Source organism: Burkholderia sp. 9777_1386 (assembly GCF_015712265.1).
In the GTDB taxonomy this organism is placed as follows: domain Bacteria; phylum Pseudomonadota; class Gammaproteobacteria; order Burkholderiales; family Burkholderiaceae; genus Burkholderia; species Burkholderia cenocepacia.
Genome location: NZ_JACCQB010000023.1, coordinates 57,672 through 100,109 on the forward strand (window position 1 = coordinate 57,672; position 42,438 = coordinate 100,109).

At 67.9% G+C, this 42,438-nt stretch carries 36 protein-coding genes and 1 pseudogene (1 of these 37 cut by a window edge); 26 read left to right on the top strand and 11 right to left on the bottom strand.

Annotated features, from left to right (window positions below; genetic code table 11):
• Positions 1-532, top strand: the 3' portion of a protein-coding gene (locus H0X91_RS18640; RefSeq protein WP_062910438.1) for a hypothetical protein. Its footprint begins 14 nt before the window's first position; the window shows 532 of its 546 coding nt (coding positions 15-546); the start codon falls outside the window, past its left edge; the stop codon is at positions 530-532.
• 100 nt (positions 533-632) lie between these two features.
• Here the strand turns inward: H0X91_RS18640 and H0X91_RS18645 are convergent, their stop codons facing one another.
• Positions 633-1,529: a glutamate/aspartate ABC transporter substrate-binding protein gene (locus H0X91_RS18645; RefSeq protein ID WP_006488707.1), complete on the bottom strand. Its 897-nt coding sequence runs from the start codon at positions 1,527-1,529 to the stop codon at positions 633-635.
• A gap of 409 nt (positions 1,530-1,938) precedes the next feature.
• Here H0X91_RS18645 and H0X91_RS18650 point away from each other — a divergent pair, with 409 nt between their 5' ends.
• Both H0X91_RS18650 and mgtA read left to right on the top strand, forming a co-directional pair.
• Entirely contained in the window at positions 1,939-3,588 is a 1,650-nt protein-coding gene (locus tag H0X91_RS18650) for a S8 family peptidase (RefSeq protein ID WP_062910433.1), read from the top strand.
• 713 nt (positions 3,589-4,301) lie between these two features.
• Positions 4,302-7,067 carry a magnesium-translocating P-type ATPase gene (mgtA, locus tag H0X91_RS18655; RefSeq protein ID WP_080466861.1) on the top strand — a complete coding sequence of 922 codons (2,766 nt, stop codon included), beginning with the start codon at positions 4,302-4,304 and terminating at the stop codon, positions 7,065-7,067.
• A gap of 108 nt (positions 7,068-7,175) precedes the next feature.
• Here mgtA and H0X91_RS18660 read toward each other — a convergent pair whose 3' ends face one another.
• Together H0X91_RS18660 and H0X91_RS18665 are read right to left on the bottom strand one after the other, a co-directional pair.
• Entirely contained in the window at positions 7,176-7,460 is a 285-nt protein-coding gene (locus H0X91_RS18660) for a hypothetical protein (protein WP_034203332.1), read from the bottom strand.
• 71 nt (positions 7,461-7,531) lie between these two features.
• Positions 7,532-8,407: a LysR family transcriptional regulator gene (locus tag H0X91_RS18665; RefSeq protein WP_006481620.1), complete on the bottom strand. Its 876-nt coding sequence runs from the start codon at positions 8,405-8,407 to the stop codon at positions 7,532-7,534.
• Positions 8,408-8,458: 51 nt separating this feature from the next.
• Here H0X91_RS18665 and H0X91_RS18670 point away from each other — a divergent pair, with 51 nt between their 5' ends.
• From H0X91_RS18670 to H0X91_RS35330, 7 genes and pseudogenes are all read left to right on the top strand, one after another.
• On the top strand, positions 8,459-8,737 hold the full coding sequence (locus tag H0X91_RS18670; RefSeq protein WP_006481623.1) for a hypothetical protein: 279 nt from the start codon (positions 8,459-8,461) through the stop codon (positions 8,735-8,737).
• Between the two features lie 197 nt (positions 8,738-8,934).
• Positions 8,935-10,017 (top strand): serine hydrolase, encoded by a 1,083-nt coding sequence (locus H0X91_RS18675; RefSeq protein ID WP_006481625.1) that lies wholly within the window; start codon positions 8,935-8,937, stop codon positions 10,015-10,017.
• A 44-nt stretch (positions 10,018-10,061) separates the two neighbouring features.
• Entirely contained in the window at positions 10,062-10,295 is a 234-nt protein-coding gene (locus H0X91_RS18680; RefSeq protein WP_006481634.1) for a DUF7661 family protein, read from the top strand.
• Between the two features lie 73 nt (positions 10,296-10,368).
• A complete protein-coding gene (locus H0X91_RS18685) occupies positions 10,369-10,824 on the top strand; it encodes a MarR family winged helix-turn-helix transcriptional regulator (protein WP_006481621.1) in 456 nt (151 codons plus the stop codon).
• 67 nt (positions 10,825-10,891) lie between these two features.
• A complete protein-coding gene (locus tag H0X91_RS18690) occupies positions 10,892-11,455 on the top strand; it encodes an isochorismatase family protein (RefSeq protein ID WP_006481616.1) in 564 nt (187 codons plus the stop codon).
• Positions 11,452-12,879 (top strand): DHA2 family efflux MFS transporter permease subunit, encoded by a 1,428-nt coding sequence (locus H0X91_RS18695; RefSeq protein WP_062910432.1) that lies wholly within the window; start codon positions 11,452-11,454, stop codon positions 12,877-12,879. The genes H0X91_RS18690 and H0X91_RS18695 overlap by 4 nt, the downstream gene beginning before the upstream one ends.
• Positions 12,878-13,030 (top strand): annotated as a pseudogene (locus H0X91_RS35330) (transcriptional regulator); the annotation flags it as partial. The gene H0X91_RS18695 and the pseudogene H0X91_RS35330, both read left to right, overlap by 2 nt.
• Before the next feature lie 12 nt (positions 13,031-13,042).
• On the opposite strand, the gene H0X91_RS18700 reads toward H0X91_RS35330, so the two are convergent.
• Positions 13,043-14,761, bottom strand: coding sequence for a SulP family inorganic anion transporter (locus H0X91_RS18700; RefSeq protein WP_012493381.1), 1,719 nt, complete (start codon positions 14,759-14,761; stop codon positions 13,043-13,045).
• A 452-nt stretch (positions 14,762-15,213) separates the two neighbouring features.
• Between H0X91_RS18700 and H0X91_RS18705 the strand changes: the two genes are divergently transcribed.
• On the top strand, positions 15,214-16,455 hold the full coding sequence (locus H0X91_RS18705) for a mechanosensitive ion channel family protein (protein ID WP_062910431.1): 1,242 nt from the start codon (positions 15,214-15,216) through the stop codon (positions 16,453-16,455).
• Between the two features lie 37 nt (positions 16,456-16,492).
• Here H0X91_RS18705 and H0X91_RS18710 read toward each other — a convergent pair whose 3' ends face one another.
• Positions 16,493-17,914, bottom strand: coding sequence for an aminotransferase-like domain-containing protein (locus H0X91_RS18710; RefSeq protein WP_058903210.1), 1,422 nt, complete (start codon positions 17,912-17,914; stop codon positions 16,493-16,495).
• Positions 17,915-18,066: 152 nt separating this feature from the next.
• Here H0X91_RS18710 and H0X91_RS18715 point away from each other — a divergent pair, with 152 nt between their 5' ends.
• Together H0X91_RS18715 and H0X91_RS18720 are read left to right on the top strand one after the other, a co-directional pair.
• Entirely contained in the window at positions 18,067-20,391 is a 2,325-nt protein-coding gene (locus H0X91_RS18715; protein WP_006494665.1) for an FdhF/YdeP family oxidoreductase, read from the top strand.
• A 12-nt stretch (positions 20,392-20,403) separates the two neighbouring features.
• Positions 20,404-21,324 carry a bestrophin family protein gene (locus tag H0X91_RS18720; RefSeq protein ID WP_062910430.1) on the top strand — a complete coding sequence of 307 codons (921 nt, stop codon included), beginning with the start codon at positions 20,404-20,406 and terminating at the stop codon, positions 21,322-21,324.
• On the opposite strand, the gene H0X91_RS18725 is transcribed toward H0X91_RS18720, so the two are convergent.
• Positions 21,317-23,365 (bottom strand): FUSC family protein, encoded by a 2,049-nt coding sequence (locus tag H0X91_RS18725; protein ID WP_062910429.1) that lies wholly within the window; start codon positions 23,363-23,365, stop codon positions 21,317-21,319. The genes H0X91_RS18720 and H0X91_RS18725 overlap by 8 nt on opposite strands.
• Before the next feature lie 155 nt (positions 23,366-23,520).
• Here H0X91_RS18725 and H0X91_RS18730 point away from each other — a divergent pair, with 155 nt between their 5' ends.
• The 5 genes from H0X91_RS18730 (at position 23,521) to H0X91_RS18750 (ending at position 30,129) form a co-directional block, all read left to right on the top strand.
• Positions 23,521-24,423, top strand: coding sequence for a LysR family transcriptional regulator (locus H0X91_RS18730; protein WP_006483836.1), 903 nt, complete (start codon positions 23,521-23,523; stop codon positions 24,421-24,423).
• A 403-nt stretch (positions 24,424-24,826) separates the two neighbouring features.
• Entirely contained in the window at positions 24,827-26,386 is a 1,560-nt protein-coding gene (locus tag H0X91_RS18735; protein WP_006483833.1) for a DHA2 family efflux MFS transporter permease subunit, read from the top strand.
• A 287-nt stretch (positions 26,387-26,673) separates the two neighbouring features.
• Positions 26,674-27,006, top strand: coding sequence for a hypothetical protein (locus H0X91_RS18740; protein ID WP_034202218.1), 333 nt, complete (start codon positions 26,674-26,676; stop codon positions 27,004-27,006).
• A gap of 127 nt (positions 27,007-27,133) precedes the next feature.
• The gene (locus H0X91_RS18745) at positions 27,134-28,723 is read left to right on the top strand and encodes an ABC transporter substrate-binding protein (RefSeq protein ID WP_048988045.1); all 1,590 of its coding nucleotides are present in this window, start codon (positions 27,134-27,136) and stop codon (positions 28,721-28,723) included.
• 152 nt (positions 28,724-28,875) lie between these two features.
• Entirely contained in the window at positions 28,876-30,129 is a 1,254-nt protein-coding gene (locus tag H0X91_RS18750; protein ID WP_043205543.1) for a hypothetical protein, read from the top strand.
• An 18-nt stretch (positions 30,130-30,147) separates the two neighbouring features.
• Here the strand turns inward: H0X91_RS18750 and H0X91_RS18755 are convergent, their stop codons facing one another.
• The 4 genes from H0X91_RS18755 to H0X91_RS18770 all read right to left on the bottom strand — a co-directional run bounded on the left by H0X91_RS18755 (position 30,148) and on the right by H0X91_RS18770 (position 34,738).
• Positions 30,148-31,455, bottom strand: coding sequence for an Nramp family divalent metal transporter (locus tag H0X91_RS18755; RefSeq protein ID WP_034202215.1), 1,308 nt, complete (start codon positions 31,453-31,455; stop codon positions 30,148-30,150).
• Positions 31,456-31,550: 95 nt separating this feature from the next.
• A complete protein-coding gene (locus tag H0X91_RS18760; protein WP_043205542.1) occupies positions 31,551-32,807 on the bottom strand; it encodes an oxalate decarboxylase family bicupin in 1,257 nt (418 codons plus the stop codon).
• A 344-nt stretch (positions 32,808-33,151) separates the two neighbouring features.
• Complete coding sequence (locus H0X91_RS18765; protein ID WP_060263409.1) at positions 33,152-34,486, bottom strand: type II toxin-antitoxin system HipA family toxin; 1,335 nt, start codon at positions 34,484-34,486, stop codon at positions 33,152-33,154.
• 3 nt (positions 34,487-34,489) lie between these two features.
• The gene (locus tag H0X91_RS18770; protein WP_006483523.1) at positions 34,490-34,738 is read right to left on the bottom strand and encodes a helix-turn-helix domain-containing protein; all 249 of its coding nucleotides are present in this window, start codon (positions 34,736-34,738) and stop codon (positions 34,490-34,492) included.
• A gap of 259 nt (positions 34,739-34,997) precedes the next feature.
• On the opposite strand from H0X91_RS18770, the gene sapR reads away from it, so the two are divergent.
• The 8 genes from sapR to H0X91_RS18810 all read left to right on the top strand — a co-directional run bounded on the left by sapR (position 34,998) and on the right by H0X91_RS18810 (position 42,270).
• Positions 34,998-35,882, top strand: coding sequence for a sap1 transcriptional regulator SapR (gene sapR / locus H0X91_RS18775; protein ID WP_062910428.1), 885 nt, complete (start codon positions 34,998-35,000; stop codon positions 35,880-35,882).
• 17 nt (positions 35,883-35,899) lie between these two features.
• Positions 35,900-36,463 (top strand): D-alanyl-D-alanine dipeptidase, encoded by a 564-nt coding sequence (gene ddpX / locus H0X91_RS18780; RefSeq protein WP_034202211.1) that lies wholly within the window; start codon positions 35,900-35,902, stop codon positions 36,461-36,463.
• Between the two features lie 70 nt (positions 36,464-36,533).
• Positions 36,534-38,135 carry an ABC transporter substrate-binding protein gene (locus H0X91_RS18785; protein WP_006483531.1) on the top strand — a complete coding sequence of 534 codons (1,602 nt, stop codon included), beginning with the start codon at positions 36,534-36,536 and terminating at the stop codon, positions 38,133-38,135.
• Between the two features lie 10 nt (positions 38,136-38,145).
• Complete coding sequence (locus H0X91_RS18790) at positions 38,146-39,216, top strand: ABC transporter permease (protein WP_006483536.1); 1,071 nt, start codon at positions 38,146-38,148, stop codon at positions 39,214-39,216.
• Positions 39,217-39,282: 66 nt separating this feature from the next.
• Positions 39,283-40,197, top strand: coding sequence for a nickel transporter permease (nikC, locus tag H0X91_RS18795; protein WP_058903221.1), 915 nt, complete (start codon positions 39,283-39,285; stop codon positions 40,195-40,197).
• A 1-nt stretch (position 40,198) separates the two neighbouring features.
• Positions 40,199-41,113 carry an ABC transporter ATP-binding protein gene (locus H0X91_RS18800; protein ID WP_062910427.1) on the top strand — a complete coding sequence of 305 codons (915 nt, stop codon included), beginning with the start codon at positions 40,199-40,201 and terminating at the stop codon, positions 41,111-41,113.
• Positions 41,110-41,886: an ABC transporter ATP-binding protein gene (locus tag H0X91_RS18805; RefSeq protein ID WP_080322577.1), complete on the top strand. Its 777-nt coding sequence runs from the start codon at positions 41,110-41,112 to the stop codon at positions 41,884-41,886. The genes H0X91_RS18800 and H0X91_RS18805 overlap by 4 nt, the downstream gene beginning before the upstream one ends.
• A gap of 129 nt (positions 41,887-42,015) precedes the next feature.
• Positions 42,016-42,270, top strand: coding sequence for a GlsB/YeaQ/YmgE family stress response membrane protein (locus H0X91_RS18810; protein WP_006483522.1), 255 nt, complete (start codon positions 42,016-42,018; stop codon positions 42,268-42,270).
• Positions 42,271-42,345: 75 nt separating this feature from the next.
• Here the strand turns inward: H0X91_RS18810 and H0X91_RS18815 are convergent.
• Positions 42,346-42,438, bottom strand: a 93-nt coding sequence (locus H0X91_RS18815) for an IS3 family transposase (RefSeq protein ID WP_146211670.1), incomplete at its 5' end; no start/stop codon positions are given.

Consider the following 42,438-nt stretch of genomic DNA (forward strand, 5'->3'; position numbering starts at 1 on the left):
GTATATGGCGGCGGGCGCGCTCGCGCTGGTGCCCGTGCTCGCGCTGGCCGGGCAGCCCGGCGCGGCGGCCGCCGCCCAACCGATGTTCGTCAATGTCAACGGGCAGGCCGTGCCCGTGAAAGCCGAGACGCGTGTCGTCCAGACGGCCGTCGGCCCGATGAAGGTCAGCACGTGGAGCTGGCACAGCCCGCAGGGCGGTGCGAGCTTCGAGATGCAGACGTCGTCGTCGGGCGGCATGCCGCCCGCGGCAGCGTTGCGGCAAATGCAGGCCGTGCAGTACCGGATGCAGGCGGCGCAGGCGCAGATGGTCGCGATGCAGCAGCAGATGATGGCGCTCCAGCACATCGCGCTCGCCAACGCGTTCGCGATGCCGATGCCGCAGCCCGTCGGGTTCGCGATGGCGCCGTGGGCCATGCCGGAACCGGTCGTCGTGATCGTGCCGGTGCAACCTTCGGCGCGTTCGATGGCGCCCGCTCCCGCCCCGGCGGCGCCGGCACGGCCGGCCGCACGCGGGCCTGAAATCAAGGCCTGACGCGCGCGTCCGGCGCACGAGCGACCGGGCCGCAAAGCGAAACCGCCGGCACGTGCCGGCGGTTTTTCATGGGTGGCGCGACATCGCCACGACGCGGTGCTCAGTACTGCGCCTGATCCGTCGGATTCTTGAACAGCTGCTTCATCTCCGCCGACAGCGGATAGTTCAGGCTCACGCCCTTCGGCGGAATCGGCTGCGTGAACCACTGGTCGTACAGCTTCTCGGCCGCGCCCGAGGTCTGCATCTTCGCGATCACGCCGTCGACGACGCGCTTGAACGGCGGATCGTCCCTGCGCATCATGCACGCGTAGTTTTCGTGAACGAGCGGCGTACCGGTGACCGTGTACGCGCCCGGGTTGCGATCCTTCGCGATCTCGCCGTACAGCAGCGGCTCGTCCATCACGAACGCCACCGCGCGCCCGGTCGTGACGTTCATGAACGCTTCGGCATGATCCTTCGCGCTGATGATCGTCATGTTCATCGCCTTCTCTTCGTTGAGCTTGCGCAGCAGGCGCTCGTCCGACGTGCCGGCCGTCGTCGCGACCGTCTTGCCGGCCAGGTCCGCGAAGTCCTTCACGCCCGAATCCTTGCGCGTGCTGAAGCGGATGCCGTACAAAAAGATGCTGTTCGAGAACGCGGCCTGCTTTTGCCGTTCGAGCGTATTCGTCGTCGAACCGCATTCGAAGTCGATCGTCCCGTTCTGCAGCAGCGGAATCCGGTTCTGCGACGTAATCGGGATTTCCTTCACCGCGAGGTTCGGCAGGTTCAACTCCGTCTTCAACTGGTCGATGATGCGCGACGCGATGTCCCGCGAATAGCCGATGTTCTTCTGCTGGTTGTCCGAATACGAAAACGGCACCGACGACTCGCGAATGCCCAGCGACACGACGCCCGTGTCCTTGATCTTCTTCAGCGTACCGGTAAGAGCCTGCGCGTGCGCGGTGCCGGCCAGCGCACAGGCCAGCGCGACGGCAAGCCAACGGAAACGACGATCCATGCTTGTCTCCTGACGAAACGTTGATCGAGTCGCGATCGTACGCCCGACAATATTCGCGTCATATCAGGGGAAGCGTAAACCACCTTCCGCCACGGCCAGTTCCTGAAAGACGTTTTCCGTGCCGCGCAAACCCGCTCGCCCGCGCCTCCTGCCCGACCGGTCCGCGCACCGGCTCTGTGCCGGTCGTTCCAAACGCGCGTTCATGCTGCGACGCACCAACGTAATCGTTTGCGGCACCGCCTGTTTTTCTCGCGAAACGCACTCAAGAAGCCGCCGCGCACGCCGTTACCCAGTGCATGGCGCGTCGCAGCAACCTGCTGCAACCGTCAGACAAAAACGACAAGGTCCGGCTCGCCCGGACCAGCGCCACCGCCGGCACGACGGTTATCTACGAGGATCGACTTTCAACATGAGAGCCAAACGTTTCAATTTCGCGCTGGCGCGCCTCGCACATGCGCGCATGCTCGCCGGCATGCTGTCCGCCGCCGCCCTGCTGCCCCTCGCCGGTTGCGGCGGAGGCGGCGGCGACGGCAGCAACCCGTCTTCGTCCAATGCGTCACCCGCACCGGCGCCCGCGCCTGCGCCCACGCCCGCGCCGACCACCCCGCCCGCGTCGTCCGGCACCAATGCGTGCACGTCGCAGCAGGCCGCCGTGCAGATGGCCGCGCAGACCGCACCGGTCGAGCCGCCGGTCGATCACCTCATCGTCAAGCTGAAGACGCTGACGGCCCCCCGAGCGATGGCGGCCGCCGACAACGGTGCGCGACTCGACGCGGTGATCCAGCGCGCGATGACGCGCTGGACGGCGCCGGTGACCGGCAGCGCCCGTGCGTACGCGAGCACGGTCGCGCAAACGCCGGTGAACGTGCAGGTCGAGCGCACCATCTCGAACGGCGCGGCCGTGCTGTCGCTCGGCCAGCGCATGGCCGCCACCGATGCCGCCGCGCTCGCGCAGGCGTTCGCGGCCGACAGCGATGTCGACTACGCGGAACCCGATCACCCGATGCAGATCCGCGACACGCCGAGCGACCCGCTCTACAACCAGCAGTGGTATCTGTCCGACCCGACCGCCGGCATCGACCTGCCGCCCGCGTGGAACGTGACCAAGGGTTCGCCGACCGTCGTCACGGCCGTGCTCGACACCGGCTACCGGCCGCACGGCGACCTCGTCGGCAACCTGCTGTCCGGCTACAGCTTCATCAGCAACGTCAACACCAGCAACAACGGCTTGACGCGCGGCCCGGACGCGACCGATCCGGGCGACTGGGTCACGCAGCAGGAACTCGACAACGCCAACGGCCCGTTCTATCACTGCGCGAGCCAGCCGAGCGACAGCAGCTGGCACGGCACGCGCGTGATGGGCGTGATCGGCGCGACCGCCAACAACGGCACCGGTATCGCCGGCGTATCGTGGCTCGGCCAGATCCTGCCGGTGCGCGTACTCGGCAAGTGCGGCGGCGTGACGAGCGACATCGCCGACGGCATGCGCTGGGCGGCCGGCATTCCGGTGACCGGTGTACCGACGAACCCGCGGCCGGCGAAGATCATCAACCTGAGCCTCGGTGGAGTCGGCGCGTGCAGCACGACGTTCCAGCAGGCGATCGACGACGTGACCGCGAAAGGCGTGACCGTGGTCGTCGCGGCCGGCAACGACGGCCTGTCGACCGGGCTCGACCAGCCCGCCAACTGCCGCGGCGTGATCTCCGTCGGCGCGACCGATGCGACGGGCCGCCGCGCATCGTTCAGCAACTTCGGCGCCGATGTCGCGCTGAGCGCACCGGGCGTCAACATCCTGTCGACGTCGAACACCGGCACGACGACGCCGGGCTCGGACACCTACGGCCTCGCGAACGGCACCAGCCTCGCGACGCCGCAGGTGACGGGGGTCGCCGCGCTGATGCTGTCGGTGAACGGCAACCTCACGCCCGCGCAGATCCTGCAGAAGCTGCAAGGCGGCACGCGCGCGGCGAAGCTGGCGGCCGGCACGTCGTGCACCGCGCTGCCGGCCGGCTCGGGCATCCTCGATGCGGGCGCCGCCGTCGCGACCGCGAACCAGTAACCGGCACCGCGTTCGACGCAGCCGCGCGCATGCCGACAAGGTGTGCGTGCGGCTGTTTCGTTGCGGGCTGTCCGGCGCGCCCGCGAACGCACACCGGCGCGATCAAGCATCTCGAAATAACGCCTGACAAAAGGGTTGACGCTTCGCACAGCGAGCCATTACCATCGCCCCCGTCTAGTTACATGGAGTGTTCTGTGAACACCGATGCGAGTTGTAGTTGGTTCCTGGCCAACTTGACTGCTGCCTGAGGAAAACGCGCAGAGCCTCGTCTTCTGCCGCATCCCGGGAAGCAGGATGCGGCGCCCTTCCGGCCTGACCACGGGCCAGATCTCCCGCCGAATTTTTCGATGTTGCCGAATGCACGCGGCGCGCCGTCGCGCGCGTGCGTTCGTGTTGCGCGCGGCGCCAGCCGCGTGCGCTCTCCGTTCGCGTGCCGTCCGGCCGCGCGCCTCGTTGCGCGCGCCGCCGATCGCCCGTGCCGACTATCCGCAACCGACAGGAGTGCAGATGAACTCAGACGACAGTAGTCGATTACCGCTCGCCGGTGCGACGCTGCGCATCGACACGCCGTCCGCATCATGCGCGCCGGCGAGCGTTCCCGCCTTTACCGACCCACAGCCGATCGCGCCTGACGCGACGCGGCGGGGAGCGCTCGTGCGTCGATAACGTCACGGTCGCTCCCCGCCCGCCGCCTCGTGCGCAAGGAGCGACTCATGACGACACGACACAACACCTCGCACAAGAAACAGCGCGGCTTCATCAAGGCCGGCGCCGGCCAGCAGAACGAACCGCGCACCATGCGCGCCGCGCAGGAAGCGGCCCGCCCGCTCGAAGACACGCTGAAGTCGCTGCACACCAGCACGCGCGGCCTCACCTACGACCAGGCCGCCGATCGCCTGCAGCACCATGGTCCGAACGAAATCGCGCACGACAAGCCGCCGCACTGGACCCGGCAGTTGCTGCTCTCGTTCCACAACCCGTTCGTCTACGTGCTGCTGGTGCTGGCCGCCATCAGCTTCTTCACCGACGTCTACTTCGCGGCGCCCGACGAGCGCGACTACGTCGGCATGACGATCCTGCTGACGATGGTCACGATCAGCGCGCTGCTGCGCTTCGTGCAGGAATTCCGTTCGCTGCGCGCGGCCGAGAAGCTCAAGGCGATGGTTCGCACGACCGCGACCGTGCAGCGCGCGGTGACCGACACGGCCGAGCCGTCGCGCCGCGAAGTGCCGATGCGCGACGTCGTCGTCGGCGACATCGTGCATCTTTCCGCCGGCGACATGATCCCCGCCGACGTGCGGCTGCTCGCGTCGCGCGACCTGTTCATCAGCCAGGCGGTGCTGACCGGCGAGGCGCTGCCCGTCGAGAAGTACGACACGCTCGGCGCGGTGGCCGGCAAATCCGCGGGCACGCACGCGGCGGGCGCGGCCAACGGCGCACCGGCGTCGCTGCTCGATCTCGAGAACGTCTGCTTCATGGGCACCAACGTCGTCAGCGGCACGGCGACGGCCGTCGTCGTCGCGACCGGCGAAGAGACCTACTTCGGCTCGCTCGCGCGCAACGTCGTGAGCCACAAGCGCATCGAGACGAGCTTCGACCGCGGCGTCGCGAGCGTCAGCTGGCTGCTGATCAAGTTCATGTTCGTGATGGTGCCGATCGTGTTCATGATCAACGGCCTGACCAAGGGCGACTGGCTGAGCGCCCTCACGTTCGCGCTCGCGGTGGCCGTGGGCCTCACGCCGGAGATGCTGCCGATGATCGTCAGCGCGAACCTCGCGCGCGGCGCGGTCGCGATGGCGCGCCGCAAGGTCGTCGTCAAGCGGCTGAACTCGGTGCAGAACTTCGGCGCGATGGACGTGCTGTGCACCGACAAGACCGGCACGCTCACGCAGGACAAGATCATCCTCGAACATCACCTCGACCTGTCCGGCCACAAGAACGAGGACATCCTGCGGCTCGGCTGGCTGAACAGCTTCCACCAGAGCGGCCAGAAGAACCTGATCGACATCGCGGTCGTCGCGCGCGCCGACGAGATCGGCGAACGCGTGAAGCCGCAGGGTTACAAGAAGATCGACGAACTGCCGTTCGACTTCGTGCGGCGCCGCCTGTCGGTCGTCGTCGAGGATACGCGCGGCACGCATCTGCTGATCTGCAAGGGCGCGGTCGAGGAAATGCTGGCGGTGTCGACGCACGTGCAGGATGAAGACGGCGTACGCCCGCTCGACTACGTGGCCCGCAAGCGGCTGCTCGAACAGGCCACCGCGTACAACGAGGACGGCTTCCGCGTGCTCGTGCTCGCCACACGCACGATCCCGCGCGGCGACGAGCGTGCGCAATACCGCACCGCCGACGAACACGATCTCGTCGTGCGCGGCTTCCTGACCTTCCTCGATCCGCCGAAGGAGTCGGCCGCGCCGGCGCTCGCCGCGCTGCGCGAGAACGGTGTCGCGGTGAAGGTGCTGACGGGCGACAACCCGACCGTCACGATGAAGGTGTGCCGCCAGGTCGGCCTCGAACCCGGCAAACCGATGCTCGGTACGGAAATCGAAGCGCTCGACGACGACACGCTCGCCAAGGTCGTCGAACGCACGACCGTGTTCGCGAAGCTCACGCCGCTGCAGAAGGCGCGCATCGTCAAGGCGCTGCAGGCGAACGGTCACACCGTCGGCTTCCTCGGCGACGGCATCAACGATGCGCCCGCGCTGCGCGACGCCGACGTCGGCATCTCGGTCGACAGCGGCGCCGACATCGCGAAGGAAACCGCCGACATCATCCTGCTCGAAAAGAGCCTGATGGTGCTGGAGGAAGGCGTGATCAAGGGCCGCGAGACGTTCGGCAACATCCTGAAGTACCTGAACATGACGGCCAGCTCCAACTTCGGCAACGTGTTCTCGGTGCTGGTCGCCAGCGCGTTCCTGCCGTGGGAGCCGATGCTCGCGACGCAACTGCTCGTGCTGAACCTGATCTACGACACGTCGCAGATGCTGCTGCCGTGGGACAAGATGGACCCCGAGTTCCTGAAGAAGCCGCGCAAGTGGGAAGCCGGCAACATCAGCCGCTTCATGCTGTGGGTCGGGCCCACGTCGTCGGTATTCGACATCACGACGTACATCCTGATGTGGACGGTGTTCGGTGCGGGCGCGCTGTATCACCTGAACGGCGGCGCGAGCGGCCAGATCGTGATGAACTCGGGCTGGTTCATCGAGAGCCTCGTGTCGCAGACGCTCGTCGTGCACCTGCTGCGCACGCAGAAGATCCCGTTCCTGCAGAGCACGGCGTCGCTGCCGGTGCTGCTGTCGACCTTCACCGCGATCGCGATCGGCTGCTGGCTGCCGTTCTCGCCGTTCGCGGAGGCGATCGGCTTCATGCACCTGCCGGGCACCTACTGGCTGTGGCTCGCCGCGACGATGGTCGGCTACATCGTGCTTGCGCAGATCGTCAAGACGATCTACGTGCGCCGCTACAAGCAGTGGTTCTGATCGCGCTCGGATGACGATGCGCCGGCCCGTGCGCCACCCGCACGGGTCGCCCCCCGATCTGCCGTCGTTCGGCGATGAACGGGCCGCCTCGGCGGCCCGTTTTTTCATTCAGCGGGCATCGTTCGCGCCGAACAGCTGCGCGCACACCGCGCGCCCCTCGCCGGTCAGCGCGGCACTGCCGGTCCCGTCTTCGTTCAGCGTCGTCGCGCTCAGGCCGGCGGCGTCGAGTTGCGTCAACACGCGGCGCAGCGTGCTCATCGGCAATTGCGCGCGCTTCGCGATCTTCGGCAGCGACCATGGCTTGCCGGCCGGACCGCTGGCGGCTTCGTTCAGCGTCGCGAGCGTGGCGACGAGCGCGGGATCGAGCGGGGATTCGTCGGATTCTGAAGTCATCGGTTCGGGTTCGTCGGCCGGCGTCGCGCCGGCATGCAGGAAGAAAGCGATCGCGGACACTATACGCCGCGTCACGCCCCCTTGAGCGCCGCGCGCATGAACGACACGAAACGCGTGGTGACGGGATCGTCGCGATCGGACCGCCACGCGAGCCCCACGCGCCACTTCGCGTCCCGGCCGTCGAGCGGCAGCACCGTCGCGTCGCGCAACAGGTACTGCGCGCTCGACGGGATGAACGCGACACCACCGCCGGCCGCGACCGACGTCAGCACCGATTGCACGTCCTCCGCCTGCTGCATCACGTGCGGCACGAAGCGCCGCGCGACGCACCATCGGTCGATCTGCGCGGCCAGCCCGGGACCACGCGCACGCTGCAGCGCGATGAAGCCGATCTCGTTGAGCACGTCGAGGTCGGCCGGCACGCGCTTGAAGCCGAGATGCGGCGGTACCGCGAGCGCGAGCGCTTCGTCGATCACCTTGAACGACGACAAGCCTTCGTCGGAAGGCAGGCGCAGGAAACCGGCGTCGAGCTTGCCGGTGCGCAGCCGGCGCGTCTGTTCGGACGACGACAGGTCGCTCAGCGTCACCGCGATACCCGGATTGCAACGGCGGAATTCGGCGATCAGTTTCGGCACGAGCGTCAGCACGGACAGGCAGATGCCGAGCCGCAAATGCCCGCGCTGCCCGCTGGTCGCTTCCCGCGCACGCGCCAGGATTTCGTCGGCATCGCGCACGAGCGCCTGCGCGTCGGGCAGAAAGCGTTCGCCGAACGGCGTCAGCTCCGCGCCATGCCGACCGCGCTCGAACAGCTTGCCGCCGAGGCTCGCCTCGAGCGCGCCGATCTGCTTGCTGAGCGCAGGCTGACTCATGTGCAGCGCATCGGCCGCACGGCTGAAATGGCACAGCTCGGTGACCGTCAGGAATGTGCGCAGCAGTTTCAGTTCCATTCTTTAACGGAATCGTAACGATCGAAATATTCATTTTACCGATCGAATGCAATGGCGTTCAATACGGACATGCCCTTTCCCGAATTCACGTTCATGTCCCTCGATCCAGCGGCCGACTGCGTGGCCGAGCCATCATGCGATGTCGCGGGTGCAAACGCTCGCGCAGTGGCCGCCGAGACCCGCGCACCGAAGCGTCGTGCCGAGCGCACGGACGGGCGCAGCCGCCGCTTTCGCTTCGGCGATGCCCTGGAAGACGCGCCGCCACGCGCGGTGACCGGTTCGATCGCGATCAGTTTTGCGGTCGTGTCGCGGCGGAACTGGCCGCGCTGAACCGCGTGGCTGCGCGCCTTTCACCCCACACCCACCGCGGCCCGACAGCGCGAAAACGACCGAAATCCTCCCGTATCACGCGTCAATGCGCGTCATCCCATCGTCATCGCCCCGCGATCGACCGTATAATTTCCCGCACCCGCTGACCGCCCACGCATTCCGCGCAGCCGCATCGCGCGTGAAAAGGAGACTTTCGCTTGACCGGCCTCATCGCGCGCCTGCCTCGCGCCCGGACCACCCTGATCCTCGCCCTGTCGTTCCTGCTGCTCGCGTTCGCCGCGAATGCGTCCGCGCAACGCGTACAACCGCATCGCGCCGCCCATGTGCAACCGCATGCCCATACGAAGGCCGTCAAGAAGAAACCCCATCGCAAGAAAAAGGCCGTCAAGCATCGTCGCTCGCGCGTGACGCATCAGGCGGCCAAACGCCACGCGGCGCCCGCGCCGCAGCAGCGGCGCGCGAAACGCACGGCCGCCGTGCGGCCGCGCCCGCCCGCGAAGCCGAAGCTGCTCGCCAGTTGCGGCTATACGCCGCGCGCGGTCGGTTCGCTGCATTCGCGCGCGGCCTACGTGCTCGACGTCGATTCCGGCACCCCGCTGCTGGCGCGCAACGCGCGTACCGTCCGGCCGATCGCATCGATCTCGAAACTGATGACGGCCGTCGTCGCGCGCGACGCCGATCGTCCGCTGAACGGCGTGCTGCGCGTGACCGCGCGCGATCGCGACACGATCAAGTTCACCGGTTCGCGGCTGCAGGTCGGCTCGGAACTGTCGCGCCGCGAGATGTTCCATATCGCGCTGATGTCGTCGGAGAACCGCGCGGCCGCCGCGCTGAGCCGCGACTATCCGGGCGGGCGCGTCGCGTTCGTCAAGGCGATGAACCGCGAAGCACGTCGGCTCGGCATGCGGCATACGCACTTCCGCGAGCCCACCGGCCTGTCGCCGCACAACGTATCGACCGCGGAAGATCTCGCGCGGCTCGTCGGCGCGGCCGCGCAGGATCCGTTGATCCGCTATTTCTCGACCGATCTGTCGACCACCGTGCGCCCCGGCGACGGCGAACTCGTGTACGTGAATTCCGACCCGCTCGTGCGCTACCGCCGCCTGCCGATCCGGCTGCAGAAAACCGGCTTCATCAACGAATCGGGGCACGGCGTCGTGATGCGCATGCGCGTGAAAGGCCGCCGCGAAACGGTCGTGCTGCTCGGTGCGCCGACGCGCGCCGGCGTATCGAGCGACGCCATCCGGATCCATCGCTGGCTGTCCTGTTCGATCCGGTAAACACACGCAGGCAGCCGGCGCATTCACGCCAGGGGAGCGACGCCATGCAGGACGAATACCGCTTCAACGCATTCGGTCGGCTGCTCGCCGTCGTGCGCATGGACGGCCGCTGGGCCGTGTTCGATCTCGGCGCCGAAGGCAAGCGACGCCCGGCCAATCTGCAGATTCCGTCCGCGCTCGCCGCGGACGAACTCGGCCAGTATCTCGGCGATCTGCTGCACGAAAACGCGACCCCGCGCTACAGCGAAGTCGTACCGGTCGCGCATCGGCGTACGTAATCGCGTGCCGGACGGCGTCGCCAAGCGGCGATCAATTCGACAGTTAAACTTGCAAGTTTAACTGTCTTATTCTATGATTCGCCGCATGAACCCGCCACGCAAACCCGGCGTTTCCGCCGACGCCGTCGCCGCCGACCTGACCCTCGCGGTCGGCCAGCTCATCCGCCGGCTGCGCTCCGAGATCGATTCCGAAGGGCTGGGCATGTCCCAGACGAGCGCACTCGCACGGCTTCACCGGCACGGGCCGATGACGACTGCCGATCTCGCGCGCGCCGAAGCGATGAAGCCGCAGTCGATGAAGGCGATCCTCGCGAGCCTCGAGGAAGACGCGCTCGTCGAGCGCGAACCGCACCCGACCGACGGCCGTCAGATCCTGTTCAAACTCACCGCCGCCGGCCTCGACGCACGACACAAGCGCAACGCCGCGAAAAACAAGTGGCTCGGCGCCGCGATCGAGAAGCTCGATCCGCACGACATCGACACGCTCGCCGCCGCCATCCCGCTGATCCGCCGCATCGGCGAGCAATGAACCCGGCCGGCGCGCGACGCGGCATGCGCGCGCACGGCTTTCCCCGCCCTGTCCCCGGAGCCCCATCATGAGCGCAACCCGTCTCGACACGAACACGGCGCTGGTCGTCATCGACCTGCAGAAAGGCATCGTCGCCCTCCCCACCGCGCACCCGGTCGCACCGGTGATCGCCCGCACCCGCGAACTGCTCGACGCGTTCCGCAGCCGCGGCCTGCCGGTCGTGCTGGTCAACGTCGCGGGCGGCGCACCGGGCCGCACCGAACAAGCGCCACGCACGGCGCAGCTTCCGGCCGACTGGACCGAACTCGTGCCCGAGCTGAACCGCCAGCCGACCGACCACGTCGTGACGAAGCAGACCTGGGGCGCTTTCACCGGCACCGGTCTCGACGCGCACCTGAAGGCAGCCGGCGTCACGCAGATCGTGCTGACCGGCGTCGCGACCAGCATCGGCGTCGAATCGACCGCGCGGCAGGCGCACGAACTCGGCTACAACGTGACGCTCGCCGTCGACGCGATGACCGACCTCAACGCGGACGCGCACGTCAACAGCGTCGAGCGGCTGTTCCCGCGTCTCGGCGAAACGGGCACGACGCAGGACATCGTCGCGCTGCTCGACCGGCGCGGCGCGTGAGCGACAAGCGCATCCGGCCGGCGCCGGGCCACGCGGCCGGCCGGCTCAATCCGTCGATCTGGAAAGTCGGCGCGGTCGCGACGCTCGGCTCGCTGCTGTCGCAACTCGATGCGACGATCGTCAACGTGTCGCTGTCGAGCCTCGCGACCGACCTGCATGCCAGCCTGTCGACGATCCAGTGGGTGACGAGCGGCTACCTGCTCGCGCTGACGCTGGTGCTGCCGCTGAACGGCTGGCTCGTCGACCGCATCGGTGCGAAGGCGCTGTATCTGTGGTGCTTCTCGGCGTTCACGCTCACGTCGGCGCTGTGCGGGCTCGCGTGGTCCGCGCCGTCGCTGATCGCGTTTCGCGTGTTGCAAGGCGTCAGCGGCGGCCTGCTCGCGCCGATGGCGCAGATGATGATCGCGCGCGTCGCCGGCCAGCAGATGGCGCGCGCAATCGGCTACGCGGCGGTGCCGGTACTGCTCGCGCCGATCCTCGGCCCGGTCGTGGCCGGCGCGATCCTGCAGCACACGTCGTGGCGCTGGCTGTTTCTGGTGAACCTGCCCGTCGGCGCGCTCGCGCTCGCACTGGCCGCGCGGTTCCTGCCTGGCGACCAAGACGATGCGCCGCGGCGCGAACTCGACTGGCTCGGCCTCGCGTTGCTGTCGCCGGCGCTCGTGCTGTTTCTGTACGGCGTCGAGCGGATCGGCTCGACGCTCGGCATCGCGGCGGTCGCAAGCTCGGCGCTGCTGCTCATCGCGTTCCTGCGCTTCGAGCGCCGCCAGCGCGAACGTGCGCTGATCGACCTCGCGCTGTTTCGCTCGCGCGTATTCGGCGCGGCAGCGAGCACGCAATTCCTGTCGAACGGCGCGATGTATGCAGGCCAGATGCTGATTCCCGTGTTCCTGATCCAGGCGTGCGGGCGCTCGCCGGGAGAGATGGGCTGGCTGCTCGCGCCGCTCGGGCTCGGCATGCTCGTCACCTATCCGTCGATGGGCGCGCTGACGAACCGGTTCGGCGTGCGTCGGCTGGCCGCCGCCGGGGCATTGCTCGCACTCGTCGCCACGCTGCCGTTCGTCTTCATCGCGCTGACCGGGTACGATCCGCTCGTGCTCGTACCGGCGCTGTTTCTGCGCGGCATGGGCCAGAGCGCGATCGGCGCGCCGTCGATCGCCGCCGCGTATGCGTCGGTCGAGCGCCGCAACCTGCCGATGGCGACCACGTCGCTCAATATCGTGCAGCGGCTCGGCGGCCCGACGTTCACGACGCTGTGCACGCTGTTTCTCGCGTGGCGGCTGCAGGCCGAATCGGCGAGGGCCGGCGGCACGCAGGCCGTCGCCTATGCGTGGGCGTTCGGCCTGCTGTGCGCGCTGCATGCGGCAAGCTTCGTGACGACGCTGCGGCTGCCGTTGCGATCGTCCCGCGCAGGCGGCGGCGACTGACCTCGATATCCTGCCGGCCGGCGGCGGCCTGCCCGTCCTGCCGAATTTCTCGATCAACCTGCATGTGCCGCGCGGCCAGCACACGCCGGCCGCGGCGGAACTGGCCCGCTGCCTGCGCAACGGTTTCGCGCGCCTGCGCGCGCTCGCGTAGCGCCGCATCGCGCTACACCGTGCCCGGCTCCTGCGGCGCGGGTGTCGTACCGGCCGCCTCCAGCGCCTGATGCAGCGTGGCAAAGATGCACGTCGCGCCGACCACCTCGGTGATCCCGTGACGATCCATGTCCGCGCGCAGATAACGGTTCACGCGCCCGAACAGCACGCCGATCCCGCGCGCATGCAGCGACCTGACGAGATCGGTCAAGGTCCGCGCGGCCGAATAGTCGACGTCGGTGATCGCACCCGCATCGACGACGAACCAGCGCGGCGGGACGGGCGCCGCCTCGACGAGCTCGGTCACTTCGGCAGCGAACCGGTGATCGTTCGCGAAGAACAGGTCGGCGCCGAACCGGTAGACGATCAATCCGGGCGCCGTCATCGCGCCGCGCCGGGTCGGCACCGGCTGCCACCGGCCGTTGCCGGCGACAGGTTCGAGCACCATCGTATGCGGCTGGTAGCTGTGGCGCACGTGCCGCATCAGCGACAGCGCGACGGCCAGCAGGATGCCCTGCTCGACGCCGACCGTCACGACGGCCGCGGCCGTGATCAGCGCGAGCGTGAATTCGCCGGGGCTTTCCTCGCGGATCGCCGCGAGACTGCGCACGTTGATCAGCCCGAGCGCGATCGTGAACACGATGCCGGCCAGCACCGCATGCGGCAGATACTGCAAATACGGACTGAAGAACAGCAGCACGACGGCGACGACGACGGCGAACGCGAGATGCCCGATCTGGCTGCGCACGCCCGCGCCGTCGGCCATCGCCGTTTGCGTCGGGCTGCCGTTGACGACGAACGCACCGCCGAGCGCCGCCGCCGCGTTCGCGGCCGCGAGCCCGAGGATGTCGGCGTTGGTGTCGACGTCCTCGCCGTACTGCTGCGCGAATACGCGCGCGGCGGCCGCGCTCTGCGCGATGATCATCACGAAGCACGAAGCGGCAACCGGCACGAGATCGAGAAACTGCTGCCACGTGACGGACGGCCAGCGCAGCGGCGGCAGCCCGCCCGCCACGGGCCCCAGCACCGCGATGCCGTGCGCGGCGAAGCCGAACGCAGCGCTCGCGGCGATGCTGCCCACGACCGCGATCATCGGCATCGGCACGCGCGGCAAGAACCGCTTGCACGCGAGAATCGCGACGACGACGAGCGCCGCGAGCGCGAGCGTCGGCCGGTGCGTGTGAGCCAGGTGCGTGACGACGTAGTCGAGTTGCGCGAGGCTGCGCGACGCCGGGTACGGCACGGCGAGGCCGAACATGTCGCCGAGCATCGCGATCGACACCTGCACGCCGACGCCGGCGAGAAAACCGACCAGCACCGTGCGCGACAGGAAATCGGCGAGAAAGCCGAGCTTGAAGATGCGCGCGAGCAGCAGCATCGCGGCGGTCAGCAACGCGACCATGCCGGCCAGCGCCGCATAGTCGGCGCTGCCGGCCGGCGCCATCGACGACAGCCGGCTCGCGAAAATCGTCGCGGTCGCGGAGTCGGCGGCGACCACGAGATGGCGCGACGCGCCGAAGCACGCGAATGCAACGAGCGGCAGGAACACCGTGTAGAGCCCGGTGACGGCCGGCATGCCGGCGATGCGCGCGTAGCCGAGCACCTGCGGGATATCCATCGACGCGAGCGAAATGCCCGCGACGATGTCGCGTATCGCCGCCGCGCGGCGGATCGGAAGGAGGCCTTTCAGCAGCCGCACGCGTGACGGACGGCTTTCGTTGGAATCTGGCATGCGTGAAATGCGTGAGGTCGAAATGACGAGGCCGCGAACGGGTGCGCGACGGTGTCGCGTGTCGCTCACCGTCGCCGGACCGGCCGCGCACCAACGCGAACGACGCACCGACGACGCGTGTGACGTCCGCATGATTGCATGGATCGGCTATCGCGCGCATCGAAGCGCAACAGCCGGCCGTCGCGGCTTCCGGACGATCGCGCCCCGTGAACGACACGTCCGGCGCCCTGCTCGCACACCGGCTTGCGGTGACGTCGATTCGCCGCTCGTCTTCACCTTGATAGAGAGGATACCTGCACAAAGGTGAGCCGATTCGGGAGCCGATCGCCCGCCTTCGCGGCACGCCTCCGGAACCCGATGGCACAATCACGGTCCCTTTCATGTGCCCTTCACCGGGCGCGCGCCGCGTCGCGGCGCCGATTCAACGCACAAGAAGGCCCCAGTCTGCTCCTATGACCCTGAACGAATCCTGGTTGACGCCGCTCGTCGGCATCCTCGTCCTGCTCGCCGCCGCCGGCGCGATCACCGCCGTCGTGCATTTCCTGCTGTTTCGCGTGGTCGCGCGACTCGCGCGGCTGTCCGCCACGCGCGTCGACGACGCGCTGTTCGAATTCGGCGCCTTCAAATGGCTGAACCGCATCGTGCCGTTCGTCGTGATCAAGCTCGGGCTCGGCGCGGTGCCCGGCATTCCGGGCCTGGCCGCGCAGGTCGTCGACAAGGTGCTGTTCGCGCTGATCGTGTTCCTCGTGACGATGACCATCAGCGCGACGCTGTCCGCGCTCGAACACACGCACCGCACGTCCCGGCGCGACCAGCCGCGCCTGTCGCTGAAAGGCGCGATGCAGCTCGTCAAGCTCGTGATGTTCATCACGGCCGCGCTCGTCGTGATCGGTGATGCGACCGGCAAGCAGATCGGCCTGCTGCTGTCCGGCATCGGCGCGATGTCGGCGGTGCTGATGCTGATCTTCAAGGACACGCTGCTCGGCCTCGTCGCCGGCGTGCAGCTGTCGTCGAACGACATGCTGCGGATCGGCGACTGGATCACGATGCCGTCGGCCGGCGCGGACGGCACGGTGATCGACATCACGCTGAACACCGTCAAGGTCGCGAACTTCGATCACACGATCATCACGGTGCCGACGTGGAAGCTGATCACCGAGAGCTACCAGAACTGGCGCGGGATGACCGAGGCGGGCGGCCGCCGCATCAAGCGCGCGCTGTTCATCGATGCGACGAGCGTGCGCTTTCTGTCGAACGACGAGATCGAACGTCTCGAACGCCTGACGCTGCTGAAGGTTTATCTCGAAGACAAGGTCGATGCGATCGCGCAATGGAACGGCACGCTGGGTGCGGCCGGCGACTGCCCGGCGAACCGCCGCCAGCTGACCAATCTCGGCACGTTCCGCGCATACGTCGCGAACTACCTGAAGGGCCATCCGCGCATCCGCCGCGACATGACGAACATGGCGCGGCAACTGCCGCTCACGGCCGAAGGCATTCCGCTCGAACTGTACTGCTTCACCGATACGACGACGTGGGTCGACTACGAGACCATCCAGGCCGACCTGTTCGACCACCTGATCGCGGTGCTGCCGGAGTTCGGGCTGCGCGTCTACCAGCATCCGTCGGGCTTCGACATGCGGCAGATGGTCGACACCGCGCAAGCCGGGCTACAGGAGCCACGCGCGGCCTGATACCGGCGCCCGGCGGCCGGCCGCCGGGCGGCCGCGCTCACCGCGCCGCGCACTCCGACGCGAGCCGCCCCAGCACCTTCAGCGCGTCCTCGATCTGCCGCGACCACGGGTAGCTGTAATTGAGCCGGATGAAATGCCGGTAATCGGTGCCGGCCGAGAACATGTGTCCGGGCCCGACCGTGATCCGCTGCGCGAGCGCCAGCGAATACAGCTTCATCGCGTCGACCTGCGGCGGCAGCTCGACCCACAGCACGTACCCGCCCTGCGGCTGCGACAGCCGCGTGCCTTCCGGGAAGAAACGCCGCACCATCGCGCTCATCAGGCTCGCCTGCTGCGCATACTGCTTGCGCATGCGCCGCAGGTGAAAGTCGTAGCCGTCGTATTTCAGGTACTCGGCGATCGCGAGTTGCTCGATCGCGGGCGTCGCGAGCGTATTCAGGAATTTCAGCTTCTCGACCTGGTCGCGGTAGCGGCCCGGCATCGCCCAGCCGATCCGGTAGCGCGGCGACAGGCTCTTCGTGAACGACGCGCAATGCAGCACCAGCCCGTCGCGATCGAACGACTTCAGCGCGCTCGGCGCCGTGTCGCCGAAGTGCAGCTCGTGATAGACGTCGCTCTCGATCGCCGGCACGCCGTGCTTCGCGAGCAGTTCGACCAGCGCGCGCTTACGCGCATCGGGCATCTGGAAGCCGAGTGGATTCTGGAAGTTCGGCATCACCATGCACGCCGCGATGCGCTCGCTCGCGAGAATCCGCCCGAGCGCGTCGAGATCGATGCCGTCGCCCGGATGCGTCGCGACTTCCAGCGCACGCATGCCCATCCGCTCGATCGCGTGCAGCATCGCGTAGAAGGTCGGCGACTCCACCGCGATCGTGTCGCCCGGTTTCGCGACCGCCTGCAGGCACAGGTTGATCGCCTCGGTCGCGCCGATCGTCATCACGATCTCGCCGGGCTCGACCGCGACTCCGCGCTCCGCATAGCGCCGCGCGATCTGGCGGATCAGCTCCTGGTTGCCGGGCGGCAGGTCGTCGATCACGCCCCAGCGCGTGCGGCGCCGCCCGATCGCCTGCGCATAGCGCGCGAGGCGCTGCACCGGAAACTGCGACGCGTCGGGATACGGCGAGCCGAGCGGCACCGCGTCGTCGCGCGCGATCGAGCGCAGCGTCGACAGCACGAGCCGGCTCACGTCCACGGCCGACGGCTCGGCGGCCGGCGCGGAGACATGCAATTCCGCCTCGGCCGGCGCCACGGCGCGCGCCCGCACGAAATAGCCCGACTGCGGCCGGCTTTCGATCAGGCCGCGGCTTTCGAGCACGAGGTACGCGCGCAGCACGGTCGTGACGCTGAGCTGCTGCTGCCGGCTCGCCTGACGCACCGACGGAATCCGCTCGCCGGGCCGGTATACGCCCCGCTCGATCTGCGCCTGGAGATCGTCGGCCAGTTGTTCGTAACGCTTCACGCGCCTCCCTTTCAGCTTCCCTTCAGCAACACAGTTGCGATCCGCACTGTATGAATGGCCGAAACTGTACTCTTTTTTGAAGTGAACAGGTGTACACACAGCGGGACGGGTGCCGCGCGTACTCTGCACGCATCGACCCCGACACCCGCATCATGAAAAAGAAATCCGCCACCGCGCGCATCGAACCGTACACCCACCCGGCCGCCGGCTGGGGCGCGCTGAAAGCCGTCACGATCAACCTGATCAAGGAAAAGGTCGCCGGCGGCAACTACCGCACGCTGCTGCGCCAGAACCAGCCGGACGGCTTCGACTGCCCGGGCTGCGCGTGGCCCGACCGCCAGCACGCGTCGACGTTCGAATTCTGCGAGAACGGCGTGAAGGCCGTGGCCGCTGAAGCGACGAGCAAGCGCGTGACGCCCGACTTCTTCGCCGCGCACACGGTGACCGAACTGCTCGAACAGTCGGATTTCGAGCTCGAACAGCACGGCCGGCTCACCGATCCGATGGTGTACGACGCGCGGACCGACCGCTACGTGCCGATCGCGTGGGACGACGCGTTCGAACTGATCGCCCGCCACCTGCGCGCGCTGCCCGACCCGAACCAGGCCGCGTTCTACACGTCCGGCCGCGCCAGCAACGAGGCCGCGTTCCTGTATCAATTGTTCGTGCGGCGGTACGGCACCAACAACTTCCCCGACTGCTCGAACATGTGCCACGAGGCGACGAGCCGCGGGCTGCCTGCGTCGGTCGGGGTCGGCAAGGGCACCGTCACGCTCGACGATTTCGAGCATGCGGACACGCTGCTGATCTTCGGCCAGAACCCCGCGACCAACCACCCGCGGATGATGGGCGAGCTGCGCGAATGCGCGAAGCGCGGCGCGACGATCGTGTCGATCAACCCGCTGAAGGAGCGCGGCCTCGAACGCTTCGCCGATCCGCAAAGCCCGCTGGAGATGCTGACGATGTCGGGCACCAGGATCGCATCGACGTTCATCCAGCCGACGCTCGGCGGCGATTTCGCGCTGATCAAGGGAATGGCCAAGCGCGTGCTCGAACTCGACGACGACGCGCGCGCCGCCGGTGCGCCGCGCGTCATCGACACCGCGTTCATCGGCGAGCACACGGCCGGCTTCGACGCGTTCGCCGACGACCTGCGCGCCGAAAGCTGGTCCGCGCTGACGGCCGAAAGCGGCGTGCCGTACGAGCAGATCGACGCGCTCGCGCGGCTCTATGCGCGCAGCGAACGCGTGATCGCGACGTGGGGGATGGGCATCACGCAGCACAAGCATTCGGTCGCGACGGTGCAGATGCTGACCAACCTGATGCTGATGCGCGGCAACATCGGCCGCCCCGGCGCCGGCCTGTGCCCGGTGCGCGGCCATTCGAACGTGCAGGGCAACCGCACGGTCGGCATCGAGGAAAAGCCGTCGCAGGCGTTCCTCGACCGGCTCGGCCACGTGTTCGACTTCGAACCGCCGCGCCATCACGGCTACGACGTCGTCGAGACGATCGAAGCGATGCTCGACGGCCGCGTGAAGGTGCTGATCGGCCTCGGCGGCAACTTCGCGATGGCGACGCCCGACACGCCGCGCACGTGGGAAGGCATGCGCCGCTGCGAACTGTCGGTGCACATCACGACGAAGCTGAACCGCAGTCACCTGATCCACGGCCGCGACGCGCTGATCCTGCCGACGCTCGGCCGCACCGAGATCGACCTGCAGGACGACGTCGCGCAAGGCGTGACGGTCGAGGACTCGATGAGCATGGTCCACGTGTCGTACGGGATGAACAAGCCGGCTTCGCCGAACCTGATGTCGGAGCCCGCGATCGTCGCGCACATGGCGCACGCGCTGTTCGGCAGCGACACGATCGACTGGCTCGCGTACAAGGACGACTACGCGAAGATCCGCGATGCGATCGAGGCGACGCTCGACGGCTTCTACGACTACAACACGCGCATCGCGCGGCCGGGCGGCTTTCACCTGCGCGTGGCGTCGCGCGACCGCGAATGGCTCACGCCGACGGGCAAGGCGAATTTCATCGCGCACGCGCTGCCGACCGACACGCCGATCCAGCGTGCCCGCGCGCTGCACGGCGACCGGCTGATGACGCTGATGACGACGCGCTCGCACGACCAGTACAACACGACCGTCTACGGACTCGACGACCGCTATCGCGGCGTGTTCGGCCAGCGCCGCGTGGTGTTCGTCAACCGCGACGATCTCGCGATGCTCGGCCTGAAGGCCGGCGAATGGGTCGACATGGAAACCGTGTGGCACGACGGCATCGAGCGGCGCGCGGACGGCTTCCTGCTCGTCGAGTATGACATCCCGCGCGGCTGTATCGGCGCGTACTACCCGGAAACCAACCCGCTCGTGCCGCTCGACAGCGTCGGCGACGTGTGCAACACGCCGACGTCGAAGTCGGTGCCCGTGTTGCTGCATCGCGCGGCCGCGCCGGCGTCGATCGCCGCCTGACGGAGCACGACGATGATCGTTCGTCCGCGCGAACACTGGCTGCGGATGCTGCTCGTCTGGAACGGCTCGGTGCTGCCGACCATCCTGCCGCAACTCGTGCTGACGCTCGCGATCAGCCTCGTCGCCGTGTGGGGCGGCGGCCGCGTGCTCGGCGAGAAGGTGCCGCTGAATCCGACGCCGTTCACGCTGATCGGCCTGACGCTCGCGATCTTCGCCGGGTTTCGCAACAACGCCAGCTACGAACGCTATCGCGAGGGCCGGCAGCTGTGGGGCGGCGTGCTGACCGCCACGCGCACGCTGGTGTCGCAGGCGCTCTGCTACGGCGCGGTCGACCATGACGACGCATCGCGCCGCGCGTTCGTGCGCACGGTCGTCGCATTCGTCTACACGCTCAAGCATCAGCTGCGCGGCACCGATCCGGCCGCGGACCTGCGCGGGCTGCTCGACGGCGCGACCTATACGCGCGTCGCCGCTGCCCGGTTTCGTCCGGTCGTCGTCGTGCACGCGCTGCGCGAAGCGTTCGCCGCGCGCGCCGATGCGGGCCAGCTCGCCGACACGCGGCTGTGGATGCTCGATGCGCGCCTCGACAATCTCGTCGCGATGGTGAGCGGCTGCGAGCGCATCGCATCGACGCCGATTCCGTTTTCATACGACGTGCTGCTGCACCGGACCATCTACGCATATTGCGTGTTGTTGCCGTTCGGCCTCGTCGATTCGATCGGCGCGGCGACACCTTTTGTAACAGTTTTCGTCGCCTATACGCTGATCGCGCTCGACGCGATCGCGCATGCGATCGCCGAACCGTTCGGTGACGGGCCGAACCATCTCGCGCTCGATGCGATGACGCGGCAGATCGAGCGCACGCTGCTCGAACTGAACCGCGAGCCGCTGCCGGCCGAGGTGACGCCCGGCCCGTCGTACCGCCTCACCTGACCGGCCGCCCCGCCCGATCGCGGCCGGCCAGGAAGTCGCCATGCTCGGCGGCCGCATCCGCGATCCGCCGCAGCAGGACCACGCCATTCAGCAACGCATGCGCGGCGTCGCCGTCGCGCGCGGCCACGCGACGGCGCAACAGGCGGGCCGCCGCGTCGCAGCTCCGTTCGAGCCGCGCGAAATCCGCCCGCGCAACGCGCTCGCGCACCGCCGCCGCCGCGCGGCGCGCGGCCGGTTCCCGCGTGGCCAGTTCAGCGAGCGCCAGCAGGCTGTCGCCGATTCCCCAGATCGCGAGCAGATCGCGCATGTCGTGCTCGATCTGCGTCTGCGGCACGCTGCCCGCGAACCCGAGCTCGCGCGCGAGCCGGTCGGCCGTGCGGCTCAGCCACGCGCTCGCCGACCACGCCCGCGGATCGCGCGCGATCCGCACCAGATCGCGGCGCACCGCGCGATGCAGGCGTCGCCGGCTCGTGCCGGGATCACCCGGAAACACCAGCGCGAACACCAGCGCACCGAACGCGATGCCGAGCAGCGTCGCGAGCGCGCTGTTCAGGAACGCGGCGTCGCCGATGCGCGCCGTGTTGTTCGGCGACGTGAAATTCCAGAAGAAGATCGAGAACGCGCTGCCCATCGCGGCCGTGCGCGGATGGCGTATCGCCAGGCCGGTGCCGATCAGGAACACGCCGAGGATGTAGGCCAGCATCTCGAAGCCCGACACCGCGGGCAGCAGCGCGAAGTTGCAGACGACGCCCGCGACCGCCGCGCATGCCGTGCCTTTCATGAAACCGACGATCGCGCGCACCGAATTGGGGCGTGTCGAGAACAGTGCGCTCACCACCGCCGTGATCGCGACGAACCCGCCGCCCGCCGGCCACGCGGTGAAGATCCAGATCGCCGACGCGGCCAGCACCGCGATGAACGCGCGGACGCCGTTGTGACACGCGAGCACCGGATCGCGGTGGAACGCATAGCGCACGCGTGCAGGCGGCGGCACCGGCCGCTCGAGCAATGCCTGGCTCGCGAATGCGCGGTCGAAGCCGCCGAGCAGCGCCGACAGCCGGTCGAGCGTGAGCAGGCGCGACGTGTCGGTGCCGGCCGGCACGGCCACTTCGACCCGCAGGGCGGCGTCCACCCGTACGCGCAGCGCCGCCATCTCGTGCCCCGCGTCGCCCGACACGGCGACCCGGTCGAGCACGCCTGCCGCCTCGTCGACGAGCGGCTCCGGCGCACCGCCGGCGCGCGCCGCATGCTCGCGGATCGCCTGCCCGGCAGCCTGCGCGGCGAGCACACCGAGCGCCGCCACGCGCAGATGGCCGATCATGTTGCGCACCGGCGGCGCGCCGGCCGCCGCGTATTCGGCCGCCGTGTCGAGTTCGAGCGCGTCCGCGAACAGCCGGTGCACGGCCGCGTCGTTCGGCTCGCGGCGCAGCGCGCCCGCGCCGACCGCCACCGCGCGGTCGAGATAGCGCGCGAGCCGCGTGCGGACGTCCTTCAGCGGCGCGCCTGGTGCGAAGACCGTTTCAAACAGCGCACCGCACAGGATGCCGACCACCACGTACAGAAACCGCGCGACCGCGATATCGAACGCATGCAGCGGCGCCGATACCGCGTCCATCGCGACGATCGCGGCCGTATAGCCCGCGAGCACCGCCGCATACGCACGAAAATTCCGCTGGAACGTCGCGATGCCCGCGCACAGGCCGATCCACGCGGCGAGCGCGGGCAGGAACAATTGCGGCGTCTGCTCGAATGCGCTGGTCAGCGCGAGCGCCACGGTCGCCCCGATCGCGGTGCCGAGAATCCGGTACTGACTCTTCGACAGCCCCATCCCGCGGCTGCCCTGCGCGACGATCCACACGGTCGAGGCGGCCCAGATCGGATCGTCGAGATTCATGCGGAACGCGATATAGAGCGCGAGCAACGACGCGGCGGTATTGCGTAATGCGAAGCCGAGCGCGCCCGGCGGCAAGGTGGGCCACGCATCGCGCAGCGCGGCGCGCACGGCCGCGATCGGCGGCAGGCCGGGGACGGAAAATTTCATGCGTCGAGCATACGAGCGTGCGACGCGCGCCACTACCGGCCGAAACGGAATGCGGTATTGCAGCGCACGGAATAATCTGGACAACTGACATGAAAATGCAGTGGCAGGACCGACAACGGTAAGATGCGCGCAGGTTGAACACGTAACCAATTTGTATGGACCTCGATAGCATCCGAATCTTCTTGCGCGTAGTGGAACGCGGCAGCTTCACCGCCGCGTCCGTGGAACTCGACATGCCGCTCAGTCGCGTGAGCCGCAAGGTCAAGCACCTCGAGGACGATCTCGGCGTGCAACTGCTGTACCGGACCACACGCCGCGTGTCGGTCACCGAAGCCGGGCGCGATTACTACGATCGCTGCCTGCGCGCCGAGGACATCCTGCTCGACGCGGACCGCCAGGTCCGCACGCTTCGCACCGACCCCGAAGGCACGCTGCGCGTGCTGGTGCCCTATGCGATCGGCCTGTTCCAGCTCGAACCGGCGCTCGCCGAATTCCGCCGGCGCTACCCGCTGGTGCAGTTGGTGCTGATCTACGACAACAGTCCGCTCGACCTCGTCGAGCACGGCTTCGACGTCGCGCTGCGCGCGGGTCTGCTGAACGATTCGGGCTACGTCGCGCGCTCGCTCGGCTGGTCGCATGCGAAGCTCGCCGCGAGCCCGGCCTACCTGGATCGCACCGGCCGGCCGCGCACGCCGGACGATCTCGCGCAACACGACATCCTGTTCGTCGGCCGCGATGCGCCGGGCCTGACGCTGCGGCTCAGCAACACCGACGGCGAGCGGGCCGACGTCCCGGTGCAGCCCGTGCTGATCTCGAACGAATCGGTCACGGTATTGCGCCAGGCCACGAGCGGCGGCGGCATTGCGCTGATCTCCACGCATTTCACCGCGCGACGGCTCGCGAGGAACGAGCTCGAGATCGTGCTGCCCGACTGGCACCGTACGAACGACGTCGAGCTTCACGCGCTCTATCCGCGCCGCGCGACGCTCGACAGCAAGGTGCGGGCATTCGTCGAGTTCCTCACCGAACTGTTCGCCACCTGGCGAACCGCGCCGTAACCGCCTCGCACGGCCGGCAATCGATGCACGTCGACTACATTATTGCAGCGCAGGAAAGGAATTAATGAGCGCGCAAGCGTTGATCGTCGTTCGCCGCATGGTTAGCCTGTGGCGATGAAAAACGACCACACACGCCACGGCAGCCATGTGAGTGCTGCCCGCCGACGCGTCACGCGCGTCGCGCCCTCCTGAGCGGCGATAGCCGCCCCGCGAAGCCCGCCCGGCTTCGCCATTCCGATTCACCGATCGAACCGCACACCGCACGCGACCGCGCCGCTTGTCGGGCTGCCGTGCGGCGTGCGTGCGCCCGTTCGTTTCGCGCTTCGTCCCCGCATTGCACGTCACATGCATGCGCGGCGTACGGCGCGCGCCGTACGGCCTTCGTCCATCACGCAGGAACGCCATGTCCTCTCCCTCGTCTTCAGGCCCGCTGTCGGGCGGCCGGCTCGTCATCGGCACGATCGCGGTATCGCTGGCGATGTTCATGAACGTGCTCGATTCGTCGATCGCGAACGTCGCGATCCCGACGATCTCGGGCGACCTCGGCGTGTCGGTCGACGAAGGCACATGGGTGATCACGATCTTCGCGGCGGCGAACGCGGTGTCGATTCCGCTCACCGGCTGGCTCACGCAGCGCTTCGGCCAGGTACGCCTGTTCGTCACGTCGATCCTGCTGTTCGTGTTCGCGTCGTGGCTGTGCGGGATCGCGCCGAACCTGCCGACGCTGCTCGCCGCGCGAATCCTGCAAGGCGCGGTGGCGGGGCCGCTCGCGCCGCTGTCGCAGGCGCTGCTGCTCGGCGCGTGGCCGCGGCAGAAGTCGTCGACGGCGCTCGCGCTGTGGTCGATGACGGCGCTCGTCGGGCCGATCGCGGGGCCGTCGCTCGGCGGCTGGATCACGTACGACTACAACTGGTCGTGGATCTTCTACATCAACATTCCGGTCGGCTTCTTCGCGGCGGCCGTCACGTGGTTCGTGTTCCGCGATCGCGAATCGGCCACGCGCCGCCTGCCGATCGATACGGTCGGCCTGCTGCTGCTCGTACTGTGGGTCGCATCGCTGCAGATCATGCTCGACAAGGGCAAGGATCTCGACTGGTTCAATTCGCCCGTCGTCGTCGCGCTGGGCATCGTCGCGCTGATCGGCTTCGCGTTCTTCCTCGTGTGGGAGCTGAACGAAGCCAATCCGATCGTCGACCTGCGCCTCTTCACGCAGCGCAATTTCGCGGGCGGCACGATCGCGATCTCCGTCGCGTACGGGATGTTCTTCGGCACGCTCGTGCTGCTGCCGCAATGGATGCAGGGCTATCTCGGCTACCGCGCGGTCGATTCGGGGCTCGCCACCGCGCCGCTCGGGGTGTTCGCGATCCTGCTCACGCCGGTCATGGGGCGCCTGCTGCCGCGCACCGATCCGCGCTATATCGCGACGCTCGCATTCGTCGGCTTCGCGGTCGTGTTCATGATGCGCACCACGTTCTACACCGACGTGTCCCACTGGGACCTCGTGCTGCCGACGCTGCTGCAAGGCATTCCGATGGCGATGTTCTTCGTGCCGCTGACGTCGATCATCCTGTCCGGGCTCCCGCCGGAGAAGATTCCGGCCGCGGCCGGCCTGTCGAATTTCGGCCGCACGTTCTGCGGCGCGGTGGGGACGTCGCTGATCAGCAACGCGTGGAACGACCGCACGATCCTGCACCACGTGCGGCTCACCGAACAGGCGAGCGTCACCAATCCGGTTTTCACGCAGCAACTCGACACGACCCGTTCGCTGCTGCACCTGAGCCCCGATTCGGCGCTCGCGTTCTTCAATGCATCGGTCGATTCGCAGGCGGCCGTGATGGGCCTGAACGACATCTTCTATGTGTCGGCGATCATCTTCATCGCGATCATCCCGCTCATCTGGATCACGAAGCCGTCGCGCTCGGGCGGCGGCGATGCCGATGCGGCGGCGGCCGGCGCGCATTGACCCGCATGCGTTGCGGCGCCACTCCGTGCGCCGGCATCGCGACGACCGCGGGATCCGCCGGTAACGGCGAGCACCGAGCAAGCGCCCGTCCGGCAGCGGGCGCTCGTTGTGTATCGAATCGTTTCAACGCGCCAACGGCGTCAAATGCTGCGGGTATACTCCGTCGTCAGCCGCCTGCCGTCTCGTCGTCCGCCAAAAGCGGCCCGATTCCGGGCGGTTTCGTCGCGAAGCTTCGCGTTTCGCTACCCCGCGCCCCAGCCTCGATACGAGACACCCGACGACCGACCATGAAACGATTCCTGCTGCTCCTTCCCGCCGCCCTGCTCGCCGCCTGCGGTTCCGCGCCCTCGTCCGACTCGGCCGCCTCGGGTGCCGCGCCGATGATCTACGTGTCGTCGCAACGCCCGGCCTACGCGGTCGCGAACTGCCTCGACAGCCGCCTGTCGGGCACCGAACAATCGCAGCACAACGGCGTGACCGACATCGCCGTCGGTTCGAATTCGTACTTCGTCACGCTGACGCCGTCGGGCAACGGCTCGGTGATCAAGGTCGTGCGCGGCTCCGGCAGCGAGCCGGCCGAGGAAGCGATGCGCTTCGCGATCGCACGCTGCGCGATCTGACCACCTCCCGCGCCGGGCGCCCGCCCGGCCCGTCGCCACGCGCCAACCGGCGCGCCCGCCGAATATTTTCATCCGGGTGCCCGTCGATGAGAGAATCGCACCACGATTCCCTTTCGATGGAGCCCGCATGAAGCACCTGCTGTCCCGGCTGTTCGTCAGCGCCGCGCTCGTCGCGCTTGTTCCGGCGCTGCCGGCGCAGGCTGCCACGCCGCCCGGCATCTTCGTCGTCGCCACCCAACTCGGCGAATTCACGACCCTCGACCCGAGCGGGATCTACGAGCTGGTGCCGTCCGAATACGTCGCGAACACCTACGAGCGGCTGGTGCGCGTCGACCTGAAGGACCCGACGCGCTTCGACGGACAGATCGCGCAATCGTGGACGGTCGGCGCCGACGGCGTGACCTACACGTTCAAGCTGCGCCCGGGCCTCACGTTCCATTCCGGCAACCCGGTGACCGCCGACGACGTCGCGTGGTCGCTGCAGCGCACCATCCTGCTCGACAAGGGGCCGGCCGGCGTGCTCGCCGATCTCGGCCTCACGAAGGCGAACGTGACGCAAAAGGTGCGCGTGGTCGATCCGCAAACCGTCGTGCTCGAAACCGACCGCAAATACGCGCCGAGCTTCGTGCTCAACGTGCTGAGCGCATGCCCGGCCTCGGTCTTCGATAAAAAGCTGCTGCTGTCGCACCAGCAAGGCAACGATTTCGGCAGCGGCTGGCTGCGCACCAACGACGCGGGCTCGGGCCCGTACCAGCTCGTCAAGTGGACGCCGAACGAAACCATCGTGCTGCAGCGCTTCGACAAATACCGCACGCCATACCCGATGAAGCGCGTGGTGCTGCGCCACGTGCCCGAAGCGTCCGCGCAACGGCTGTTGCTGGAGAACGGCGACGCCGACGCCGCGCGCAACCTGAGCCCCGACAGCCTCGCCGCGCTGTCGAAGGCCGGCAAGATCAAGGTCGCGTCGTGGCCGGTGTCGGCCCTGCTGTACCTGAGCCTGAACACGAAGAACCCGAATCTCGCGAAGCCGGAGGTGCAGCAGGCGATGAAGTGGCTCGTCGATTACGACGGCATCCAGCGCAACGTCGTCAGTACGACCTACAAGGTGCATCAGACCTTCCTGCCCGAAGGCTTCCTCGGCGCGTCGAACGCGCGGCCGTACAAGCAGGACGTCGCGAAGGCGAAGGCGCTGCTCGCGAAGGCCGGCCTGCCGAACGGTTTCGACGTGACGATGGACATGCCGAACGACTATCCGTACCTCGAGATCGCGCAGGCGCTGCAGGCGAACTTCGCGCAGGGCGGCATCCGCGTGAAGCTGATCCCGGGCGACGCGAAGCAGGCGATCGGCAAGTACCGCGCGCGCCAGCACGACATCTTCATCGGCGAATGGTCGCCCGACTACATGGACCCGAACAGCAACGCGCGCGGTTTCGCGTGGAATCCGGACAACTCGGACCAGTCGCCGACCAAGATGCTCGCGTGGCGCAACAGCTGGAACATTCCGCAACTGACGAAGGACACCGAGGCCGCGCTCGTCGAGCCGTCGCCCGCGAAACGCGCGCAGCGTTACGAAGCGCTGCAGAAGGCCGTGCTCGCGAACTCGCCGTTCATCATCATGTTCGAGAAGGTCGTGCAGGTCGCCACGCGCCCCGGCGCGACCGGACCGGAAATCGGGCCGATCAACGACCTCGTGTCGTACCGGACGCTCGCGAAGTAATCGCCGCCGCCCGCGCGCGGCCACGCCGCCGCGCGGGCCAGCGCCGCGGGCCGCCGAGCCGGCGCGGGGCCTGCGCCGGGCCGTGCGGCGGCGATCTACAATGGCCGGCATCGCGCGGACACCGCGCCGGGCACACGTAACGGGACACCAACATGCATTCGAGCGAGCACGCAGTCTGCGTGGCGATCAACGACAACAACCGCGCGTGGTACGAAATGCTCGTGCCGTTCCTGCTGTCGCTGCGGCACGCCGGCTACGATGGGCGGATCGCGGTGATCGGCTACGGGCTGTCCGAGCGCAAACGGCAGATTCTCGCGAGCCAGTCGGTCGACGTGATCGACGCGTCGAGCGCCTACGCGCTGCCGGTCGGCCGCTTCATCGAGGCCGCCGGGTATTGCGCGCGCCATCCGCAGATCCGCAAGCTCGCGCTGTACGACGCGGACATCTGGTTCTGCGCGCCGCAGTTCGACCTGTTCTCGCAGATCGGCGACGACCGGCTCCACGTGTGCCCCGACCCGCTGTTCTGCACGTTCGTCGTCACGCCGCTGATCGGCGAGCGGCGCGACCATCACTGGCGCCTCGTCGTCGACGAAGTCAACGCGCGCCACGGCGGTGCGCTGCAAGCCGGGCTCGTCGCCGGAACCGCCGACGCATGGGCGCGTTATGCCGACCACCTGCGCGACTGCATCGCCCGCATCGGCACCGATTTCCAGGAATGCTTCGGCATCGACACGACGTTCCTGCACCTGTGGAGCGCGCAAGGCGAAACGGCGCTGCTCGACCCGGTCCAGAACTTCGTCAGCAAGTACGGCATTCACGAATCGTTCGACGCGGGCACCGGCACGACGACGCTCAGGTATCACGGCGAGCCGATCCGTGCGCTGCACATGACCGGCGACATCCGCTTCCTCGACCGGTGGCGCTACTACGCGAACCACACCGACGCCTCGCTGCGCGACGGCCAGCCGTTCGCGCTGTCGGACGGCACGCCGGCGCCGTCCGATGCGGTCGCCGCCCGCATCGCGGCGGCGGATTACGTGCGTTCGGCCGGGCTGACCGTTGCGTCCGCCGCGATCGAGACAAGCGCGGGCGCGTACCTGCAGGCGATCGACGAACCGGGCGGCACGATGCTCGTCGGCAGCGGCAACCACGAAGTCGTGTTCACCGCGACCCGCGACATCGCACGGCTGAACGTCTACGTCACGCATCCGTCCGGTTCGCCGTCGCCGCTGCTGTGCGAGGTGCGGGTCGACGGCCACGCGCAGCGCAAGGGCACCGAACTGATGGCGCATTTCTGGTACCAGGTGGCGGCCGGCGCCGTCATCACGCTGCGTGCGACGAGCCTCGGCGGCCAGCAGTGCAACGCGATCTGGCGGCTGCGTGAAGCGCCGGACATGCAGCAGTAAGCGCCGGCCCGCACCGGCTCAATTGAAGGCCGCCCATACCAGGTACGCATTCAGCCCGACGATCACGACCGTCGCCGCGCCGGCGACGATCCGCAGCGGCATCCGCAGCGCGTAAGCGCCCATCACGTCTTCGCGCGCCGACAGTATCAGCAGCGCGATCATCGGCATCGGCAGCACGAAACTCAGCACGACCTGGCTCGCCACCATCGCCCGCGTGACGTCGCAGCCGAGCGCGACCACCACGAACGCGGGCGCGATCGTCACCGCGCGCCGCACCCAGAGCGACATGCGGCGGTGGATGAAGCCCTGCATCACGACCTGCCCGGCCATCGTGCCGACCACCGAGCTCGACACGCCCGACGTCAGCAGCGCGACGAGAAACAGCGCGCCGGCCGCCGGCCCGAGCACCGGGATCAGCGTGTGATAGGCGTCGCCGATGTCGGTCATGCCCGGCGCAGTCGCGTGAAACGCCGACGATGCCATCATCACCATCGCGAGATTCACGAACCCGGCGAGCCCCAGCGCGACCACCACTTCGCGATTCGAGAACCGCACGAGCCGCCGCCGCTCTCCGTCGTCGCGCGGGGCGGTGCGATCCTGCGTGAGACCCGAATGCAGATACAGCGTGTGCGGCATGATCGTCGCGCCGATGATCCCGACCGCGATCGTCAGCGCCGCGTGATCCGGAATCTGCGGGACCACCAGATGAAACGCGGCCGCGTGCCAGTCCTGCGGCGCGATCAGCAGTTCGCCGAGATAGCACGCACCGATCACGCCGACCAGCGCCGCGATCGCCGCTTCCAGCGGCCGGAAGCCTCGCTTTTCGAGCGCGAGGATCGCGCAGGTCGCGAACGCGGTCGCGATCATCCCCGCGAACAGCGACGAATGGCACAACAACCCGAACGCGAGCGCGCCGCCGAGAAATTCGGCGAGATCGGTCGCCATCGCGGCGATCTCGGAAGCCATCCACATGCCCCACACGACCGGCACGGGGAAACGGTCGCGGCACAGTTCGGCGAGATTGCGGCCGGTCACGATGCCGAGCTTCGCCGACATCGCCTGGAACAGCATCGCGATCGCGTTCGCGGCCAGCACGACCCACAGCAGCCGGTAACCGTACGCGGCGCCGGCCTGGATGTTGGTCGCGAAGTTGCCGGGGTCCATGTAGCCGATCGACGCGATCACGGCCGGGCCGACGAACGGCAGCAGCGCGGCGACGCCGGTGCGGCGCCCTTCCAGCGCGGCGCGCGCCGCGCCGTCGGTGTGCTCGGTGGACAGGCCCGGCAGCGCAAGGCCGCCGGCAGGTTTGCTCGGGACGGGAAGCATGGTGGAGTTTCCGTTCGAATGACGCAGACTGATTCGGGAGCGGGCACCGTGGCCGGCATGCCGCCTGCCGGCCGCGGCGCTGTGCGAAGACCGCGTTACAGCGGCACGACGTCGGGACGATTGCGCGGAAACTGCGCGATCACGTCCGGCGCGACGTTCAGGTGCGCTTCGACGAGCTTCGGCGGCGTATGCGCGAGCCAGTCGGACAACGACACCTCCGCATAGCGGTCGGTCTTGAAGATCTCGAGGAACACGAGGTCGGTCTGGCCGGTGTTCTGCACGTAGTGCCCGAGGCTCTTCTTCACATAGCCGACGTCGCCCGCGCGGAAATCGGCCGTCTGCGCCTTCGGCCCCGTGTCGAACACCGTCATCCGCGCCTCGCCCTGCAGGTAGTACTGCCATTCGTCGGCGTTCGGGTGCCAGTGCAGTTCGCGCATGCCGCCGGGATGCACGGTGACGAGTGCCGCCGCGACGGTCGTCGACACGTTGAAGTTGGTGCTGTCCGCGATCCGCACCTCGCCGCCGCGCGTCTTTTTGACCGGCTTCATGTCGCCGAGCGAAAAGATGAACGGATGCGGCGGCGCACCGGCCGATGCGGCGGATGCGCGCTGCGCGTCCGCGAGCGGGCCCGGTTCGTCGCCCTGGAAGATCCACAGGTTGTCGAGCGGCACGTTCCTGAACGCGTCGGCCGGCACGCCGAAGTTGAGCGCGAGCACGTCGGGCGGCGTATGCGCGATCCAGTCGGTCAGCAACAGCGTGTTGAATTCCGAGGCGCGGCCGTTATCGAACGCGAGCAGGAATTCGGCGCCGTCGCTGCCGAGGCCCTGCAGCGAATGCGGCAGGCCGGGCGGGAAATACCAGAGATCGCCGGTCTTGACGTCCTGCACCGACGGCCGCCCGAGTTCGTCGAGCACCGTGATCCGGCAACGGCCGTCGAGCATGATGGCCCACTCGGCCTGCTGGTGCCAGTGCATCTCGCGAATGCCGCCGCGCGTCAGCCGCATGTTGACGCCGGAAATGGTTTCGGAAATCGCAAAATCGTCCTGCGTCACTTCGCGCGCCCATCCGCCATTTTGAATGCGTTTATGAGCATTATTGAAAGACGCCCAGAATAACGGCATCCCGTTGATATCAGTGGCCGGCGGATCCTGAAAAGACGGGAATTGATTGGCAATGGCCGGATTTTTTGGCCCCGGGTCGGTCAGGCTCTGGCGGTTGCGGGCATTTACCGCGCCTTCCGGCGGACTGTCCGGATTACCGAACGAGGCGGCCTTGGCCGATACCGCGATGCCCGCGGCGGCGATGGCGCCGGCCGTACCGGCCAGCATCTTGCGTCGAGAAAGATTCGTCATGATTTCCTCTTCATCCCTGCAATCGAGAGAATTTCCATTACGGAACACTTGCTGTTTCTTCGAATTACCGAAAATCAAACATCCCGTGACGCAAGTTAAATCCAGATTCATCTAAAAATTAAATGAATTATTAAGATGAATTAATGATTTAATCTGATCGGCTTTAATTTTGTAATTATTGCGATGCAGCAGGGGATGAATGGCGAGGAAAAGAAATCGATATGCGCACCGCGCAATGGCAGCCCACTGCCATCGATTCAGGTGGCCTGGCGCGCCACCCGGAACGGAAAAATACGGATGCGCCGGCTTTCACCTGCCCGGCCGGGACCGGGCCCGGGCCCGCGTCACTCCCGCGGCATGTCGGCGAGTCGCTGCGCGGCGAAGCGCAATCCGCCGAGAATGCGTTCGGCGATCCTTGCCGGAAACCCGGCCGGCAGCGCCGCGCCGACCGATTCGATCACATGTGGCGTCATTGCAATGAGTCGTTCGACGATCGGTGTCGCGATATCGCCAAGCAAGCAATGCTCCGCCATCGCAGTGAAGTGCCGGCGCGTGATGTCGCGCATCGCATAGTGCTTGCGCTTGCCGTGCACGGCCATCGCGAGCTTCGCCTTGTGCCACGACCACTGGTTCGCGCCATCTCCTTCGACCGGCCAGATCGACATCACGTCGTAGAGCGGCGTCAGACGGAAGCGGCCGCCCGGCAGCAGGCGCAGGCTGAAGTTCTTCGCATGCCCGTCCGGTGCGGCAAGCATCCAGAACACCACCAATGCGGTGAACAGCGTGTCGAGGTCGGCCTGCGCCGTTTCCGACCGGCGCAGGATGCCGGCCAGATCGGGCACGCCGGGGCCGCCCTGCGATTCGTATTTCAGATGCGGCGGCACGCCGAGCGCTTGGCAGAAATCCTCTTGCGGCAAGCGCAACAGCCGGCCGCCGTCACGATGCAGCGCGCGATCGAAGCGCGCGACCGACAGCACCTTGTGTTCGCCGAAACGCACGATGTCGGCATCCGCCGTCGGCAGGCCGAACGCGCGCAGGATCGCGAGGCACAGCCACTCGTTTTCGACGGAAGTCGTCAGATCCGCACGCTTGTTGCCGACCAGCCCGAGCGGCAACTTGAGGATATGCGTGGTCGGCGTCGCGCCATGCGGACGCATCCATCGCCCGTCGTGAAACAGCAGCGCGGTCTTTTCCTGCGCGCCGGCCAGCGACAGGCGGAAGTCGTCGTCGTCCTGCGCACCGCCCGCCGCCCCGCTCGCCTGATCGAGCACACGCGCCACGTCGTCGTCGGACAACGGCATACCGTCGATCCGGTCATGGCCGGCCGGGGTTTCATCCTCGCCGAGCAACTGCACCGCGCCGACGCAGTCCCGGCCGAGCGCGGCGAGCAGATCGAACGGCTCGGTCGTCGCCGTGCCGAACCGCGACGCAAGCCGGCGCCGAATGGCGTCGCTGTCGGGCAGCAGATTATCGAAGTAGTGATTGACGCGCTCGCCGCGCAACGGCGCATCACCGACGCCGAACGGCAGCGACAGCGACAGCGGGCGGCCTGCATCCGACTGTTTCCAGCCGGCGTCGTACAGCAGTTCCATGTCGCCGCGCGCGGGAATCCGCCAGATTCCGACCCGCACGCCATTGGCCCAGATCGATAGCGCGCGGCTGTGCGATTTGCGTCCCATCGATTACCACTCGACGTTGGCAGCGTCGCGCCCGTCCTTCGTGCGGATGCTGAGCTCGAGACCGTACAGCGCGGTCAGTTCGAGCAACTGCTTGAGCGACAGGCTTTCGGTGCGGAGCGTTTCCAGCGACGACAGGCGCGATTGGCCGACGCCGATGCGCGCCGCCGCTTCGGCTTGCGTCAGCCCCTTGGCCTGACGCGCGGACGACAGGATTTCGCCCAGTTGAGCAGGGGTATTGACGATGAGATTCACGGCTGGAGTCCTGTATGCGATCCATGCAGTATATCTCTGACAGGCATAAACGCAAATTATCTCTGATAGAGATAAACGTAAAATATTCCTGTCAGAAATATTTCCACCCGCCAGTGCGTAGCTCCCCCAGTCGTTGCACGCACGCCCAGCCCGCTATCGCTCACCGCCACCCGATAGTTTTTATCCGCTGGCGTGAATGATTTTGGCTTTGTCAGATAGATGACATCAAATCACTAAATGACAACGATCTAACAGCTCGATGACCTGCGCCTTCGCCCATACCGTCGAATCCCGCTTTGCCGAGCTGACGCCGACCGCGAAGCGCATCGCGAGCTACATGCTCGCGAACCTCGATCGGCTCGGGCTCGAAACCGCCGACCAGATCGCGCAGCAGACCGGCACCAGCGGCATCTCGGTCGGGCGTTTCCTGCGCAGCGTCGGCTACCGTAATCTCGACGACCTGAAGCGCGAACTGCGCGGCGGCGGCGATCGCCCGTGGATGATCACCGACCGGCTCGACGAATACCGCCGCATCGCCGGCACGCCATCGGCCGAGCGCAACGGCGGCAACGGCAGCGCCGGCACGCTGGCGTCGTCACTCGAACGCGAGCTCGACGCGATCCGCCACGTGTACCGCCTGACCGAAGGCCCGGTGTTCGCGCAGGTCGCCGACCGGATCGCACGTGCCGATGCCGTATTCATCCTCGGCATCCAGTCGACCCGCGGCATCAGCAACGCATTCAGCAGCTACCTCGAATACCTGCGCCCGCGCGTGTTCTATTCCGACGGCCAGTCGGGCTCGTACGTCGATTCGCTAAACTCCGAATTCGAGCATCCGTACTGCATCGTCACCGATACGCGCGCGTATTCGCGCAGCGCGCGCCGCTATTGCCAGGCGGCCGCCGAACGCGGGCAGCCGTTCGCGCTGGTGACCGACCTGTCGTGCCCGTGGGCGCGCGAATGGCCGGCCGATCTGCTGCAGGTGAAGACCGACGTCGGCCAGTTCTGGGATTCGCTCGCGCCGCTCACCTGCCTGTTCAACCTGCTGATCACGGCCGTGGTCGATCGCCTCGGTCCCGCGATCGACCGGCGCGTCGCGCGCAACCGCGAACTGCAGCGCACGTTCGACCAGTTCGAATCCTGAGCGAGCCCACCCTGCCGATGAACGATCACCGCCTCGTCGAAATCACGCCCGCCACGCATCGCGTCGAGATCGATCTCGTCTACGCGACCGACCGCAACCTGACCGGCAAGCCGATCTACCGCAACGCGCACTGCCTGCTGCTCGAGCCCGCCGAAGCCGCATTGCGCCGCGCGGTGGAGGTCGCCGCGCAGGCCGGCTTCACGCTGCGCCTCTACGACGCCTACCGGCCGCCGCAGGCGCAGCAGGTGCTGTGGGATTTCCTGCCCGATCCGAACTTCGTCGCCGACCTCGGCCGCGGCTCGAATCACAGCCGCGGCACCGCGCTCGACCTGACGCTCGTCGGCGCGAACGGCGCGCCGCTCGACATGGGCACCGGCTTCGACGAGATGGTCGCCGCATCGGGCCACTTTCACGCGGGGCTGCCCGAACACGTGCAACGCAACCGCCTGCTGCTGCTCGGCGTGATGCATGCGGCCGGCTTCGCGCACATCGACAGCGAATGGTGGCACTACGAACTGCCCGGCTCGCGCGCGTTGCCGCAGATCGACAATGCGGCGAGCGGCCCGTGGCGCCTGATGTAACGACGATCCACGCCTCCTTTTTCATGCACGTCCACGTTCAACGACTCAAACGACAGATGGAGAAGCGCACATGACATTCCCGACCTCCCGGCTCGTCGCGGCGCTGGCCGCCGCGTCCGTATTCGCCGCCGTTCCGCTTGCCGCCGCGCATGCGGAAACGCCGAAGGACATGTTCGTGATGGCCACGCTGCTCGACGAATTCACGACGCTCGATCCGGGCGAGATCTACGAGCTGGTGCCGGAGGAATACGTCGCGAACACGTACGACCGGCTCGTGCGCGTCGACCTGCGCGATCCGTCGAAATTCAACGGCGACGTCGCGCAGTCATGGACCGTGAGCCCCGACGGCCTGACCTATACGTTCAAGCTGCGCACCGGCCTGAAGTTCCACTCGGGCAACCCGCTGACGGCCGACGACGTCGCGTGGTCGATCCAGCGCGCGGTGCTGCTCGACAAGGGGCCGGCCGCCGTGCTGACCGGCATCGGCCTCACGAAGGCGAACGTCGTCGCGAACGTGAAGAAGCTCGACGACGCGACGGTGTCGGTCACGACCGACCGCAAGTACGCGCCGACCTTCGTGCTGAACGTGCTCGGTTCGTGGCCCGCATCGGTGCTCGACAAGAAGTTGCTGCTGTCGCACCAACAGGGCAACGACTTCGGCAACGGCTGGCTGAAAACCAACGAAGCGGGCTCCGGCGCCTACAGGCTGGTCAAGTGGACGGCCGGCGACAGCGTCGTGCTGCAGCGCTTCGACGGCTACCGGCTGCCGCTCGCGATGAAGCGCATCGTGCTGCGCCACGTGCCCGAAGCCGCGAGCCAGCGCCTGCTGCTGGAGAACGGCGACGTCGACGCGGCACGCGACCTGAGCCCCGACGATCTGGCGTCGGTCGTGAAGTCGGGCAAGGCGAAGGTAGCGGCCTCGCCGCAGGCGACGCTGCTGTATCTCGGCCTGAACACGAAGAACCCGACGCTTGCGAAACCCGACGTGCAGGAAGCGCTGAAATGGCTCGTCGACTATGCGGGGATCCAGGGCAACGTCGTGAAGACGACCTACAAGGTGCACCAGACCTTCCTGCCCGAGGGCTTCCTCGGTGCGCTGAACACGAACCCGTACAAGCTCGACATCGCGAAGGCGAAGGCGCTGCTCGCGAAGGCCGGCGTGCCCGGCGGCTTTTCGGTGACGATGGACGTGCGCAACGACTATCCGTACACGGAGATCGCGCAGGCCGTGCAGGCGAACTTCGCGCAGGCCGGCATCAAGGTGCAGCTGATCCCCGGCGACAACAAGCAGACGCTCGCGAAATACCGCGCGCGCCAGCACGACATCTACATCGGCGAATGGTCGGCCGACTACATCGATCCGCACAGCAACGCGCAGGGTTTTGCGTGGAATCCGGACAACACCGACAAGTCGAGCTATAAAATGCTGGCCTGGCGCAACAGTTGGGACATCCCGCAACTGACGAAGGAAACCGACACCGCGCTCGCCGAACCGACCGCCGCGAAACGCGCGCAGCTGTATCAGGCGATGCAGAAGGAAGTGCTCGCACGCTCGCCGTTCGTGATCATGTTCGAGAAAGTCGCGCAGGTCGCGACGCGGCCCGGCGTGAGCGGGCTCGAAGTCGGGCCGATCAACGATCTGGTGTCGTACCGCAACCTGAAGAAGCAATAAGATTCGCCGCATGTCGACTCCCGCCTCCTCCCTCGAAGCACTGCGCACGCTGCCCGCGCGGCGCCCGGCCGTGCGCTGGGCGCTGCGCGTGCTGCGCTGGGCGCTCACGCTCGCCGTCACGTTCGCCGGGCTGCTCGCGCTGACGTTCGTGATCGGCCGCAAGGTGCCGATCGATCCCGTGCTCGCGATCCTCGGCGATCGCGCGTCGGCCGAGGCGTACGCGGCCGAGCGCATCGCGCTCGGGCTCGACAAGCCGCTCGTCACGCAATTCCTGATCTATGCGCGCGACGTGCTGCACGGCAATCTCGGCGTGTCGCTGCTGACCGCGAACCCGGTGCTCGACGACATCAAGCGCGTGTTCCCGGCCACGCTCGAACTGGCGACCATCGCGACGCTGATCGGCATCGCGATCGGCGTGCCGCTCGGCGTCGCGGCCGCCGTGAAGCACAACCGCCCGATCGATCACATCGCGCGCTTCGTCGGGCTGATCGGCAATTCGGTCCCGGTGTTCTGGCTCGGGCTGATGGGGCTGCTGCTGTTCTATGCGCGGCTGCACTGGGTCGGCGGCCCCGGCCGGCTCGATCCCGTCTACGACGGCATGGTCGACCCGCGCACCGGCAGCCTGCTGCTCGACGCGGCGCTCGCGGGCGAGTGGGACGTCTTCCGCAACGCGGTGTCGCACATCGCGCTGCCGGCCGCGATCCTCGGCTACTACTCGGTCGCGTATCTCAGCCGCATGACGCGCTCGTTCATGCTCGACCAGCTGAACCAGGAATACATCGTCACCGCGCGCGCGAAGGGACTGTCCGAGCGACGCGTGATCTGGCGGCATGCGTTCGGCAACATCGCGGTGCCGCTCCTGACCGTGATCGCGCTCACGTACAGCAACCTGCTGGAAGGCTCGGTGCTGACCGAGATCGTGTTCGCGTGGCCGGGGCTCGGCTCGTACCTGACCGGCGCGCTGCTGAACGCCGACATGAACGCGGTGCTCGGCGCGACGCTCGTGATCGGCGCGATGTTCATCACCGTCAACCTGCTGACCGACGCGCTGTACCGCGTGTTCGATCCGCGTGCGCGCTGAGGGCCGCTCCGACATGACCGCTTCCCCCCTGCTTCTTTCATCGTCCATGCCGAAGGTCGTCCAACCATGAGCGCCGAGCGTCTCTCCCTGCGCGCGTGGCTGCTGTCCGACGCGCCCGCGTCGCGCTCGCAGGCCGCATTCGGCCTCGCGTACCGGCGCTGGCGCCGGTTCGCCACGAATCCGCTCAACCTGTTCGGGCTCGCGATCCTGGTCGCGCTGATCGCGGTCGCGATCGTCGGCCCGCTGATCATGCCGCACGATCCGCTGCGCCAGGTGCTGTCCGACCGGCTGCTGCCGCCGGGCTCGCCGTCGCACTGGTTCGGCACCGACCAGCTCGGCCGCGACATCCTCTCGCGGCTGATCGCCGGGTCGCGCCTGACGCTCGGCATCGCGCTGCTGGTCGTCGTGATCGTCGTGCCGATCGGCCTGCTGATCGGCACCACGGCCGGCTATTGCGGCGGCTTCGTCGACAGCATGCTGATGCGCATCACCGACATCGCGCTCGCATTCCCGAAGATCGTGCTCGCGCTCGCGTTCGCGGCCGCGCTCGGCCCCGGCGTGATCAACGCGGTCGTCGCGATCTCGATCACCGCGTGGCCCGCGTATGCGCGGCTCGCGCGCGCCGAAACGATCCGCATCGCGCAGGCCGACTACATCCACGCGGCGCGGCTGCAAGGCGCGTCGGGCCCGCGCATCCTGCTGCGCTACATCATGCCGCTGTGCATGTCGTCGGTGATCGTGCGCGCGACGCTCGACATGGCCGGCATCATCCTGACCGTCGCGGGCCTCGGCTTTCTCGGCCTCGGCGCGCAGCCGCCGAGCCCCGAGTGGGGCTTCATGGTCGCATCGGGCCGCAACGTGCTGCTCGACGCGTGGTGGGTCGCGACGCTGCCCGGCATCGCGATCCTGCTCGTGAGCCTCGCGTTCAACCTGCTCGGCGACGGGCTGCGCGACGTCTTCGATCCCCGCCATGGAGCGTGACATGCCGATGCATTCCACCGCCGCGCCGGCACGGCTCTGCGAGATCGACGGGCTGAAGATCGGTTTCCGCGGGCACGACGGCAGCGTCACCGACGCCGTGCGCGACCTGTCGCTGACGCTCGCGCCGGGCGAGCGGCTCGGCATCGTCGGCGAATCGGGCTCCGGCAAGTCGCTGACCGGCCGCGCGCTGCTCGGCCTGCTGCCCGACGCCGCGCGCTGGTCGGCGCGCACGATGCGCTTCGCGGGCCACGACCTGCTCGCGATGTCGCCGCGCGAGCGCCGGCGGCTGTGCGGCAGCCAGATGGGCATGATCCTGCAGGACCCGAAATATTCGCTGAACCCGGTGATGACGGTCGCGAAGCAGATGGGCGAGGCGTTCCGGCTGCACGAGCCGGGCCTGCGCGGCCGTGCGCTGCGCGAGCGGATCGTCGACGCGCTCGCGGCCGTGCAGATCCGCGACCCGGCGCGCGTCGCCGATGCGTATCCGCACGAGTTGTCGGGCGGCATGGGCCAGCGCGTGATGATCGCGATGATGGTGTCGACCGGCCCGCGCCTCTTGATCGCCGACGAGCCGACCTCCGCGCTCGACGTCGCGGTGTCGATGCAGGTGCTCGCGGTGCTCGACGCGATGATCGCGCGGCACGGCACGGGCCTGATGTTCATCAGCCACGACCTGCCGCTCGTGATGTCGTTCTGCGACCGCGTCGCGGTGATGTATGCGGGCCGCGTGGTCGAGACCTGCGCCGCGCGCGACCTGCGCGACGCCACGCATCCCTACACGCGCGGGCTGCTCGCGGCGAACCCGCCGCTCGCGGACCCGCCCGACGAACTGCCGGTGCTACGGCGTGACCCGGCATGGCTCGAGCCCGCGCCGCCGGCCGCCGCGAGAACCGATCGACAGGAGGCCGCACGATGATCGACGTCGATCATGCATCGATCCGTTTCCCGACCCGCACGGGTCACGTCGACGCCGTGCGCGACGCGAGCTTCGCGGTGCGCGACGGCGAAGTGTTCGGGCTGGTCGGCGAATCGGGCTCCGGCAAGTCGACGCTGCTGCGGGCGCTGACGGGCCTCGTGCCGCTCGCGTCCGGCAGCCTGTCGATCGACGGCCGCCCGGTGGGCGGCACGCCCGATCGCGCGTTCCGCCGCCACGTGCAGATGGTGTTCCAGGATCCGTATGCATCGCTGCATCCGCGCTTCACCGTCGACCAGACGCTGCGCGAGCCGCTGTCGATCCATGCGATCGGCGACGCCGATGCGCGGATCGCCCGCGCGCTGTCCGAAGTCGGCCTCGGCCCGGCGTTCCGCTTCCGCTATCCGCACCAGTTGTCCGGCGGCCAGCGGCAGCGCGTCGCGATCGCCCGCGCGCTGATCGTCGAGCCGCGCGTGCTGCTGCTCGACGAGCCGACGTCCGCGCTCGACGTGTCGGTGCAGGCCGAGATCCTGAACCTGTTGCGCCGCCTGCATCGCGAACGCAACCTGACGATGATCCTCGTCAGCCACAACCTCGCGGTGATCGGCTTCCTGTGCCAGCGCGTCGCGGTGATGCAGCACGGCGAGATCGTCGAGCAGCTGCGGATCGAGGACGTGCGCGCCGGACAAGTCGCTCGCGACTACACGCGCACGCTGCTGAATGCGACCGAAGGCTACCGCCGTCTCGACCCGGTGGTCGACGCGCCTGCCTCGTGACATCCGCCGGACGCGAACGCATGCGATACTGCGCACGCCACGCGCCGGCTTGCCGCCGCATGGAACCCTTGCGTACCGCACGGGTCAACTTCCTTTCGTCAACAGCTCAATCGCAATAGGGAGGCGTTCATGCTGCAATTCATCGAAACCCTGGTCGTCGGGCTCATCGTCGGCCTCCTCGCCCGCGCGTTCAAGCCGGGCGACGACAAGATGGGCATCCTGATGACCATCGTGCTCGGCGTCGTCGGCTCACTGGTGGCCGGCTATGTCGGCCGCGCCGCCGGCTGGTATGCGCCGGGCCAGGGCGCCGGCTGGATCGCGTCGATCATCGGTGCGATCGTGCTGCTCGTCGTCGTGGGTGCGATCCGCAAGCGCACGAGTTGAACACCGCGCGTCCCGCACCAGCGCAAAACGGCCGCTCGATCATGAACTGACCCCACGAAGTTGGACGGTTAAAATCTAAGCGGCCAAGGGCTGAGTCCTGTATTGCACGGGACTCAGCCCATTTAATTTCAGCTTGATGCGTTCGTGGTTGTAGTAGTGAATGTAGCG

Bases quoted from the DNA above. Each gene is read 5' to 3' on its own strand.
- H0X91_RS18645 (WP_006488707.1), bottom strand. From the start codon at position 1,529: ATGGATCGTCGTTTCCGTTGGCTTGCCGTCGCGCTGGCCTGTGCGCTG.
- H0X91_RS18650 (WP_062910433.1), top strand. From the start codon at position 1,939: ATGAGAGCCAAACGTTTCAATTTCGCGCTGGCGCGCCTCGCACATGCG.
- mgtA (WP_080466861.1), top strand. From the start codon at position 4,302: ATGACGACACGACACAACACCTCGCACAAGAAACAGCGCGGCTTCATC.
- H0X91_RS18660 (WP_034203332.1), bottom strand. From the start codon at position 7,460: ATGACTTCAGAATCCGACGAATCCCCGCTCGATCCCGCGCTCGTCGCC.
- H0X91_RS18665 (WP_006481620.1), bottom strand. From the start codon at position 8,407: ATGGAACTGAAACTGCTGCGCACATTCCTGACGGTCACCGAGCTGTGC.
- H0X91_RS18670 (WP_006481623.1), top strand. From the start codon at position 8,459: ATGGCGTTCAATACGGACATGCCCTTTCCCGAATTCACGTTCATGTCC.
- H0X91_RS18680 (WP_006481634.1), top strand. From the start codon at position 10,062: ATGCAGGACGAATACCGCTTCAACGCATTCGGTCGGCTGCTCGCCGTC.
- H0X91_RS18685 (WP_006481621.1), top strand. From the start codon at position 10,369: ATGATTCGCCGCATGAACCCGCCACGCAAACCCGGCGTTTCCGCCGAC.
- H0X91_RS18690 (WP_006481616.1), top strand. From the start codon at position 10,892: ATGAGCGCAACCCGTCTCGACACGAACACGGCGCTGGTCGTCATCGAC.
- H0X91_RS18700 (WP_012493381.1), bottom strand. From the start codon at position 14,761: ATGCCAGATTCCAACGAAAGCCGTCCGTCACGCGTGCGGCTGCTGAAA.
- H0X91_RS18705 (WP_062910431.1), top strand. From the start codon at position 15,214: ATGACCCTGAACGAATCCTGGTTGACGCCGCTCGTCGGCATCCTCGTC.
- H0X91_RS18715 (WP_006494665.1), top strand. From the start codon at position 18,067: ATGAAAAAGAAATCCGCCACCGCGCGCATCGAACCGTACACCCACCCG.
- H0X91_RS18720 (WP_062910430.1), top strand. From the start codon at position 20,404: ATGATCGTTCGTCCGCGCGAACACTGGCTGCGGATGCTGCTCGTCTGG.
- H0X91_RS18725 (WP_062910429.1), bottom strand. From the start codon at position 23,365: ATGAAATTTTCCGTCCCCGGCCTGCCGCCGATCGCGGCCGTGCGCGCC.
- H0X91_RS18730 (WP_006483836.1), top strand. From the start codon at position 23,521: ATGGACCTCGATAGCATCCGAATCTTCTTGCGCGTAGTGGAACGCGGC.
- H0X91_RS18735 (WP_006483833.1), top strand. From the start codon at position 24,827: ATGTCCTCTCCCTCGTCTTCAGGCCCGCTGTCGGGCGGCCGGCTCGTC.
- H0X91_RS18740 (WP_034202218.1), top strand. From the start codon at position 26,674: ATGAAACGATTCCTGCTGCTCCTTCCCGCCGCCCTGCTCGCCGCCTGC.
- H0X91_RS18745 (WP_048988045.1), top strand. From the start codon at position 27,134: ATGAAGCACCTGCTGTCCCGGCTGTTCGTCAGCGCCGCGCTCGTCGCG.
- H0X91_RS18750 (WP_043205543.1), top strand. From the start codon at position 28,876: ATGCATTCGAGCGAGCACGCAGTCTGCGTGGCGATCAACGACAACAAC.
- H0X91_RS18755 (WP_034202215.1), bottom strand. From the start codon at position 31,455: ATGCTTCCCGTCCCGAGCAAACCTGCCGGCGGCCTTGCGCTGCCGGGC.
- H0X91_RS18760 (WP_043205542.1), bottom strand. From the start codon at position 32,807: ATGACGAATCTTTCTCGACGCAAGATGCTGGCCGGTACGGCCGGCGCC.
- H0X91_RS18765 (WP_060263409.1), bottom strand. From the start codon at position 34,486: ATGGGACGCAAATCGCACAGCCGCGCGCTATCGATCTGGGCCAATGGC.
- sapR (WP_062910428.1), top strand. From the start codon at position 34,998: ATGACCTGCGCCTTCGCCCATACCGTCGAATCCCGCTTTGCCGAGCTG.
- ddpX (WP_034202211.1), top strand. From the start codon at position 35,900: ATGAACGATCACCGCCTCGTCGAAATCACGCCCGCCACGCATCGCGTC.
- H0X91_RS18785 (WP_006483531.1), top strand. From the start codon at position 36,534: ATGACATTCCCGACCTCCCGGCTCGTCGCGGCGCTGGCCGCCGCGTCC.
- H0X91_RS18790 (WP_006483536.1), top strand. From the start codon at position 38,146: ATGTCGACTCCCGCCTCCTCCCTCGAAGCACTGCGCACGCTGCCCGCG.
- nikC (WP_058903221.1), top strand. From the start codon at position 39,283: ATGAGCGCCGAGCGTCTCTCCCTGCGCGCGTGGCTGCTGTCCGACGCG.
- H0X91_RS18800 (WP_062910427.1), top strand. From the start codon at position 40,199: ATGCCGATGCATTCCACCGCCGCGCCGGCACGGCTCTGCGAGATCGAC.
- H0X91_RS18805 (WP_080322577.1), top strand. From the start codon at position 41,110: ATGATCGACGTCGATCATGCATCGATCCGTTTCCCGACCCGCACGGGT.
- H0X91_RS18810 (WP_006483522.1), top strand. From the start codon at position 42,016: ATGCTGCAATTCATCGAAACCCTGGTCGTCGGGCTCATCGTCGGCCTC.